Source organism: Nocardia sp. bgisy134, assembly GCF_057708325.1.
Genome location: NZ_JBYIRW010000003.1, coordinates 1 through 56,262 on the forward strand (window position 1 = coordinate 1; position 56,262 = coordinate 56,262).

General features: G+C 68.4%; 55 protein-coding genes (1 of these 55 only partly in view). 30 read left to right on the forward strand and 25 right to left on the reverse strand.

Annotated features, from left to right (window positions below; all coding sequences use genetic code 11):
- Positions 1-40: 40 nt before the first annotated feature.
- The 5 genes from AC3ERS_RS06615 to AC3ERS_RS06635 form a co-directional block, all read right to left on the reverse strand.
- Positions 41-784, reverse strand: a complete 744-nt coding sequence (locus tag AC3ERS_RS06615; RefSeq protein WP_431964556.1) for an SDR family oxidoreductase — start codon at positions 782-784, stop codon at positions 41-43.
- 210 nt (positions 785-994) lie between these two features.
- Positions 995-1,198, reverse strand: a complete 204-nt coding sequence (locus AC3ERS_RS06620; RefSeq protein ID WP_431964558.1) for a hypothetical protein — start codon at positions 1,196-1,198, stop codon at positions 995-997.
- Between the two features lie 61 nt (positions 1,199-1,259).
- Entirely contained in the window at positions 1,260-1,430 is a 171-nt protein-coding gene (locus AC3ERS_RS06625) for a ferritin-like domain-containing protein (RefSeq protein ID WP_431965355.1), read from the reverse strand.
- A complete protein-coding gene (locus tag AC3ERS_RS06630; RefSeq protein ID WP_068060305.1) occupies positions 1,427-1,609 on the reverse strand; it encodes a DUF6011 domain-containing protein in 183 nt (60 codons plus the stop codon). The genes AC3ERS_RS06625 and AC3ERS_RS06630 overlap by 4 nt, the downstream gene beginning before the upstream one ends.
- A 139-nt stretch (positions 1,610-1,748) precedes the next feature.
- A complete protein-coding gene (locus AC3ERS_RS06635) occupies positions 1,749-2,384 on the reverse strand; it encodes a TetR/AcrR family transcriptional regulator (RefSeq protein WP_431964561.1) in 636 nt (211 codons plus the stop codon).
- 186 nt (positions 2,385-2,570) lie between these two features.
- On the opposite strand from AC3ERS_RS06635, the gene AC3ERS_RS06640 reads away from it, so the two are divergent.
- Positions 2,571-3,380: an MFS transporter gene (locus tag AC3ERS_RS06640; RefSeq protein WP_431964563.1), complete on the forward strand. Its 810-nt coding sequence runs from the start codon at positions 2,571-2,573 to the stop codon at positions 3,378-3,380.
- 108 nt (positions 3,381-3,488) lie between these two features.
- Here AC3ERS_RS06640 and AC3ERS_RS06645 read toward each other — a convergent pair whose 3' ends face one another.
- The 4 genes from AC3ERS_RS06645 to AC3ERS_RS06660 are packed head-to-tail and all read right to left on the reverse strand — an operon-like array spanning position 3,489 to position 7,604.
- The gene (locus AC3ERS_RS06645; protein ID WP_431964565.1) at positions 3,489-4,298 is read right to left on the reverse strand and encodes an MBL fold metallo-hydrolase; all 810 of its coding nucleotides are present in this window, start codon (positions 4,296-4,298) and stop codon (positions 3,489-3,491) included.
- A complete protein-coding gene (locus AC3ERS_RS06650; protein WP_431965357.1) occupies positions 4,295-5,875 on the reverse strand; it encodes a zinc-binding dehydrogenase in 1,581 nt (526 codons plus the stop codon). Before AC3ERS_RS06650 ends, AC3ERS_RS06645 begins: the two co-directional genes overlap by 4 nt.
- A 44-nt stretch (positions 5,876-5,919) precedes the next feature.
- Positions 5,920-6,483, reverse strand: coding sequence for an ester cyclase (locus tag AC3ERS_RS06655; RefSeq protein ID WP_431964567.1), 564 nt, complete (start codon positions 6,481-6,483; stop codon positions 5,920-5,922).
- Positions 6,484-6,494: 11 nt separating this feature from the next.
- Positions 6,495-7,604 (reverse strand): MBL fold metallo-hydrolase, encoded by a 1,110-nt coding sequence (locus AC3ERS_RS06660; RefSeq protein ID WP_431964569.1) that lies wholly within the window; start codon positions 7,602-7,604, stop codon positions 6,495-6,497.
- Positions 7,605-7,697: 93 nt separating this feature from the next.
- On the opposite strand from AC3ERS_RS06660, the gene AC3ERS_RS06665 reads away from it, so the two are divergent.
- Positions 7,698-8,393 (forward strand): TetR/AcrR family transcriptional regulator, encoded by a 696-nt coding sequence (locus AC3ERS_RS06665; protein ID WP_431964571.1) that lies wholly within the window; start codon positions 7,698-7,700, stop codon positions 8,391-8,393.
- 157 nt (positions 8,394-8,550) lie between these two features.
- On the opposite strand, the gene AC3ERS_RS06670 is transcribed toward AC3ERS_RS06665, so the two are convergent.
- Positions 8,551-9,294 (reverse strand): MerR family transcriptional regulator, encoded by a 744-nt coding sequence (locus AC3ERS_RS06670; RefSeq protein WP_431965359.1) that lies wholly within the window; start codon positions 9,292-9,294, stop codon positions 8,551-8,553.
- Between the two features lie 113 nt (positions 9,295-9,407).
- Between AC3ERS_RS06670 and AC3ERS_RS06675 the strand changes: the two genes are divergently transcribed.
- The 4 genes from AC3ERS_RS06675 to AC3ERS_RS06690 all read left to right on the forward strand — a co-directional run bounded on the left by AC3ERS_RS06675 (position 9,408) and on the right by AC3ERS_RS06690 (position 14,945).
- A complete protein-coding gene (locus AC3ERS_RS06675) occupies positions 9,408-10,625 on the forward strand; it encodes an erythromycin esterase family protein (RefSeq protein ID WP_431964573.1) in 1,218 nt (405 codons plus the stop codon).
- Positions 10,626-11,286: 661 nt separating this feature from the next.
- Positions 11,287-12,675 (forward strand): RNA polymerase sigma factor, encoded by a 1,389-nt coding sequence (locus AC3ERS_RS06680; RefSeq protein ID WP_431964575.1) that lies wholly within the window; start codon positions 11,287-11,289, stop codon positions 12,673-12,675.
- Positions 12,676-13,528: 853 nt separating this feature from the next.
- Positions 13,529-13,819, forward strand: a complete 291-nt coding sequence (locus AC3ERS_RS06685) for a hypothetical protein (RefSeq protein WP_431964577.1) — start codon at positions 13,529-13,531, stop codon at positions 13,817-13,819.
- Between the two features lie 247 nt (positions 13,820-14,066).
- The gene (locus AC3ERS_RS06690) at positions 14,067-14,945 is read left to right on the forward strand and encodes an NADP-dependent oxidoreductase (protein ID WP_431964579.1); all 879 of its coding nucleotides are present in this window, start codon (positions 14,067-14,069) and stop codon (positions 14,943-14,945) included.
- Between the two features lie 111 nt (positions 14,946-15,056).
- Here the strand turns inward: AC3ERS_RS06690 and AC3ERS_RS06695 are convergent, their stop codons facing one another.
- The gene (locus tag AC3ERS_RS06695; protein ID WP_431965361.1) at positions 15,057-15,533 is read right to left on the reverse strand and encodes a DUF488 domain-containing protein; all 477 of its coding nucleotides are present in this window, start codon (positions 15,531-15,533) and stop codon (positions 15,057-15,059) included.
- 76 nt (positions 15,534-15,609) lie between these two features.
- The gene (locus AC3ERS_RS06700) at positions 15,610-16,005 is read right to left on the reverse strand and encodes a RidA family protein (protein WP_431965363.1); all 396 of its coding nucleotides are present in this window, start codon (positions 16,003-16,005) and stop codon (positions 15,610-15,612) included.
- 135 nt (positions 16,006-16,140) lie between these two features.
- Here AC3ERS_RS06700 and AC3ERS_RS06705 point away from each other — a divergent pair, with 135 nt between their 5' ends.
- The 3 genes from AC3ERS_RS06705 to AC3ERS_RS06715 all read left to right on the forward strand — a co-directional run bounded on the left by AC3ERS_RS06705 (position 16,141) and on the right by AC3ERS_RS06715 (position 21,307).
- On the forward strand, positions 16,141-17,115 hold the full coding sequence (locus AC3ERS_RS06705) for a helix-turn-helix transcriptional regulator (RefSeq protein ID WP_431964581.1): 975 nt from the start codon (positions 16,141-16,143) through the stop codon (positions 17,113-17,115).
- A 295-nt stretch (positions 17,116-17,410) separates the two neighbouring features.
- Entirely contained in the window at positions 17,411-18,862 is a 1,452-nt protein-coding gene (locus AC3ERS_RS06710) for an amidase (RefSeq protein WP_431964583.1), read from the forward strand.
- Between the two features lie 1,221 nt (positions 18,863-20,083).
- Complete coding sequence (locus tag AC3ERS_RS06715; protein ID WP_431964585.1) at positions 20,084-21,307, forward strand: FAD-dependent monooxygenase; 1,224 nt, start codon at positions 20,084-20,086, stop codon at positions 21,305-21,307.
- A 490-nt stretch (positions 21,308-21,797) separates the two neighbouring features.
- On the opposite strand, the gene AC3ERS_RS06720 is transcribed toward AC3ERS_RS06715, so the two are convergent.
- From AC3ERS_RS06720 to AC3ERS_RS06730, 3 genes are all read right to left on the reverse strand, one after another.
- Positions 21,798-22,103, reverse strand: coding sequence for a hypothetical protein (locus AC3ERS_RS06720; protein ID WP_431964587.1), 306 nt, complete (start codon positions 22,101-22,103; stop codon positions 21,798-21,800).
- A 95-nt stretch (positions 22,104-22,198) separates the two neighbouring features.
- Positions 22,199-23,038, reverse strand: a complete 840-nt coding sequence (locus AC3ERS_RS06725; RefSeq protein WP_431964589.1) for a MerR family transcriptional regulator — start codon at positions 23,036-23,038, stop codon at positions 22,199-22,201.
- A 444-nt stretch (positions 23,039-23,482) separates the two neighbouring features.
- Positions 23,483-24,346: a sigma-70 family RNA polymerase sigma factor gene (locus AC3ERS_RS06730; protein WP_431964591.1), complete on the reverse strand. Its 864-nt coding sequence runs from the start codon at positions 24,344-24,346 to the stop codon at positions 23,483-23,485.
- Between the two features lie 75 nt (positions 24,347-24,421).
- Between AC3ERS_RS06730 and AC3ERS_RS06735 the strand changes: the two genes are divergently transcribed.
- Genes AC3ERS_RS06735 through AC3ERS_RS06745 form a run of 3 tightly spaced genes read left to right on the forward strand, consistent with a single transcriptional unit; the run spans position 24,422 to position 25,278 of the window.
- A complete protein-coding gene (locus AC3ERS_RS06735; RefSeq protein WP_431964593.1) occupies positions 24,422-24,802 on the forward strand; it encodes a DoxX family protein in 381 nt (126 codons plus the stop codon).
- 39 nt (positions 24,803-24,841) lie between these two features.
- Positions 24,842-24,979: a hypothetical protein gene (locus AC3ERS_RS06740; protein ID WP_431964595.1), complete on the forward strand. Its 138-nt coding sequence runs from the start codon at positions 24,842-24,844 to the stop codon at positions 24,977-24,979.
- Positions 24,976-25,278, forward strand: coding sequence for a Rossmann-fold NAD(P)-binding domain-containing protein (locus AC3ERS_RS06745; RefSeq protein WP_431964597.1), 303 nt, complete (start codon positions 24,976-24,978; stop codon positions 25,276-25,278). Before AC3ERS_RS06740 ends, AC3ERS_RS06745 begins: the two co-directional genes overlap by 4 nt.
- Before the next feature lie 140 nt (positions 25,279-25,418).
- Here AC3ERS_RS06745 and ychF read toward each other — a convergent pair whose 3' ends face one another.
- Positions 25,419-26,498 carry a redox-regulated ATPase YchF gene (gene ychF / locus AC3ERS_RS06750; RefSeq protein WP_431964599.1) on the reverse strand — a complete coding sequence of 360 codons (1,080 nt, stop codon included), beginning with the start codon at positions 26,496-26,498 and terminating at the stop codon, positions 25,419-25,421.
- A gap of 216 nt (positions 26,499-26,714) precedes the next feature.
- Positions 26,715-27,287, reverse strand: a complete 573-nt coding sequence (locus AC3ERS_RS06755) for a TetR/AcrR family transcriptional regulator (RefSeq protein WP_431964601.1) — start codon at positions 27,285-27,287, stop codon at positions 26,715-26,717.
- Positions 27,288-27,364: 77 nt separating this feature from the next.
- Here AC3ERS_RS06755 and AC3ERS_RS06760 point away from each other — a divergent pair, with 77 nt between their 5' ends.
- The gene (locus AC3ERS_RS06760; protein WP_431964603.1) at positions 27,365-27,997 is read left to right on the forward strand and encodes an NAD(P)-dependent oxidoreductase; all 633 of its coding nucleotides are present in this window, start codon (positions 27,365-27,367) and stop codon (positions 27,995-27,997) included.
- Positions 27,998-28,103: 106 nt separating this feature from the next.
- Here the strand turns inward: AC3ERS_RS06760 and AC3ERS_RS06765 are convergent, their stop codons facing one another.
- Complete coding sequence (locus AC3ERS_RS06765) at positions 28,104-29,024, reverse strand: quinone oxidoreductase family protein (RefSeq protein WP_431964605.1); 921 nt, start codon at positions 29,022-29,024, stop codon at positions 28,104-28,106.
- 174 nt (positions 29,025-29,198) lie between these two features.
- Between AC3ERS_RS06765 and AC3ERS_RS06770 the strand changes: the two genes are divergently transcribed.
- Positions 29,199-30,035, forward strand: a complete 837-nt coding sequence (locus tag AC3ERS_RS06770) for a helix-turn-helix domain-containing protein (protein ID WP_431964607.1) — start codon at positions 29,199-29,201, stop codon at positions 30,033-30,035.
- A gap of 10 nt (positions 30,036-30,045) precedes the next feature.
- Positions 30,046-30,468, forward strand: coding sequence for a VOC family protein (locus tag AC3ERS_RS06775; RefSeq protein ID WP_431964609.1), 423 nt, complete (start codon positions 30,046-30,048; stop codon positions 30,466-30,468).
- 2 nt (positions 30,469-30,470) lie between these two features.
- On the opposite strand, the gene AC3ERS_RS06780 is transcribed toward AC3ERS_RS06775, so the two are convergent.
- From AC3ERS_RS06780 to AC3ERS_RS06790, 3 genes are all read right to left on the reverse strand, one after another.
- The gene (locus tag AC3ERS_RS06780; protein ID WP_431965365.1) at positions 30,471-31,283 is read right to left on the reverse strand and encodes a carbohydrate ABC transporter permease; all 813 of its coding nucleotides are present in this window, start codon (positions 31,281-31,283) and stop codon (positions 30,471-30,473) included.
- A gap of 167 nt (positions 31,284-31,450) precedes the next feature.
- On the reverse strand, positions 31,451-32,353 hold the full coding sequence (locus AC3ERS_RS06785) for a carbohydrate ABC transporter permease (RefSeq protein WP_431965367.1): 903 nt from the start codon (positions 32,351-32,353) through the stop codon (positions 31,451-31,453).
- 62 nt (positions 32,354-32,415) lie between these two features.
- Positions 32,416-33,813 carry an ABC transporter substrate-binding protein gene (locus tag AC3ERS_RS06790; RefSeq protein ID WP_431964611.1) on the reverse strand — a complete coding sequence of 466 codons (1,398 nt, stop codon included), beginning with the start codon at positions 33,811-33,813 and terminating at the stop codon, positions 32,416-32,418.
- A 194-nt stretch (positions 33,814-34,007) separates the two neighbouring features.
- On the opposite strand from AC3ERS_RS06790, the gene AC3ERS_RS06795 reads away from it, so the two are divergent.
- From AC3ERS_RS06795 to AC3ERS_RS06815, 5 genes are all read left to right on the forward strand, one after another.
- Complete coding sequence (locus tag AC3ERS_RS06795) at positions 34,008-36,287, forward strand: carbon starvation CstA family protein (RefSeq protein WP_431964614.1); 2,280 nt, start codon at positions 34,008-34,010, stop codon at positions 36,285-36,287.
- Entirely contained in the window at positions 36,287-36,529 is a 243-nt protein-coding gene (locus tag AC3ERS_RS06800) for a YbdD/YjiX family protein (protein ID WP_431964616.1), read from the forward strand. The genes AC3ERS_RS06795 and AC3ERS_RS06800 overlap by 1 nt, the downstream gene beginning before the upstream one ends.
- A 193-nt stretch (positions 36,530-36,722) precedes the next feature.
- A complete protein-coding gene (locus AC3ERS_RS06805) occupies positions 36,723-38,411 on the forward strand; it encodes a DNA-3-methyladenine glycosylase 2 family protein (protein WP_431964618.1) in 1,689 nt (562 codons plus the stop codon).
- A 33-nt stretch (positions 38,412-38,444) separates the two neighbouring features.
- On the forward strand, positions 38,445-38,957 hold the full coding sequence (locus AC3ERS_RS06810; protein ID WP_431964620.1) for a methylated-DNA--[protein]-cysteine S-methyltransferase: 513 nt from the start codon (positions 38,445-38,447) through the stop codon (positions 38,955-38,957).
- Between the two features lie 149 nt (positions 38,958-39,106).
- Positions 39,107-40,558 (forward strand): MFS transporter, encoded by a 1,452-nt coding sequence (locus AC3ERS_RS06815; protein WP_431964622.1) that lies wholly within the window; start codon positions 39,107-39,109, stop codon positions 40,556-40,558.
- A 136-nt stretch (positions 40,559-40,694) separates the two neighbouring features.
- On the opposite strand, the gene AC3ERS_RS06820 is transcribed toward AC3ERS_RS06815, so the two are convergent.
- On the reverse strand, positions 40,695-43,799 hold the full coding sequence (locus tag AC3ERS_RS06820) for an AAA family ATPase (RefSeq protein WP_431964624.1): 3,105 nt from the start codon (positions 43,797-43,799) through the stop codon (positions 40,695-40,697).
- Positions 43,800-44,187: 388 nt separating this feature from the next.
- A complete protein-coding gene (locus AC3ERS_RS06825) occupies positions 44,188-45,375 on the reverse strand; it encodes an exonuclease SbcCD subunit D (RefSeq protein WP_431965369.1) in 1,188 nt (395 codons plus the stop codon).
- 292 nt (positions 45,376-45,667) lie between these two features.
- Between AC3ERS_RS06825 and AC3ERS_RS06830 the strand changes: the two genes are divergently transcribed.
- Both AC3ERS_RS06830 and AC3ERS_RS06835 read left to right on the forward strand, forming a co-directional pair.
- Positions 45,668-46,825, forward strand: a complete 1,158-nt coding sequence (locus tag AC3ERS_RS06830) for a DNA recombination protein RmuC (RefSeq protein WP_431964626.1) — start codon at positions 45,668-45,670, stop codon at positions 46,823-46,825.
- A gap of 104 nt (positions 46,826-46,929) precedes the next feature.
- The gene (locus AC3ERS_RS06835; protein WP_431964628.1) at positions 46,930-47,778 is read left to right on the forward strand and encodes a DUF6542 domain-containing protein; all 849 of its coding nucleotides are present in this window, start codon (positions 46,930-46,932) and stop codon (positions 47,776-47,778) included.
- 70 nt (positions 47,779-47,848) lie between these two features.
- Here the strand turns inward: AC3ERS_RS06835 and AC3ERS_RS06840 are convergent, their stop codons facing one another.
- Positions 47,849-48,859, reverse strand: a complete 1,011-nt coding sequence (locus AC3ERS_RS06840; RefSeq protein ID WP_431964630.1) for a 4-hydroxy-3-methylbut-2-enyl diphosphate reductase — start codon at positions 48,857-48,859, stop codon at positions 47,849-47,851.
- 214 nt (positions 48,860-49,073) lie between these two features.
- Here AC3ERS_RS06840 and AC3ERS_RS06845 point away from each other — a divergent pair, with 214 nt between their 5' ends.
- The 4 genes from AC3ERS_RS06845 (at position 49,074) to AC3ERS_RS06860 (ending at position 51,751) form a co-directional block, all read left to right on the forward strand.
- Positions 49,074-49,718 carry a lipid droplet-associated protein gene (locus AC3ERS_RS06845; protein WP_431964632.1) on the forward strand — a complete coding sequence of 215 codons (645 nt, stop codon included), beginning with the start codon at positions 49,074-49,076 and terminating at the stop codon, positions 49,716-49,718.
- A 73-nt stretch (positions 49,719-49,791) separates the two neighbouring features.
- Positions 49,792-51,135 carry an exodeoxyribonuclease VII large subunit gene (xseA, locus tag AC3ERS_RS06850; protein WP_431964634.1) on the forward strand — a complete coding sequence of 448 codons (1,344 nt, stop codon included), beginning with the start codon at positions 49,792-49,794 and terminating at the stop codon, positions 51,133-51,135.
- Positions 51,136-51,137: 2 nt separating this feature from the next.
- Entirely contained in the window at positions 51,138-51,374 is a 237-nt protein-coding gene (locus tag AC3ERS_RS06855; RefSeq protein ID WP_431964636.1) for an exodeoxyribonuclease VII small subunit, read from the forward strand.
- A 32-nt stretch (positions 51,375-51,406) separates the two neighbouring features.
- The gene (locus tag AC3ERS_RS06860) at positions 51,407-51,751 is read left to right on the forward strand and encodes a VOC family protein (protein ID WP_431964638.1); all 345 of its coding nucleotides are present in this window, start codon (positions 51,407-51,409) and stop codon (positions 51,749-51,751) included.
- A gap of 138 nt (positions 51,752-51,889) precedes the next feature.
- Here AC3ERS_RS06860 and AC3ERS_RS06865 read toward each other — a convergent pair whose 3' ends face one another.
- Positions 51,890-52,456 carry a DUF4245 domain-containing protein gene (locus tag AC3ERS_RS06865; RefSeq protein WP_431964640.1) on the reverse strand — a complete coding sequence of 189 codons (567 nt, stop codon included), beginning with the start codon at positions 52,454-52,456 and terminating at the stop codon, positions 51,890-51,892.
- Between the two features lie 130 nt (positions 52,457-52,586).
- On the opposite strand from AC3ERS_RS06865, the gene glpX reads away from it, so the two are divergent.
- The 4 genes from glpX to AC3ERS_RS06885 form a co-directional block, all read left to right on the forward strand.
- Positions 52,587-53,630 carry a class II fructose-bisphosphatase gene (gene glpX, locus AC3ERS_RS06870; protein ID WP_431964642.1) on the forward strand — a complete coding sequence of 348 codons (1,044 nt, stop codon included), beginning with the start codon at positions 52,587-52,589 and terminating at the stop codon, positions 53,628-53,630.
- A gap of 168 nt (positions 53,631-53,798) precedes the next feature.
- The gene (locus AC3ERS_RS06875) at positions 53,799-54,743 is read left to right on the forward strand and encodes a phosphotransferase family protein (RefSeq protein ID WP_431964644.1); all 945 of its coding nucleotides are present in this window, start codon (positions 53,799-53,801) and stop codon (positions 54,741-54,743) included.
- A 39-nt stretch (positions 54,744-54,782) separates the two neighbouring features.
- Positions 54,783-55,040 (forward strand): TFIIB-type zinc ribbon-containing protein, encoded by a 258-nt coding sequence (locus AC3ERS_RS06880; RefSeq protein ID WP_431964646.1) that lies wholly within the window; start codon positions 54,783-54,785, stop codon positions 55,038-55,040.
- A 105-nt stretch (positions 55,041-55,145) separates the two neighbouring features.
- On the forward strand, positions 55,146-56,262 hold the 5' portion of the coding sequence (locus AC3ERS_RS06885; RefSeq protein ID WP_431964648.1) for a class II fumarate hydratase. The gene runs 287 nt beyond the window's last position; 1,117 of the gene's 1,404 nt are visible here — the first part of the coding sequence; it begins with the start codon at positions 55,146-55,148; its stop codon lies off the right edge, out of view.

Genomic DNA, 56,262 nt, shown 5'->3' on the forward strand with positions numbered 1-56,262 from the left:
GGCTGGCCGGAGACTCCCCCCCCCCCCCCCCGCGATCGGGTCACTGGCGGGCCAGCCACTCCGACAGCCGCGTCGGCGCGACCTGCACGCCCTCGCCGGGCAGCAGGCTCTTGCGCTCCAGCACCGCCCCGAAGTACTGCGCCTGCGGATCGGTGACCACCTCGCGCGGATCGGAACGCGCCGTCAGCACTGTGCGAATCCACTGGTCGAGGCCGAATACCTCGGGGCCTGCGACCTCGATGGCGCCGTTCACCGGACGGCCCGCCGCGGTGCGGCCGACGGCGGCCGCCACATCGTCGGCGGCCATCGGTTGGGCACCGGCGCCCGACAGCCGCACCGTGCCGCCGGTGGTCGCCGAGTCGGCGATGGCACCCGCGAACTCGAAGAACTGCGTCGCGTGCACGAGCGAGTACGGCAGACCCGAGCCCTTGATCAGTTCCTCCTGCGCCACCTTCGCCCGGAAGTACCCGGACTCCGGCAACCGCTCCGTGCCCACCACCGACAGTGCGACGTAGTGGCCGACGCCCGCCTCCCCGGCGGCGGCGAGCAGATTCGTGGTGGAGGTCTGGAAGAAGTTCATGACGTCGTCGTCGGCGAACGACGGCGAATTGGAGACATCGACCACTACCTCCGCGCCCTGCAGCACCTCCTTCACGCCTTGACCAGTGAGTGTGTTCACCCCCGTGCTGGGCGCGGCCGGAACCGCTTGGTGGCCGTGCTCCTCCAGCCGAGCGACGAGTTTCGAGCCGATAAGTCCGGTGCCGCCGATGACGACGATCTTCATGCGCATTCCTTCCGTTCGAATGTTGCTTCGGGGGCCGGCGAGGTCCCCCTGTATCGAGGACAGGACGGTCGGCCATTTCGTGACATGCCCCGGGTACCCACGGCTGCCTGGCGATCACCGCCGGTGGCGGCGGCCACCGGCGGTCAGCCCCACTAGGCCCGCTGTTCCGGCGGCACGTACTCGAAGGTCGGGCCCGCGGTCGTTCGCCCGTCACCGCTCGGCATCTTCATCAGAGCCTGGGCCTGGGACTTCAAGTCGTACATCGCCCCTACGGCGTCTCATCTGCGAAGGACTGCCGTTGAAGGTGTCTTCCAGCAGGAAGAGCAACAGGCAGTAGGTGTTGTTGAACTCCTCTTGCGCGAGGCGGACGGGGCTGCCTTCGGGATAGTCGGCCGTGCGCGGATTGGGCCGCATGGGCAGGACGCTCTCGGGGTCGACACCGATCGGTTCGCCGGTCGGACCGGACCGCGGCGTGTCACCGAGACGGAATCGCCTGCCTTTCCGCCAGCGCCAGATGCAGCATCTCCTCCACGAACACGCTGCCGATCACCTGCGCCGCTTCGGCATTGCGGCCCGGATCCAACGAGTACAGCGCACACAGGTGGGGCGGGCTGGTCGCGTGCTCGAGTGTGACGAGATCCGTCAGGCCACGATGTCGAACAGCGTCAGCTCCCGCGCCGCGGCCGCGCGCTGTTCGGCGCGCTCACGGATCGCACACGTCGGCCCGATACCCTGCGCGACCGATTCCGCCGACACCAGCCAGCCGTGACAACGGCGGCAATGCGCCACCAGCCTGATCTCGGGACGGTCATCGATCTCGGCCATCTCGCACTCCTTCGGCCGCAGTGGTCTCCCCACCCAGAGAGTGACAGAGGGGACCGACACCTTCCGACGATCTCTCCTATCGAGACCGACTGCGCTGCAAGACATCCTGCGATGCGGAGTTCAGGACACAGCCCGACCCCTAATCGCGTGATGCCGGGGCGAGCAAACCGTCGATCACGTGTCGCGCCATCGCTACCCGGTCGTCGTCGCCCAGGCGCACGGCCAGATTGACGGCATTGAGCAGGGCGATCACGTGGAAGGCTGCCGATTCGGGATCGATCGCGGCTATCTCACTGCCTGCGACGGCCTTCCGGAACTGTGTCGCGAGCGTCGTGTGCCAGGCATGTTGTTGCTGTTGCAATAGGTCGAGGACAGGCCCGGGGTGGCTGTCGAATTCCGGCAGGTTCGCGCCCCAGAAGCAGCCACCGGGAAACAGTGGCTTTACGGCGTAGTCGATCCACCGATCGATCAGGGCGCGAATGCGTGCCACGCCCGCGGGGGACCGCAGGGCGGGTCGGACGACCGCATCGACGAAGGCCTCACGGGCCGCTTCCGCGGTGGCGAGCTGCAGTCCCTCCTTGGTCCGGAACAGGGTCTGGATTCCCGCCTTGCTGATGCCGAGATCCTCGGCCAGACGCCCGAAGCTGAGCCCGTCGAGCCCGTCCAGCGAGGCGATGTCGACCGCTCGCCGGGTCACGATCCGCCGCGACTGCGCGCCGCGCAGTAAACGCCGGTCGGTGGTTTCCTCGGCAGCCCGCCGCTCAGATGTCGCCATACGGTCGATCGTATGCCGTCGGCTCGGTCCGTGGTATTGCCACCGTGCCGGCATTGCCGTGTCGAGCCGTGCCGAGATGCTCCGCGCTCCCGATCGGAGCGGTTATAATTAACATACGGTCGGACGTATGTTCTTTGAGACTTCGTCGTTCCGAGGTCGGACCGTGTGGACAAGAAGGGATTCCTGATGCATGAGATAGCCGAGACGGCGACGCTACGGCCGAGTCGGGATCATTCGACCGCGATCGTGTGGGTGCTGTGCTCGGCCGCGTTCATGGCGATGCTCGACGTGTTCGTGGTGAACGTCGCCTTCACCGAGATCGGTGAGTCGTACCGGGGTTCGTCGCTGGCGGACCTCAGCTGGGTCCTCAACGGGTACGCGATCGTCTATGCGGCGCTGTTGATTCCGGCCGGGCGTTTCTCGGATCGATTCGGGCGCAAGGCGGGATTCCTGGTCGGGCTCGGCATTTTCACACTGGCCAGCCTGGCCTGCGCGCTGGCGCCGTCGCTTTGGACGCTCGTGGCATTCCGGGTAGTGCAGGCTGTCGGTGCCGCCGCCCTGACCCCTGCGAGCCTCGGGCTGCTGCTCACGGTGCTGCCGCCCGCGAAGGTGCCTGCTGCGGTGAAGGTCTGGGCCACAACGAGTTCCTTCGCCGCAGCCTTCGGTCCCGTGGTCGGCGGGGCGCTGGTCGAGGCGTCTTGGCGGTGGATCTTCCTGATCAATCTGCCGGTCGGTGTGGTGACCGGAATCGCGGCCCTGCGCCTGGTTCCGGATCGGCGGCAGCAGGTGCAGGCGCGGATGCCCGATCTGCTCGGGGTGGTGCTGCTGGTCGCGGTGATCGGGGGCGTCGCCGTTCTGGTCGCCGTCGTCGGGTCGCTGAGTGTCGCCTCCGACCAGTTGTTGACCGGCTTCCAGCACGGCTGGGGGTTCATCGCCATCGTCGCCGCCGTCGGTGCGGCAACGGCATTCGGCATCACGTCGCGCACCCGTCGGTAACAGCCGGAAGCCAGGACTGCGCCACGTACGATCTGCCCGCGCTTGCCCAGACGGAGATGAGAAATCGAGAGGCGCGCATGCGAATCGGAGTGTCCGGACCGCAAGGTTTCACTGTTCCCGTGTGGTGGCGAGTTGTCGCGCTCGGTGGAGTAGGTGCGGGTCGTGCGCGTTGACCAGGAGAAGTTCCGATCCGGCTGACGTCCAGAGTTCGGCGAGCCGTTCGTGATTGGCCCGTACCGCGGGCAGATCGTGAGCGACCAGTCGTTCCATGACGGTCAGAGCGCGCGGCGCACGGCCGGTGCCGTCGATCTGACCGTGGTGGTAGAACGCGTCGCCCGCGTGCAAGATCCATCGGTCACCGGTGTCGACCGCGACAGCGGCGTGGCCACGCGTGTGGCCGGGCAGGCTGATCATGACGAGGCCAGACGCGATCTCGGCGAGTTCCTTTGCGGCGGCGAAGCCCTGCCACGATTCGCCGTCACCGGGAGTGTGACGGACGAGCGCCGGGCCGTGATCTCGCTGCGTCGGAAGGTAGCGGCCCCGCTCGATCAGCCCGCGCGGACGAAGTGCCGCGGCGGCTTCGTCCGCGGTGAGATGGACCGTGGCCCAAGGGAAATCGGCGAGCCCTCCGGTGTGGTCGGCGTCGAAGTGGGTGAGGACGATATCGCGGACGTCACGAGGGTCGTACCCGAGGCTTTCGATCTGCCTGATGGCGGCCTCGGACTCGTCGAACACCGGACGGACGTAGCACCGCGCCGGGCCGAATCTGCCGCCGGGATCGGCGGCATCACGCAGCCCGAGTCCACTGTCCACCAGCACCAGCCCGGTGGCGGTCTCCAGCAACAGGACGTGGCACACCAATCCCCCCGGCGTCCGTGGCGGGCGCATGGTGCCGCAGTTGAGGTGGTGAACTCTCATCCGAGCATGGCCGTCATGACCGCGGGGTCGCCGCCGATGAGGCCCGCGTCGACGATCCGGATCGGGTTGCTCCCATCCCAGGTGGCAGCGGCCAGCTTGACCAGGTCGAAGACGAATTTCTTGGTGCCGCCGACGTCGGAGATCTCGATGACGGTGCCCGGGTGGTGTTCGGTTTCGAGGTAGGCGAATCTGCCGTCGGCTCCGCCGATCCGGCCTTCCTGGCCGACGGTGAAACCGGCCGCGATCGCCCGTTCGTACAGCTCCTGATAGTTCCCGCTCCAATAGGCGACGTGCTGCACGCCTTCGTTGCCCGCATCGAGGAAGTCTCGATACATCGAGGGAGCGTCGCCGACCGGGCTGATGAGTTCGATCTGGACGTCACCGCTGTTGGCGACCGCGACATCCATCGCCATAGGCGAAGGCTCGCCCTTGTAGGTGAAGTCCTCCGGTCGCACGCCACGCAGGTAGAACCACGGTCCGATACCGCACGCGACGAAGTTGCACATCGACGCCTCGATGTCTCGTACCACATAGCCGATCTGGGCGATCCCGCCGAACATGTTGGCCACCGGGTTCGGCGCGGGCGCGGGACCGGTGTGCGCGTCGGCGAAAGACAGGACGATCTTGCCGGTTGCGTCGTTGTCTCGCAGGCGAAGTGCCGCCGCCGCGGCGTCACCGATGGAGTAGACGCTGTCCAGCCGCGGCGCGATCTTTCCGTCCGCGACAGCGGGCAGGACCCGATCGGTCAGCGCCTCGACCACCTCGGCGAGTTCGGTGCGGGTGCGAATGCTGAAGGTAGTGCCGATCAATCGTTGCCGACGAAAGGCAATGGTGTCGAGATCGACGTGAGTGGCTGAGCCCGCGAGCCGTCCGATGCTCACGATCGTGCCCGACACAGCGGTGGCCCCGGGAAGTTGCGCGAAGAGGTCGCCGCCGACGTGGTCGAGGGTGATGTCGGCGCCCTTGCCATCCGTGGCCGCCAGCACAGCGGCGGTCAGATCCTCGGTGGCGGTATCGACCGTGACGTCGGCTCCTGCCTCTGCCAGCGCGGCGCGTTTGTGCGCACTGGTGGTTGTCGCGATGACCGTTTCAGCGCCGAGGGCCCTGGCCAGCTGGATGCCGATCAGGCCGATCGAACTGGTTCCGCCGACGATGAGAACGGTTCCCCCGGAATGGAATCCGGCTTGAGTGACGAGCGCGTCGTGCTCGGTGACGAGTCCCACCGGCAGCGTCGCGGCCTCGTCGAAACCGAGGTTGCCGGGGATGGGGACAACCAGCCGTGGATGGCACAGGGCGTAGTCGGCGAAGGCGCCGGCGGTGATGCCCATGACGCGGGTGCCGACGGGCAGGTGCGGCGCGAGCGGGCTCGAGGTCTCGACCACTCCCGCCACTTCCATACCGGCGATGAACGGGCCTTCGCCCTGGGAGTTCGCGGTGTAGCTGCCATCGAGGGCATAGAGATCGGCGCGGTTGAGGCCTGCGGCCATCACTTGAACCCGGATGGCGCCGAGTTGCTCGGGAACATCACGGTTTTCGAGGATCCAGTCGGATCCCTTGCCGCCGACGAGTGCGCGCATGGTCACGGTCTTCTCCTACGGTGCGTTCGGGTCGTCGACGGCGGTCAGTCGCCGAGCTCGGGTGGTGTGGTGGCCAGCAGGCGCGGGTCCGGTTCGGCCCCGGCCATCGCGAGGGCTCCGGCGACGGCGCGACCGAGCTTGAGCAGGTCACGCGGATCGCGCTTGTCGAGCCCGCCCACCAGCTGTTTGAGGATGGTGAGCTGGTCGAAGTAGATCCGCTCGGTCACCAGGTTCTCGTGCTCGTCGAAGACGAAGTAGGCCGTCATCCTCGTGCGGTGCCTGGAACCGGTCGGGGGAATCTTGCCGAGCGGGCCGAGATGTGTTCCGAGCAGCCAGAATTCGACAACGACCGCGTCGTGGCTGTGCCGGAGCGCGATGAGCTCGTGATCCTGATCGGGGAAGGCGACGCGGGTGTCGTGGTAGTAGTCGCGCACTTCGCCGTCCCCGTCGTGCACGAGCATCTGCGCGATCAGCTCGTAGTGCGGGTGCGGGAAGGTCGACAGGGTGGCGTCCCAGTCCTGGCGGACCTCGTCATGAAAATGGTCGAGCACCAATTTCTCGCGTGCGCGCAGGACGTCTTCGGACGGCAGGCTGAATCGTGATGACACGGAAGTACTCCTCAAAGACTCGGTCCGTGGGTGATGTGACCGTGGCTGAATGTGGGCCGGGTGCCCGGGTTGGTCCATGCGCCGGTGAGCTCACTGGAGGGGAAGAACTGCAGGAATCGCGGGTCGGTCTCGCTGCGGTCGGCCAGCGTCTTCTCGAGAATGATCGAGTTGTACTGTTCGGCGGTCGTTTCGATCGTGTTGGCGTTGAGCACGACCTCCTGCTGCCAGCGCGCCGCCCACGCCGCCAGGCCGGGTAACCGGGAGTGCTCGGGAGTCAGTGCCTCGGTGGCGATCACGTTCTCACTGCTGACCCAGATACCGGTCGAGGTGTTGAGCACCAGACTCTGGTTGCCGAATACGTGCCCCGGCGTCTTGACGACAGCGACGCCCGGCCCGAGCACCACCGAGCCCTCGATGGGCAGGAACGCCTCGGCGGGCACGTCTCGGTACGCCGCTGGCTGATACCACGGGCGCTGCAGTGGATGCAGTTCGGCCATCGCGGCCAGCTCGTCACGCTGCACGATCACCTTCGCGTTCGGGAAGATCGCCCGCGGCGTGCACTCGAGATCGTCCTGATGGACCGTGGCGCCGACCCACCGGCGCAAGTCCTGGGTGTGCAGGTGGTCGAACATCAGGTAGTCGACTTCCTCGGGCCCGATCCCCAACCGCGCGAGATGGCCCAGCACGGTGCCGTGCTCGCGAACGACCCGCCGCTCGAGCACTCGCGGGGTGCGCTGCGACAGGTTGGCGAAATACGGCGTGTACCTACCTAGTTCGACATCCGAGGGCTCGAACAGCAGTGTCCGGCGGCGATGGGCGGAGTCGTGCCAGCGGACCACGAGCATCCGGTTGGTGATCGACAGGAACGGCGCGATCGCCCGCGAAGCACGGAACAGACCGAACCGTGTCGGATACGGCAGTGTCACCAGGTCGCATGTCGTGACGCTGTCCGGTGTGCCGGTGCTCGGGAACTCGCGGCGGAACGAGCGTGCCCGTTCCCGAACCACCCGCAACCGGGCACCGGGACTGTCGTCGCCTTTCGTCGCGTCGCCGAAGGCGTCGATACGGTCCCCCACGGCCGGAAGGTCGTCGACGGTGGTCGGACCCCAGGGAAAGCGCATTCGGATCTCCAATATCCACAGTGTGGGTTTTCGTGGAGACGAACTTATACCCACGATGTGGATTCAATCAAGGGGTTACGGAAAGATGGCGATATGACCACTCCTGCCTCCACCACCCGCCGCGGACGACCGCCGAAAGGCGCGGCCCAGCTCACCCGCGCCGGGATCGTCGAGGCAACCCTCGAAGTCATCGGCACCGAGGGAGTCGGCGGCGTCGGCGTGCGAGCCGTCGCACGCGTGCTCGGCGTCGACCCGAAAAGCCTGTACAACCACGTCGACGGCAAAGACGGCCTGCTCGACGCGGTCACCGAGCACTTCCTGGGCTCGATCGCACTGCCACCCCCCGCGGGCGACCTACGAGGCGATCTGCGCGCCATCGCCGACGCATTCCGAGACCGCGCCTTGCTACACCCCGAAGCCGCTGCGCTCGTGCTCACCCGGCAACTGGCCTCGTTCGAGGGCTTGGCGCCGATTCAGCGGGTCCTCGAGGTTTTGCGCGCCGCCGACTGCGACCCGCGGGAAGCCGTCCACCTGATGCGCACCTTGCTCGCCGCACTCATCGGAACCCTGCTTCGCGAAGTCAACGCGGGCCCCACCTACGGCACCGACGACACCGAAGGCATCGCCGAACGCCAAGCCACGCTCGAACACTCGGGACTTCCCGCCGTAGCCGAGGCGGCTCCCTACCTGGCGCGATTCGACAGCCGGGCCGAGTACGAGTACGCGATGAACCTCGCCCTCGACGCGGCGGTCGCCCGTATCGAGAACTCGTCGCGAATTTCGCGGTAGCGACCGGGGCGGGCACGACGGGCAGCATCGGAGCCGACAGCAGCGAGGGATCGTTACTGTCGCCCAGCGCCACGGGCGGTCAAGTGCTCCCGCCACTGCTCCATGGCCTGCCGCAGGGCCTCGCCCACGATCTGTCGACCCGCGCGGCCGCAGCGTGTCACGGGGTCCGCTGTGGGCCTCGTGACACGGCGGCGTGGCAGGTCAGGGACGTCTGATCGAGCAGGGTGAGGTAGGTATCGAGCTGGGCCGCGCCGGCGAGAAGGTTGCGGCTGCGGGTGGCCAACCGGTCCTGCCAGGAGTCGAGGAAGGCGCTCAGCGCGTCCGCCCCGCCCGCCTCGCGCAGCGAGGCGATGAACTGCGCGACCTGGGGCAGCAGGTAGCCGCCCCGGCGCAGCTGCCGTGCGATCTCGGCGTCGCGCACGCAGTCCGGTCCGTATTCGCGGTAACCCGTTGCCCGATCGCGTTCGGGGCGCAGGATGCCCTGGGTCTCCCAGGCACGCAGCGTGGCCGGATGCACGCCGAGCCGACGCGCGAGCTCACCGACGGTCAGCGGTCGACCGGTCACCGGGGTCGGCATTGTGGTGGACAGGCTGCCCAGGGCTGATGCGACCTCGGTGCGGGTGTCGCGTTCGGCGAGCAGCGCGACGTGTGCGGCGTCGATGAGCCGGTAGGCGGACTCGGCATCTCCTTGGTTGGTCGCGCGCATGATTTCCATTGCGCGCTGGTGCCCATGGCCACCGCGCAACGCGAGGAAGGCGCGTAGGGCCTGCGCGTGCAAGGGCGTGTAGCGCCGGTAACCGGACGCGCTCCGCTCGGTCGGCGGGAGGATGCCCGCGTCGTCGTAGTTGCGGATCGCCTGTGCGGACAACCCGTGTTCCCGGGCAAGGTCGATGGGACGCAGCTTGCACCTCCGATTGAGGCTTTGATCTCTGAATCCCCGGTAAAAGTCGCCGAAGATTCACTGGAATATTCAACGATACTGTCGAGGGCAGTGCCTTCCGAAAAGGGGTGTTCATGTCCACCGCCGCAACACTGCGTGAAATCGGCCGCCAGCTCGACGACCCGGCCGGCCTGGGCCGTGCCGTCGACGAACTGCTCGCCGCGCGGACCGAGCCGCCGGCTCTACTCGCCCTCGGCGAGCCGACACACGGGATCGAGGCGTTCCCGTTGCTGCGCAACGAACTTCTCGGACACCTCGTCGAACGGGGGTACCGGTCGATCGTGTTGGAGATCGACTTCTTCGCCGCGTCTGTCGTCGACGACTACGTGGCAGGGGCACCGGCGGAGATCGACACGGTGCTCGCGACCGGGTTCAGCCACGGGTTCGGCGCCGTGCCCGGCAACCGTGAACTCGTCGAATGGCTTCGCGCGCACAATGCCGACCGCGCGCCGCAGGATCGAGTTCGCTTCCACGGCTTCGACGCGCCGGTGGAGTACTCCGGTGCGCCGAGCCCGCGACGTGCACTGTCCTCGGTCATCGACTACCTGCCCGCAGCGCTGTGGCCCGAATCAGTCCGCGACCTCGGCGCGCTGCTCGGCGAGGACGCGGACTGGACGAACCAGGCCGCCATGTTCGACCCGGCGGCGTCCATCGGCGACTCCGATCGCGCTCGCGCCCTGCGCATCGTCGCGGACGATCTCGCCAGCGCACTGCGCCGCGCGGCACCCCGACTGCGTCCCGCCGACCCCACCGGTTACGACCACGCCGTCGCGCACGCGCGCACCGCCCAGGGTCTGCTGCGCTATCACGCGGCGATGGCCAGTCCCGCACCCGATCGCATCGCGACCCTGCTCAGCCTGCGCGCCGAGATGATGGCCGAGAACCTGCTCGCGATCGTCGCGCAGGAGCAGCGACGCGGGCCGAGCCTGGTGTTCGCGCACAACAGCCACCTCCGGCGGGCGCACCCCGACATGTCGATCGGCGAGGACGACGGGAACTGGTGCAACGCAGGCGCACTCGTCGGGCTCGCACTCGGCGAGCGTTACGCGTTCCTGGCAACCGACGCCAGCCCCGACAGCGATCCGGGCACCCTCCAGCGTGTGTTGGCCGAGGCGACCACCCGCCGCGCCCTGTTCCCCGCAGCGGCCCTGCGCGCCTCGCTTCCTCCATCGATCGGCACGAGCAAACCGATTGTGCCCGGTCACATCCCGCTCGATCCGGCAGATTTGCATGGCACCGTCGCGGTTATCTTCGTCGCCGACACCGACGGAAAACGGCATCAGTACTGGTAGTAGCCCCCAAGGGGACGCAATGGGCCGCATGTGAGTCTGCAGCAAGCCCTCGCTTGGAGAAACACGCTCATCTGCCGCTGACCACGCTGTTCGATACGACCGCAACACAATTGGCCCGAAAGGGGACCGAGCCCAATCCGTATCCTCAGGGTTTTCGCGGCGCGGCTGGACACACCGAAGGTATGCCCAGCCACGATCACCGCCGTTGGCGCCGACCGGCTTTGGTCCGAGCGTCCAGTACGTCGCGTCGAGCGCCGCGCGAGAGTCGCATCAAGCGTTCCGCCTCGCTGATCGAGGCAGCGTGGTTGAGTATCCAGCGAAGGCTACGTTCGGGCTTGTTCAGCGCTCTGAGCCAGAACAGCTCTGAGATGGCCTCCGTAAGAACGGGAACCAGCGCTATGAGGACAAGCACGATGGCGCCGATGACTAATCCAGGGGTGTGGTGGCCTACAGCGGCCACGACGGCGAACGGCAGACTGCCGATGGTTCTCGAGCTAGCCGGCATGCTCGTCACCGCCCCGCCGAGCGGTGAGCATTGTCGATCATGGTTTGCCTCCTCGGGCTTGTGGTTCTGGAGGCTTGGGATCGGAGAGGATCGAATCTCCCCCAAAGTTGGCGGACTTCTCAGGAAATTCTCAGGAATCTCGTCAGGAGCCCGGTGGTGACCACCGAGCCGCGCTGGTCCCAGGTGCCGGACGCAGGGTTGGTCGAGCGCGTGCGGCACCCGATCGATCGGGACGAGCAGGAGGCGGCGCTCTGCGAGATCTTCCGGCGTTACCAAAAGGCCATGTCCACCGTCTGTGTGTACAACCTGGACGACCTGGATCGCGTGGCAGACGTCGTCCAGATCACCGTCGAGGCCGCCACGAAAGAACTGATCCGCAGGGACAACCCGCGAGAACCCGACAAATTGCGGGCGTGGCTGTGCGGGATCGCTCGCAACCGCTGCCACGAGGACCGTCGAGGCCGGAAAAGCGAAGCGCCCCTGCCCTTGAAAACATTGACGTCGGACGACGACGAGAAGGACAGCTCGAGAAGACTGGACGAGGTCAACCGCATGCTCGACCTCGTCGCCGAGACGTTCACCCCGCGGCAGCGAAAGATCTACCGATTACATATACGTCAAGAATTACATGGGAAAGCTTTGGCTACCGCCCTTTCGGTCAGCGCGAAGAATGCCTACAAATTCGCCTATGAGAACAAGATCCGGCTGGACGAGGGGTTCGGCGCACTGATACTGGCCAAGCACGGTCGGCCGTTCTGCGTTCAACTCGCCGGCATTCTCGATCGGGCCGGCTGGGACGGCCGGCGTGACGAGCAGTTCACCCGTGTCCTGCGGCAGCGCGTCGTCCGCCATCTCGGCACCTGCCGGCAGTGCGACAACTGTGGCACCTGCGACCAGCAGCAGTCCCGGCTCAAGATGGTCTATGCGCCAGTCTTGATCCCCATTCTCATCGCGCCGGAACTGACCGAGAAGATACCCGAGATCATTCGTCGAATTCTCGACGAGGAAGAGCGCGATCGCACGAACAAGCGCGACGGCATGAACAGTGCTGCCGCCGGCGTGGTTCTGGCCACCGCTGCGGCCGACCAGAAAGTCGAGAAGAACAATTGGGTGCTGGATGGATTCTTGTCCTTTCTCAAGGCAATATTTGTGCTTTTCCTCGTCGCCACGATCGGTCCCAAGTTGTTCCCCAATGTCTTCGACAAGCTGCCGAACTGGCCGAACACGCAGAACGCGGCCACGGTGCGGTTGGAGATCTGGGTTCCCGGAGGCTACGAGGTGTACGTCACCCCGGCCGGCGTGACGTGCACTCCGACGTTGCGGAAGAACTGCGACATCCGGATGCGACCCGGTACCCGTGTGACGCTCACCTCGCGACGAGGGGAGTTCGCGTCCGGCGGGCCGCTGACGTGGATGGGTTGCCCCGCAGGCTCGAACTCCTCCGGCAACTCCTGCACGTTCGTGCCGACCGGCAGAGCCACGGTCTGCCTCATCGAGTCCGGATACCAAGGAGTGCCCTGGGACTGGTGCCGCGGCAAACGATGAACACCCGGCCGGGGGGGTTGCTCGGTGACTCGCTCACGGCTCCTGGCGCCCCGGCGAACCCCTGGGGCAGCGATATAGCCGGTTATGGTTGATTTACCACGCGGGCTACGGCGCGCGGGCCTGGGTCCGGTGCTCAGAGCGGCAGAGCAGGAAACGAGTGTGGCGTTGAGGGAGAATACCGACGTGATCGACGCAATCAGGAAGAAGTTCAGAGATCAGCTCGGGGTACCGGCGATCGTGGCGCAGACGGGTGCCACGGCACTCGTCGCCTGCTAGCTCGATGTCGGACCGGGAAGTGCCGGGACGGGGATCCCAGCCGGAGCCCCGCGGAACCAGGTTCGATGCGATGGAACGGCTGCGCAGAAAGCTGGAAGGTACGAAGGCTGCCGAGACCGGTTCCCCCGAGGCGGGCGACGGCACGTCGAAAATCACCCGGCTGCCGCGTCGACCGCGGCGAATTTCAGAAGCCGGTGACCGTCCCCACAAACCTTGGCGTCCGGAAGGCGGCTCCGTCTACGATCCTGCACCGACCAGGCCCGTGCTGCGATCGGAACTGCAACTCGAGACAGGGGCGTGGCCGCTCGACCCCGGTGCCGCGCGGCACCCCGCTCCGGAGGATGCTCCGGGCAGCGCCGAGCATCCTGGGAGTGTCATCGATCTCGGCGCAGCGCGGCGGAAACGAGCTGGTGACGATGCCCCGGCCGCCGGCATTCGGCGCATGGCCAGACCGCGCAGAATTGCCCCAAGGGCAGGCGAGGGATCCGGCACCGATGGTGATCAAGACAGTGGCCGCAATGGTGACACCGATCCTCCACAGTCGGACGGACCCGCCCGGCGGCACTGACTCTGCCCGATGCCGTCGCCGCAGTCGCGCCGGGCGAATCAGAAGCAGACAGAACGCCAGATCGTGCCGCAGAATCAGCGGTTCAGATCGGCCGAACCACTGGAAATCTCGCTGTTGCCGATCTACCGGGGCCTGAGCCTGCGTGGGAGCTACGGACATCAGCACCGCACCGGACAGCAGGGCACCCGCGACGATGTGGCGATCGAATCGAATCATCTCGATCGAAACCCCTGCGGCACAACCACTTTCATATATCACGATGCACAGCGGTTTGCGGTGTGGAGTTCCGAAGCCACATAGCCTCTGCCCGATCAGCACCGATCCCACCGCGACGCCGAATATCCTGCAATGCCGATTTCCGTGCGCGCCCGACGAGTGCGGGGAACCTCATCGCTTACCGTGAAGCCGTTGATCCTGATGAGCCTGGCTGCGTTCGAACCGTCACATCCGGCAGTGCTGCCTCGTCTCCCTGTCGGCAACACACGACAACGAAGGACCAAGCGTGCAAGCCATCATCGTTGAAGATCGTGACGCCGGCGTCGCTGGGATGACACTGACTCACGACCTGCCGTACCCCCACGCCGTCGAGAACGACGTGATCGTGAAAGTACACGCCGCCGGGTTCACCCGCGGCGAGCTGGACTGGCCCGGCACCTGGACCGACCGCGCAGGCCGGGACCGGACCCCGAGCGTGCCCGGGCACGAACTGTCGGGGGTGATCGTCGAGCTGGGTTACGGCACAACAGGTTTGACCGTCGGCCAGCGGGTCTTCGGCCTGGCCGACTGGACCCGCAACGGCACACTGGCCGAATACACCGCGGTGGAAGCCCGCAACCTCGCTCCCCTGCCCGCCGATATCGACCACACCGTGGCCGCCGCGCTGCCGATCTCGGGGCTGACCGCCTGGCAGGGCCTATTCGACCACGCCCGCCTCACCACCGGTCAGACCGTCCTGATCCACGGCGCTGCCGGCGGTGTCGGCTCGATCGCGGTGCAACTCGCCCGCGAGGCGGGGGCCCGAGTCATCGGCACCGGCCGGGCCCGCGACCGCGACCGCGCGCTCACGTTCGGCGTGCACACCTTCCTGGCCCTGGACACCGAGCCGCTGGAGCAGGTCGGCGAGGTCGACGTGGTGTTCGACGTGATCGGCGGAGACGTCCTGGATCGCTCGACCACCCTGGTACGCGCAGGCGGAACCCTGGTCACCATCGCCGTGCCACCCACGATCCAGCCCGACAACGGACGTGCCGTCTTCTTCGTCGTCGAACCCGACCGGACCCAACTCACCGAACTCGCCACGCGCCTGCGCGACGGCCGCATCAAGCCGGCCGTCGGCGCCGTCCGCCCCCTCGCCGAAGCACCCGACGCCTTCGGTCCCGGCACGCACAGCCCCGGCAAGACGATCATCCGTGTCAGCGACGAATGAACACACCGGAACTGGCCTCCCGAAGCCGAAAACCTCTGGTGCGCCGCACGTCCTGTAATGCGGAGGACGTAGACCACCGCCCACTCCACGAACGCCGGTGCCAGGCATGGCTCAGCCCGGGCGGAGGTTCGTGACCGACAGGCCGTGCTCGGCGCGCAGGCGGGCGGCCACGAGCGATCGGTGGCATGCCTCCGGATCGCGCTCGACGCAGAAGAGGGCGGTTGCCGAGTCGCTCGGAAACCCGGCTACGAGGGCGCCGAGGTCGAACGGGTCGAGGATCTCACGGGTGTAGCGCTCGGCGTACTCGGGCGCCAGTGCGATGCGGTTGCGCTTGCCCACGCCCTGGCGGTCGTCCTCGCGGTACTGGAGCAGGCGCAGCTCGGTCGTCGGCGCCAGCTCCGGCACGTGCCGGTAGCCGATGCCCGCCGCGGCGAGCGCGCGCTGGAGCTGCGCCGAATTCGCCCAGGAGTAGTCGTGGCCCCGAACGCCGCGGCGTTGGCGGAGGTCGAGCAGCAACCCCACGCCCTCGCCGGTGAGCTTCTCGAGGAAAGCTTCGGCCGTGAAGCCGTAGACGCCGATCGTCACCATTCTCGGCACCGGAAATCACCTACCTGCTCCTTGTGCCGGTTCAACCGGACGCCCTGCCGGAGGCGGCGAGGTCGCGTCACGCGACGGCGGTCCCCTCGAGCTCGACCATCAGGACGGGGATCGCCAGCCGCGTCACTCCGAGCATCGTGGTGGTCGGTGCCACCCCGGCGGCGCCCAATCGCGACGCCAGCACGCCGTAGTGCTGGAAAAGCAGATCGACGTCGGTGGTGTAGACGTTGAGCCGGACGAGGTTCGCGAGGGACATGCCTGCCTCGCCGAGAACGACCTCCAGGTTGTCGAGACTCAACGCCAACTGCGCCGCCATGTCGCCGGGATGTCGGGGCTCGCCGTCGCCGCTCATCGCGGTCTGCCCGGCGCAGTACAGGGTCCGGGTGTGCCCGGAGACGATCTCACCCTGGTTGTACCCCATCTCCACCGACCACGCCCACGGGTTGACCGCCGTTCGCTCCATTGCCACATCAGCACCATTCGATTCATCGAGAGTGCGTACGTCCATCGGCTCGATAGCCACGATCTTGTTTGTCATATCGATAGCCTCCCAACAAATCACGACATCCTGTGTCGTGTATTCCGGTAGAGTTTTCGTATGCGCGCCGACCGGTTGGTCTCGCTGGTGCTGCTGCTGCGCCAGCACGGTCGGCTGTCCGCGACCGCGCTGGCCCGCGAGCTGGAGGTGTCCACCCGCACCGTGCTGCGCGACATCGAGGCGCTGTCCGTGGCCGGCGTCCCGGTCTACGCCGAACGCGGCAGGCACGGCGGTTTCGCATTGTTGCCCGGTTTCCAGACCGAGCTCACCGGGCTGAACCACGACGAGGCGCTTGCCCTGCTGGTCGCCGGATCGCGGCGCGGCGCACAGGCATTCGGCCTCGGCTCGGCGCTCGCTTCGGGCATGCGCAAGGTGGTCGACGCGCTACCCGAGAGCTATCGGGCCACCGCGGCAGGCGCGGCCCAGCGATTGCTCATCGACCCGGAGACCGACCTCCTCTCGCGCAGGCTGGTCGCCGAGGAGGTGCCCGACGCCGTAGTGACCGAGGTCCGGCGCGCGGTGTTCGCCGGACACAAGCTGCGCATTCGCTACGCGGCCGTGGACCAGACCCCGAAGTGGCGCACGGTGGACCCGATCGGCCTGGTCACCGTGCGCGGTCAGGGCTACTTGCTGGCCGCGAGGTCCGGCGCGGACCGCACCTACAGGCTGTCGCGGATCTTGGCCGCCGAGGAGCTCGCCGAACCCGCAGAGCGACCAGACCGGGTCGATCTGGACCGGGCCTGGCAGGAACGCAGCACGCAGTTCCGGACCGGCGGCGACCAAGTCACCGTGCTGGTACGGGTGAACCCGGCACAGCGGGAGGAACTGCTGGGCACCGCGCTGGCCGTCCTCGCCGAGGAAACCGACGCAGACGGCTGGCTGCGGCTGGAGGTGACGTTCCAAGATCCAAGGCACGCCGAATGGGCGCTGTGGCAGCTCGCCACGAACGCGGAAGCCTTGGACCCGCAGTGGTTGCGCACCTCCCTGCGCAACCGCGCCGCCGCGATCACCACCTGTTACGGAGTGTCATCCTGAGAGTCCGGGCCGACACCGAACTCGCTGCGCGCCGCCATGGCCAGCGGTCGGGCGAACAGTCTTTCAGCCCGAGAGGAACACGACAAGTACTGAGATATCTATCCCGTTGTGCGAAACGGCATTTCATGGCTTGTGCCAATGGCACCAGCCCGCTGCCAACACAATGACCTGGGGTGGGCCACCTCTGATGATGGATCGAGTGCGTGACATTGCCGGTGAAGGTGGCCCGTTCGACCTTCCCGTTGTGCGAAGCGGCATTTCATGTCCTCTGCGGCAGGCCAATAACGTCGGATTCATGGAGTGGAATTTTCGTTCGGCCGAAGAGCTTTCAGCTGCCTTGCGTGCCGGTGAGGTGACCTCGGTGGAACTGACCGACGAGGCGATCGCCCGCATCGAGCGGGACGACAAGGTGATCAACGCGATCTGTGTGCCGAACTTCGACCGTGCGCGGGCTGCCGCACATCGTGCCGACCAGGCGCGCGCCCGCGGAGAGGACCGGCCGCTGCTCGGTATCCCGGTGACGGTCAAGGAGTCCTACAACATCGCTGGGCTGCCCACGACCTGGGGCATGCCGATGCACCGGGACTATGTGCCGGCCGAGGACGCGGTGCAGGTGTCGAGGCTCGAGGCCGCTGGCGCGGTGGTGCTCGGTAAGACCAATGTGCCGTTGAGGCTGCAAGATATACAGAGCTTCAACGAGATCTACGGCACCACCAACAACCCGTGGGATCACGATCGCACGTCCGGTGGATCCTCCGGCGGATCGGCGGCGGCGCTGGCGTGCGGATTCGGCGCGCTGTCCATCGGCTCCGACCTCGCTGGTTCGCTGCGCACCCCCGCACATTTCTGCGGCATCTACGCACACAAGCCGACAGTCGGGCTGGCGGCGACCCGCGGCATGGTCGCGCCGCCCGGACCGGCATTGCCGGACGACCTCGACCTCGCCGTCGTCGGTCCGATGGCGCGCACCGCCCGCGACCTCACACTGTTGCTGGACGTGATGGCCGGACCGGACCCACTGACGCGCGGTGTGGCATACCACTTGACGTTGCCGCCCGCGCGCCACCAGCGGCTCGCCGACTTCCGAGTCTTGGTCCTCGACGAGCATCCGCTCATCCCCACCGGGTCCGCCGTGCGAGCGGGCGTGAACCGAGTGGCCGACGCGCTCGCCGACGCCGGCGCCCGCGTCGAACGGCACAGTCCGCAGTTGCCCGATCTGACCGAAGCCGCAGGGCTTTACATGCAGTTGCTGGTTTCGGGCTCCGTTGCACGCTTTCCCGTCGAAGCCTACGAGCAGCTGCAGATCCGCGCCGCCGCACTGAACGCAAACGACCGGAGTCTCGACGCGACACGGCTGCGCGCCATGGTGTTCAGCCACCGCGACTGGATCGAGGCAACCAACCGTCGCGAGCTCCACCGCCACGGCTGGCGGCAGTTCTTCGCCGAGTTCGATGCCGTGGTGTGCCCGATCACGCCCACTCCTGCGTTTCCGCACGACCACAGCCCCAATCCGTTGGAACGCCAGATCGACATCGACGGCATCGCGTACCCGTACTTCGATCAGCTCGTCTGGGCCGGTCTGGCAACCATGCCCGGCCTGCCTGCCACCGCCATCCCTGCGGGCCGGTCCCCCGAGGGGCTGCCGGTGGGAGTGCAGCTGATCGGTCCGATGTTCGAGGACCGCACCCCATTACGGCTGGCCGAACTACTCGAGCAGAAGATCGGCGGCTTCCGGACACCGAAGTAACCCACCGCCGGGTGTCCACCCAGGACGAAGCGCCCGCAGAAATCGCAACCGCCGACGACGAACCGAGAATCGTTGCAGAAGTCGACATCCGCCATTGCACGGGCGTTCGACGGCCATGTCCCCGGAATGCCACCGGCCGGTGCGCCGGAGAAAGCAAGCGAACCAACCCCAGTCCATGGCAGCCGGATACGACGGTAGCGACTGTATTTGTTCTCGGATGACCTCTGGAACTTCCTTCCAGTCGAACTTCGCCCATATCGCGGGTCCGCCGTCGGAAGGCTCGCCCAGCATTTCGAAGAGGATTGGCCATGGTCCCCAATGCAGACGTTCGGAGTCATTGAGTGCCGCTCTCACACCCGCAACGAGCTCCGTCCTGCCTGGTGCGAGACGTTCTACGAAAGCAATCAGATCAGCGTGTTGCGAATCCGAAAGAACCACGGCGCCTCCCCATCTGACACAGCTACCCTAACTCGGCGGCCAGTCGGCTAGCCCACTGAAGCCGTACTGGAACATCCGCTCATGCCGCATACCGCACTGACCGAACCGGGCATCAGGCGGTGCCGGCGAAACGACTGATCCCCCACCCAGACACCGAGAGGGGGCTCAGCAGAGTCTCTACCAGCAGCGATACACGCGCTGCCCTACTTCTTCGCAGACGCTAATCCGCTTCGGAACTCGACGGCCTTGACGTCCAATAGATGCACGTCAAACGCCCTGTTCAGAGCTCGACTCACGTTCCGAAGCCGAATAGCCTCTGCACTCCGGCTCGCCGATACACCCCGTCGGCCTCCGATGATCCGCCCGGCGCGGTCGATGTGCGCAGACCCACGACGTCAACGGGTTCGATAGGGCGGTCTCGGCCATCGCCGCCCCGGCCGGAAGCCCTTCGGCATCACAATGACCATGCCATTCGCACCTGATGCGGCCGCCAGCGGTCTACCGGGTCATCGGGATCGCCGCCGGTGCGCGCAATTCGTTGTCGCCGTGAGTCGTTCGTGCTCGGGTTGGACGCAGGTCAGCTGTTCCAGGTTCCAGCCCAGGTCGACACGCGCTGTAATGCCTGCGGGTTCAGGGTGTTCGCAGGAGCGTGGACACGATCTCGGCTGCACCGATGAATTTTGTGTGGATCCGTCGTCGATACCTCTGGATACACCGACAGCGGTGGGTCAGAGCAGGAGCAAGCGATCCGGACGTGATCCGGACGGGTGAGCAGGAGGCATAGTGAGCGATACCAGAGTGTTGGTGGCGGGGGCGAGCATCGCGGGGCCCGCGCTGGCCCACTGGCTGCGCCGGCGGGGGGCCGAGGTGACCGTGGTGGAGCGGGCCCCCGAGCTGCGTCCCGGTGGGCAGGCGGTGGACGCGCGGGGGGTTGCCAAGGAGGTCATCCGGCGGATGGGGCTGGACGCGGCGGTGCGCGCGGCCTGCACCGAGACCGCTGGCGCGTACACCGTGGACGTGGACGGGAACGTGCTGGAGACCTACCGTGCCGATGACGACGGCGGCGACGGGTTCATCTCGGAGATCGAGATCCTGCGCGGGGACCTGTCCCGGGTGCTCCACGACGACACCCGCGACGGTGTCGAGTACGTCTTCGGCGACCGGATCGCCGAGCTCACCCAGGACGCGGACGGGGTCGACGTGGCCTTCGCGGGCGGCGACCGGCGGCGCTTCGACCTGGTGGTCGGGGCGGACGGGCTGCACTCGGCGCTGCGAGCGATGGTCTTCGGGCCGCGCGAGCGGTTCGTCCGTCACCTCGGGCACGTGCTGGCCTTCTACACTGTGCCCAACGAGTTCGGGCTGGACCGCTGGCTGATCGACTACCAGGAATCCGGGCGCTCCGCCGGCCTGCGGCCCATCCCGGACGCCACCCGGGCGATGGCCATGTTCTCCTTCCCTTCGGCCGACCTCGACGTGGACTACCGCGACGTCGCGGCCCAGAAGCGGCTGCTGCGCGAGCGGATGGCCGGGCTGGGCTGGTTGACCCCGGACATCCTCGCGCACCTGGACGACACCCCGGACTTCTACCTCGACCAGGTCGCCCAGGTGGTGATGGACCGCTGGTCGAGCGGGCGGGTGGGGCTGCTCGGGGACGCGGCGTTCAGCTCGTCGCCGATGTCCGGGGCGGGCACCGGGCTGGCCCTGGTCGGCGCCTACCTGCTGGCCGGAGAGCTGGCCGCCGCCGGGTGGGACCCGGAAGCCGGGTTCGCCGGGTACGAGAGGCGGATGCGCTCGTTCGTCGAGGCCAACCAGGAGATCGGCCGGTTGAACGCGCGCAGCCGCGACGTCCCCGGGCCGGACGCCGAGCCGAGCATCGATTTCGACAGCGAATGGTTCACCGAGCTGATCGAGCGTGCGATCAACGGCGTCGAGCTGCCCGACTACGCAGGGGTGCCGGACTCCGGGGCCCCGGCCGGACCGCCGATCACCTCGTCGGCCAAGCCGTAGGTGTCACATAACGTGTCGAGCGGGACGACGCTTCGGTAGGCCACCGCCGGACTACGTCCGCTCTATGCCGCATACCGCGCTGACCGAACCGGCCAACGCTTGACGCCAGCGAAACGACTGAGCCCCCACCCGGACACCGGACGGGGGCTCAGCAGAGTCGCTACCAGCAGCGATACGTGCGCTGCACTACTTCTTCGCAGACGCTAATCCGCTTCGGAATTCGACCCTCTTGACTTCCAATATCTGCACGTCAAACGCCCTGTTCGCACCTCGGCTCACGTTCCGGAGCCAAATAACCTCAGACTCGCTCGCAAGGACACTGACCGCCGATAAGACCCAATTACCAGCGGCTAGCCGAACGCCCTGTAATGCCGAACGCCGTGCACTGGCCGCTACGCCCTCTCGGCTCGACGGTACCGGCCCGGTTGTGACTGTTTCGGGATCCCTGCTTGTCTTTGCGGTCGTTGTTGATCTGCTGTGACAAGCGGAATCAGCCGATGAAGGGATTACCCCAGCCGTCGCCGAATGCGGCGATGATCATCGATGCGCCGATGGAGCAGGGAATGATCCCGAACCCGGCCAGGAATCGCATCGTGGCGGAGTTCCAGCCTCGAAAGTGCATGCGTACGGTGCTGGCGATCGCGGTCACTGCCCAGATGGCAAGCGCGAGAATCGATCCCACCGGTAGGGCCCAGAAGTACAGGACGCCGACCAACGCCAGGGTGAAGAAGAACACCAATGCGAAACCCGACACGACACCGAGGATCACGCCCCAGCAGTACCCGATCCAGGTCAAGACGGTTCCTCGCGCACCCGCCTGATTCTGTGGTGCTCGTTTGCCCCAATCTAGGTCAGTGTTCGTGACAGGGGAGTCGAAGTGTGCGTTCATCACTACTCCTGGGTGCGATCGGCAGCCAGGAACCGGTCTACCGCTTCGATGTCGTCGTCGCCGGTTTCGAGCAGGCGCTCGTTGAGGATCGGTATCGAGCCGTCCAGCCAGGCAGGGCGTTCGCCGTTCGCGGGCAGCAGTTCGTGTCGTTCGACGAATTGTTCGGCTAGGTGACGGACCGATTCTCGCAAGGCGCTGACGACTACTCCTTCGGCCAGGCCGGTCAATTCCTGCAGGAGTGCCCGGATCCGGTCGAGTTGGTCGGTCTCGGAGCTGTCGGCCTGGATGCGAGGCCACAGCGTGCGCTCGAAGATGTCGCCGAAGTCGGCTGCGATCTGGTCGGTGTGTGCACGTAACTGGACGATCTGGTCGAGCACCTCACTCGGCGGTAAATCGAGTTCGGCGACCCGCAGGCCGCTGGTGAGCGCCCAGCGTCGCGTCTGCGGCCGGCCGCGCCTCCACCGGATCAATCCGAGCTGAGTTGCCTTGCGCAGCAAGCTGGGTCGCAGACCTTTGGGCTTGATCATCAGTCGGATATCTCCCAAGCCGAGCGGTACCCAATCTTCGGGCCCGCCAGGCAACGCGAGCAGATCGGCGACTGTCGCCCCCTGCTCGCGTGCGGTCAACAGTTCGGCGATCGAGGTGAGTGAGAAGCCGCGGTCCTGCAGGCGCTGCACTAATTCGAGACGTTGCAGGTGTGAGCTGTCGTAGCGCGCGGTGCGGCCGACTCGGCGTGGTGCATGCAGCAACCCCTTCGACTGATACATGCGCACGGTGCTGGTCGGCACTCCGGCCCGCGCGGCGACCTGCTCGACGGTGAGGTCGGTATCGGTCGTTCGCATGAGTCAAGCATCGCGGGATCAAACTTCGCTAGTCAATACTGTTCTAGTAAATGCTCGAATAGTCACAATTGAGGACTGCCGCATGGGGACGGATCCTCATACCTGTTCACAGCCAGTGGTTCGACCAGGATCGAACGTCCTGACATGCCGCATACCGCGCTGACCGAACCGGCCAGCGGACGGTGCTGACGGAGCGACTGAGCCCCCGCCCGGATACCGGACGGGGGCTCAGCAGAGTCTCTACCAGCAGCGATACATGCGCTGCCCTACTTCTTCGCAGAGGCTAATCCGCTTCGGAACTCGACCCCCTTGACATCCAATATCTGCACGTCAAGCGCCCTGTCCAGAGCCTGGGTCGAGTTCCGAAGCCGAATAACTTCTACACGCAACTCTCTGACCCCAGCCGCCGCCGCTGCGACCATTCGCGGCGCGTTCGAACTCGGACTATGGCGCCGTGAATTCTATCCTCGACAATCGGTCGTCGTCCGCGACCGCGGTGATCTCCGCGATGCGCTCGCCCGCGAATCGCAAGGTCATGACCAGCATCAGCATGCCGCGCGGGGCCAGGACCATGCCCGGCTCGCCGTCGAGCATGATCGCGCGGGCAGGCCGCGCCTTTCCGCAGAACGCTGCGGCGAGGTCTCGGCCGCCGTCGAAGTCGGTTCCCGCTCCCAGCAGGCGGGCGGCTTCGTCCGTGCGGTAGGTCGCGTCCGGGTCGAGCATTGCCAGGAGCGCCTCGAACTCACCGTTCTGCGCGGCCCGCAGGAACGTCTCGACGGCGCGGTATCGCCGCATCCGGTCGTCGCTGTCCGACTCGGAGTTCCCTCGCACCCGTCGACGCGCGCGGCTGGCGATCCGCTGCGTCGTCTCGGGGCTGCGGTCGACGATCGGGGCGATGTCGGCGAACGATACGGCGAACAGGTCATGCAGGACGAAGGCGATACGCTCGGTCGGAGACAGCCTGTCCAGCACCACCAGCAGCGCCAAGCCGACAGAGTCCGCCAGCAGGGCCTCCTCCTCGGGATCGGCCCCAAGCCGCGCACCGAATCCTGCGTCGTGTTCGTCGAGGAAGTCCTCGCGGCGCGACTCGCGGGACCTGAGCATGTCCAGGCACACCCGGCCTACCACGGTCGTCAACCAGCCAGGCAGGTTCGCGACGTCGCCGGTGTCGGCCCCGTCCGCCTTGAGCCAGGTCGTTTGGACGGCGTCGTCGGCCTCGCTGAGCGACCCCAGCATCCGGTAGGCCACCGCCCGCAGGTGGCTCCGATGCTCCTCGAAGCGCTTCGCGAGCAGTTCGTTTCCGTTCATGTGTCTGGTTTCCTCGCCGTCACCCGTCAGAGAAGCAGGAAGCCGTTCCGACATGAATATTGGAGGCAGTAAATCATGAACGTCGCCCTGTGGATCGTGGCCGGGGTGCTGGCGGCCGTGCTCCTTGTCAGCAGCGCCAAGCTGGTGATTCCCAAAGAGAAGATTGTGGCCGCAGGCGACTACGCCGCGTGGGCAAAGGATTTCAGCCCGGGCACCCTGAAAGCTCTTGGAGTCGTGGACCTTCTGGGCGCGGTAGGGCTGATCCTGCCCGCCGTGCTCGACATCGCACCGATCCTGGTTCCGGTGGCGGCGACCGGCACGGCCCTGCTTTTCGCCGGGGCGATCATCGTGCGGCTCCGGCGCGGTTTGTGGACGACAGCCATCGCCGAGGTGCTCTACCTGGCCATAGCCGTCTTCGTGGCCTGGGGCCGTTTCGTCCTCGAGCCCTTCGCCTGACTCGGCTCCAATGCCGCAACCACTACAAAGGAGAAACACATGACCACGCACCCGACCTCGGCGCTGATCACCGGCGGCAACAAAGGACTCGGCCTGGAGACCGCCCGCCGACTCGGAGAACTGGGCTGGACGATCTTCCTTGGCTCGCGTGACCCTGGACTCCTATTGGATCCATGATGATCGCGACCGACCCCACGCAGCCCCCCGCGACATTCCACGAGCTCGCCTACAGCTCCTCCAAAGCCGCACTGAACATGATCACCATCAGGTACGCCCAAGCCCTCCCTGAGATCAGATTCAACGGCCTCACACCTGGAGAAGTCGCCAACCGCAAATACACCGCCACCGACATCAACAATCACACCGGCCAACTGACCGTCACCGAAGGCAGTGACCCGATCATCGAACTCGCGACCATCGGCGCCGACGGACCGACCGCAACCTTCATCGACCGCCTCGGCCCCGTTCCCTGGTAATTGCCCGTGTACCGCGCCCACCGAACCAGCCAACGCGCGGCCCTGTCGAAACGCCTGAGCCCCCACCCGTCCGCGGGATGGGGGCTCAGCAGAGTCTCTACTGGCAGCGATCGATCAGGCGACCTACTTCTTCCCAGAAGCTATACGTTGAAGCGGAACTCGACGACGTCGCCATCTGTCATGACGTAGTCCTTGCCCTCCATGCGGACTTTGCCCGCAGCCTTCGCGGCCGCCATGGATCCCGCTTCGACCAGGTCGTCGAAGGCGACGATCTCGGCCTTGATGAAGCCGCGTTCGAAGTCGGTGTGGATGACGCCCGCTGCCTTGGGGGCGGTGTCGCCCTGGTGGATGGTCCAGGCGCGGGATTCCTTAGGGCCTGCGGTGAGGTAGGTCTGGAGGCCGAGGGTGTGGAAGCCGGCGCGGGCGAGGGCGTGCAGGCCGGGTTCGGTCTGGCCGATGGATTCGAGGAGTTCCATGGCGGATTCGGTGTCGAGCTCGAGGAGTTCGGCTTCCACCTTGGCGTCGAGGAAGACGGCGTCGGCCGGCGCGACGGAGGCCTTCAGTTCGGCGACCTTGGCCTCGTCGGTGAGGACGGACTCGTCGGCGTTGAAGACGTAGAGGAAGGGCTTGATGGTGAGCAGCGAAAGCTCTTTCAGCAGTTCGGTGTCCACCTGATCCTGCGCGGCGAAGAGGGTCTTGCCGCTGTTGAGGATCTCCTGGGCCGTCTTGGCCGCGTCGGCGACCGGCTTGCGGTCCTTCTTGACCTTGGCTTCCTTCTCCAGCCGCACGACCGCCTTCTCCAGGGTCTGCAGGTCGGCGAGGATGAGCTCGGTCTCGATGACCTCGATGTCGGCGGAGGGGTCGACCCGGCCGTCGACGTGCACCACGTCGTCGTCGGCGAACACGCGCACCACCTGGCAGATGGCGTCGGCCTCGCGGATGTTGGCGAGGAACTTGTTGCCGAGGCCCGCGCCCTCGGAGGCGCCCTTCACGATGCCCGCGATGTCGACGAAGGACACGGTGGCGGGCACGATGCGCTCGGAACCGAAGATCCCGGACAGCTGGTCCAGCCGCGGATCGGGCAGCGGGACCACACCGACGTTCGGCTCGATGGTCGCGAACGGGTAGTTCGCGGCAAGCACGTCGTTCTTGGTCAGCGCGTTGAACAGCGTCGACTTTCCGACGTTGGGCAGGCCGACGATTCCGAGGGTGAGACTCACGAGGTAGAGAGTCTACGCGGCGCGGACCTGCGCCCTGCTCGCGCCTGCCGCATGGTTCCGGCGGACGCCGGAGCCGCGCCGCCGACCGGGACCGCGGCATCACACCGACACCAACCCGCCGCGCGCGCACCACTCCACCGGCGCAACTCGCCTCCGACGTCGGCAGATCGACCTTCCGAAGCGCCGATAGACAGGTGACCAGGCAAGCCCGGCGTTCTACAGAGCGCGAGCCAGCGTTCGCGCAACGCTGCGGGCCAGCTCGTCCGACGCGGCGGCCGCCTCCGGTCCACCCTCGTAGTACCGCAGGAACGCCTGATGGAAGCAGACGCCGTCGAGCAAAGCCGCTACCGTCTCCACTTCGACGCCGTCACCGACTCGACCCAACCCTTGCTCCGCGCGCAGGTACGCCGCGATGCCCTCGATTGCCTTCCCCGGACCCGCGCCGTGCCTGCTCATCGCGTCCCGATGCGCCGCCATCCGTTGCGGCTGCGCGAGCAGACCACCGAGCAGCGGCAGCGACTGCTGATAGAAGTTCAGCGCACCGCGAGCCAGAGTGGCGAGGTTGTCCTCGACGGTGGCCGCACCCGGCACCGGGTACGCCTCGGCCGGGCTCGGCATGCGATGCCGCAAGACATTGAGAATGATGTCTTCCTTGTCGCTGAAGTGCTTGTAGAGCGCAGCTTCGGAGTATCCGGCCGCCTTGGCGATTTCCTTGGTCGTGGCGTGCACGACGCCACGGTTACGCATGATCTCGGCGGCGGCGTCGAGGATCTGGTCGCGAGTCCCCACGAATCTCCCTCTTGACAGGTTAGTAAGTGCTCACCCAGTATAGGTGAGTAAATACTCACCAACCACAGGGGTCAGATATGCGACTCACCATCTTCGGGGCCAGCGGCGGTACCGGCGGACGCCTCGTCCAGCAAGCACTGGCGCGCGGGCATCAGGTCACGGCCGTGGTCCGCACGGCGCACGACCTTCCGGACCACCCCGAGTTGCGCGTGATTACGGCGGATGTGATGAACCCCGCCGATATCGCGACCGCCATCCAAGGGGCGGACGTCGTACTCGACTCGATCGGATCGCGTGACACCGGACCGACCACGGTTTCCACCGACGCCGCGCTCTCCATCGCGAAGGCCATGGAGTCGACGGGGGTCCAGCGCCTGATCCTGGTCAGCAACAGCGCCAGGATCGCCGGGCCGGGCGACGACTGGTTCACCCGATTCGTGGTGAAACCGCTCATCCTGCGCCGATTGCTGCGGCACAGCCTCGCAGACATGGCGGCGGCCGAACAGGTGGTGCGCGATACCGACCTGGAGTGGACCATCGTCCGCGCGCCTCAGCTGACCGACAAGGCCGGAAAGGGTTCGTATCGGACGGCGCTGGACCGCAACGTCACCTTCGGCATCCGTATCAGTCGCGACGATCTGGCCGCGTGCATGCTCGATCTGGCGGCCGACCCGCGGACGATCCACCGGCACGTCAACGTCGCGAGCTGACGGGCACGCGTCGGCTGGCATCGGCCATGCGGCCGTGCCGATCAGGGGACGATCACGATGTCGGCCGCGCATTTCCGGTGCGGCCGACAGGTGATCGGCGAATCGATCAGGGAATCAGTACGACTTTGCCGAGGTTGCCGCGGCTTTCGATCACCGCGTGCGCCGCCGCCGCGTCCTCCAGCGCGAATTCCCCGTGCACCACCGGCCGCACCTGCCCGGACGCGAAGTACTGCCACAGCTCCTGCCGCCAGTGCTCGTACACCTCCGGCGTCTCGCGTGCGACCCGCGCCATCTGGAAGCCGATCACCGACTTGGCGCCTGCCAGCAGGTCGTAGGCCTGGATGACGCCGCCGCCGGAGCTGTAGGCGACGAGACGCCCGCCGGGCGCGAGGGCGGCGAGGGCGGGTCCGAGCAGTTCACCGCCGACGGCGTCGAGGACGTAGTCGACGGGCTCGCCCCACGACTGGTCGTAGACGACCACGTCGTCGGCGCGGAGTTCGCGCAGGAAAGCGCCCTTGGCCGGGTCGGAGACGGCGGCAACCACGCGCTTGGCTCCACGCACCCGCGCCAGCTGCACGGCCAGGTGCCCCACACCGCTCGCCGCGGCGGTGACCAGCGCGGACTCACCGGACGCCGGCTTCGCGGCATCGAGCGCACCGAGCGCGACGAGGCCGCTGCGCACCAGCGCGACCGCGTCGACGGCGGAGGCGCCATCGGGAATGGGCGACGCCATGTCCTGGCGCAGCAGCGCGTACTCGGCGTAGCCGTGCCCGAAGCACAGGCCGGTGACGCGATAGCCGGGCGCGAAGTCGGTGACGCCCTCCCCCACGGCGATCACTTCGCCCGCGATCTCCCCGCCCAGCGGGATGGGCTCGCGCTGTTCGCGCACCTTCCGCACCACCGGCAGGGTCACGCCGATCGCGTGCACCTTCACCAGCAGTTCGCCGGGTCCGGGCGCCGGTGTCTCGGCCGACTCCAGCCCGAGCACTTCGGGACCACCACTGCGCTCGTATCGGATTCGACGCATGACACCTCCACTCCTCATCTGAAGGCGTAAAGGTAACCGGCCGACAACCCGAACTCACATACTCGAGGCCACCCGTGTGCGCGATCTCACCGCACCCCGAACCGCGGCGTGTGTCACGTTTGCGGGCCGGAAGATCGGTAGGCGGACGACCCGTGCGGGCGTACCGTGACCCGTATGGAGCCGACCACGGAGGTGGTGACGGCCCGACCGGCGCCCGCGCTGGCGGCCTTCATCGATCACTACCTCGGCTACCGGATGACCGGATACGCGCCCGGCCTGCACCGGGGAATGCCGTCGCGCCATCTGACCTTCATCGTCGCCATCGGCCCGACCATCGATGTGGTCGCGCAGACCGATCCGGCCCAGCATCCGCGCGACTATCGCTGCGTCCTCAGCGGATTGCAGGCGAGTTCGGCCGCCATCGCGCACACCGGACATCAAGAGGGCGTGGCCATCGCGCTCACCCCGCTCGGCTGCCGGACGCTGTTCGGGCTGCCCGCCGCGAAGATCTGGAACACCTCGCTCGAATGCTCCGAGCTCGCGGGACCGACCGGTGACGAGCTGTGGGAGCGTCTTCAGGGCGCGGCGCCGTGGGCGCGGCGATTCGCCGTCTGCGACGAGATCCTCACCCGCATGGCCTGTCCCGACCGGCTCGTCACTCCGGAACTCACCTGGGCTTGGCGTGCCGTGGTCGCCAGCGGCGGCACCGCGAGCATCGGTCCGCTGGCCGATCGCATCGGCTGGTCCCGCCAGCATCTGACGCGCAAGTTCGGCGCGGAGTTCGGTCTGAGCCCGAAGCTCGCCGCCCGCGTCACCCGTTTCGAGCGAGCCAGGCGGATGCTCGAGCACACACCCTCGTTCGTCTCCATCGCTCAGGTTGCCGCGACCTGCGGATATTACGACCAGGCCCATTTGAATCGCGACTTCCTCGACCTCGCGGGATGCAGCCCGACCACCTGGTTGGCCGAGGAGATTCCATCCGTCCAAGACGAGCCAGGGGTCGGCGGATGAGGCTGGAACCATGACGAATCCCACGACAGCAGACACCACCACCCGCACCGCGATCTGGCCCTGCCTCGCCTTCCGCGACGCCAGGGCGATGACCGATTTCCTGGTGAACGCCTTCGGCTTCCAGGTCTCGGCCAGCTACGCCCGCGAGGACGATCCGTCGATCGTCGAGCACGGCGAACTGCGCTGGCCGCTCGGCGGCGGCATCATGTTCGGCACCGCGGGCAAGGACGACACCCCGTTCGGGCAGCGAAGGCCCGGCAACGACTCGATCTACGTCGTCTGTGACAAGCCCGACGATCTCTTCGAGCGCGCGACCGCCGCGGGCGCCGAGGTGGTGCGCGGCCTGCGCGACGAGGACTACGGCTCGCGCGGCTTCACCGTCCGCGATCCCGAGGGCAACCTCTGGAGCTTCGGCACCTACTGGGGCGAATAGCGCTACCGTCCGCCGAAGCCGGACATCGCGATGCCGCGGAGGAAGGCGCGCTGACCGATCGCGTAGACGGCGAGCAGGGGCAGCAGGATGACGACGGCGGCCGCCATCAGGAGCGGCCACTGCGAGTAGTACTGCCCCTGCAAGCGGACCAGCCCGAGGGTGGCCGTCGCCAACTCGTTGCGCTGGATCATGACCAGCGGCCAGAGGAAGTCGTTCCACACGGTGATCCAGGTGAGCACCGCTAGCACCATGAGCGCCGGGCGGGTGTGCGGGAGCAGCACGCGCCAGTACACCTGCCAGGTGGAACAGCCGTCGAGAATGGCCGCCTCCTCCAATTCCGTTGGCAGCGTGCGGAAGAACTGACGCATCAGGTAGGTGCCGAAGGCGCTGCCGAACAGGCCGGGCACGATCATCGACCACGCGGTGTCCACCCAGCCGAAGGCCCGCATGAGCAGGAACTGCGGGATGACCGTGACGGTGAGCGGCACCATCAGTGTCGCCAGGTAGGCGAGGAACAGTGCCTCGCGCCCGCGAAAACGCAAGCGCGCGAACGCGTATCCGGCCAGCGAACAGAAGAACACCTGCCCCGCGGTCACACATATCGCGTAGACGGTGGTGTTGAGCAGCATGCGTCCCATCGGCAGCAGCTCGAACACCCTTCCGTAGTTGGACCATTGCGGATCCGCGGGCAACAGAGTGGGTTCGGTGATCTCTCCGTCGCGCTTCAGCGAACCCGACAGCGCCCACAGGATCGGCGCCAGCGCACACCACGCGACACCGACCAGCGCGGCGTAGATGCCGATACCGCGCACCAACCTGCGTACGGCCGCCCGTTCCGCGCGCCCACCCGCGTACTTTCCGGGAGTGTGCGGATCGGTCTCCCTTGCGACCACGCTCTCCCCCACCCCGTGTGCGCAGGTGATCACAGCGGTCCCGCTTCGATGCTCGCCTGCCGACGCCCGCCGAACGATCCTGTACACGTTCACAGTTCGGTCTCCGTACGCCGGGCCAATCGCAACTGAACGATCGTGAGCGCCAACAGGATCGCGAAGATCACCCACGCCAGTGCCGACGCGTAGCCCACTTCGTAGAACCCGAATGCGTGCTGGAACAGCATGATCCCGAGCAGATAGGTGCCCGTCTCGGGTCCACCGTTGCCGCCGGTGAGCGCGTACGCCTGGTCGAAGGCCTGCACCGAGTTGATGACGGTGATCACGAAGACGAACGACAGCGGCCCGCGGATCAGCGGCAGCGTCACCGAGCGGAAGCGCCGCACGGCGCCCGCGCCGTCGATCTTCGCCGCCTCGTACAGAGTTTCCGGCACGCCCTGCATGGCCGCGAGCAAGATGACGGTGGCGAAAGGCACGCTCTTCCAGACGGTCACGATGCTGAGCGAGACCAGCGCCCAGTCCGGGTCGGTCAGCCACGGCACCGGGTCGACGCCGAACCAGCCGAGCACGAGGTTGAGCAGCCCGTCGTCGGTGGTGAAGATGAACCGCCACACCACGGCCATCGCCACCGTCGAAGCCACCAGCGGCAGGAACGCGAGCGTGCGAAACAGGCCGATACCGGCCAGCTTTCGATTCAGCACGGCCGCGACGACCAAGCCGATCGCCACCGTCGGCAGCAAGGTCAGCACGGTGAACACCGCGGTATTGCGCATCGCTATCAGGAACAGCGGATCGGAGCCGAACAGCCTCCGATAGTTCGCCGTCCCGACGAACCGCGGCGGGCTGAACAGATCCCACGCGTGGAAGCTCAGATACAGCGAGAAGCCGAGGGGGAACAGCAGGAACACCAGCACCGCGGCCAGATTCGGTGCGATGAACAACCATCCGGCCCGCTCGCGCCGGCGCGCGAGCCGACCGGGACGCGCCCGGCGCATCGTCTTGTGCGGCGGAGTCGCCACACCCGCCTCGTCCAGTACCGCGTCGTCGACGGAGGTACTCATCGCGCCGCCAGCAACGCGTCGACGTCCGCGGCGAGCCGTCCACTCTGCGACTGCGCGGTCGCCGCACCGCGCAACACCCGGTTCCCGCCCCGTTCGAGCAGCGCCGACACCTTGCCCCACATCGGCGTCACCGGCAGCGGACGCGAACTGTCCGGACCGTCGGTCATCACCGCCAGATTCCGGATCTCGCGATGCGCCGCCGCGAATCCCGCTGTGGCCATGGCGGATTTCAGCACCGGCACGAACAGTCCGGACGCGGCGACGATGGCCTGCCCGACCGGTCCGGTCGCGAACTTCACGAATTCCCAGGCCTGTTCGATGCGCGGGCTGTCGGCGGCGATGGACAGGCCGGTGCAGCCGACATCGGTGATCGCCCCGGGTCCGCCGTGCGGGCCGACGGGCAGCACGGTCAGATCGATGGGAACGCCGTCGTTGCCTGCGAATTCGGAGTAGAGCCAGTGTCCGCCCAGCGCCATGGCCGCGCGGCCGCGCCGGAACAGGTCCGGCGCCGAAACCGACTGCTGGTCGGCGACTCTCGGCGCCACTCGATGGTGCACCGCGAGATCGGCATAGAACTGGAAGCCCTCCGCGAAGCGCGGGTCGCCGAGATTGGTGCGGGCCGGATTCACCGAGGGCGTGAACCATTCGGCGCCGTTGTTCATCCCGAAGCAGGCGGCCGAGAAGTACGGCACCCAGGCGTCGGCGAACCCCCACTGCCTGGTGCGGCCGTCGCCGTCGCGGCGGGTGAGCACGCGAGCGGCGTCGAGGAACTCGTCGAAACTCCAGGCGTCACGCCAGCGGGTCGGGGGCGTCAGCCCGGCGTCGGCGAACAGTGCGCGGTTGTAGTAGAGGAAGACGCCGGACCACTGCTCGGGCAGTGCGTATTGGCCGCCACCGTAGGTGAAAGTGTCGTACAGCGTGGGGAAACTGTCACGCCGCAGCTCGGCGGCGTACTCCGGTTCCCGGTCGAGCAGTGTGCGCAGATCGAGCAGCACGCCGCGCTCGGCCAGCCCCGCGTAGAGCAGTTCCCAGGCCATCAGCACGTCGGGGCATTTGCCGCCCGCGCAGTAGGTGAGCATCTGCTGCAACGGGTCCGGGCCCGACATGATGGTGCGCACCGGAATATCGGGATGCCGTTTCCGGAACTCTTCGATGATGCGCAACCGGACTCGCGCTTCCTCGGGGCGGGCCTGGAAGAAGAATGTCAGTGCATCATCGCCGGAGCCGCACGCGCCTGCCAGCAACGGGGCGGCGAGCGCCGAGCCGAGCAGGGTGCGCCTGCGAACTCCGCGCGGCGCGTCCGCGATCTTCGGCGGCCCGAGCGGGCGCGCGGGCGGGCACGGCGCGGGCGAACGCGGGATCGGATCCAGAACAGCCCTCCTCGGGGCGGACATGGAGTGTGACGAACCGCATCGCAGCATACGTCCGGCTATGACAGCCCGGACGACAGACACACGAACAATATTTAACGGTCGTCCATCGATGGCCGGAATCCGCGCAGCAGCGATCGGCCATCCGCTACCTTGTCTCGTGTTTCAGCAAGATCCCGCACGTCGAGATCCTGCGCGTTTCACAGGAGAGTAGGCAGATGGCGACAATCGAATATCTGCGGACCGACCCCGACCTGCCGCCCGTCGGCGTGGTGGACAGGTCCCCGATCACCCCGGCCAAGAAGGCTGTCTTTGCCGGAATCGCGATACTCGGCGCGGTCGCCTGGACCATCCTCGCCATCGCGCGCGGCGAGAACGTCAACGCGGTCTGGATCGTCATCGCGGCGGTGTGTACCTACGTCATCGCCTACCGCTTCTACGCGCGGTTCATCGAGTGGAAGATCACCAAGCCGCGCGACGACATCGCGACGCCCGCCGAAATCCTGGAGAACGGCAAGGATTTCATGCCGATGGACCGGCGGGTGCTCTACGGGCACCACTTCGCCGCCATCGCGGGCGCGGGCCCGCTGGTCGGCCCGGTGCTCGCCGCGCAGATGGGCTATCTGCCAGGCACCATCTGGATCGTGGTCGGCGTCTGCCTGGCCGGTGCGGTGCAGGACTACCTGGTGCTGTGGGCCTCCACCAAGCGGCGCGGGCGCAGCCTCGGCCAGATGGCGCGTGACGAGCTCGGCGTGGTCGGCGGCATCGCGGCCATCGCGGCGATTCTCGTGATCATGATGATCCTGCTCGCGGTGCTCGCGCTGGTCGTGGTGAACGCGCTCGGCGAGAGCCCGTGGGGCGTGTTCTCCATCGCGATGACCATCCCCATCGCCCTGTTCATGGGCGTCTACCTGCGGTTCCTACGTCCCGGCAAGGTCGGCGAGGTGTCCGCGATCGGCATCGCGCTGCTGCTGCTCGCCATCGTCTCCGGCGGCTGGGTGTCCGAAACCGAATGGGGGGCCGACTGGTTCACGCTTTCGCGGACCACCATCGCCTGGCTGCTGATCGCCTACGGCTTCCTCGCCTCGGTGCTGCCGGTCTGGCTGCTGCTCGCCCCGCGCGACTACCTGTCCACCTTCATGAAGATCGGCACCATCGGCCTGCTCGCCGTCGGCATCCTGATCACCATGCCGGTGCTGAAGGCCCCCGCGATCTCCGACTTCGCCTCCACCGGCACCGGTCCGGCCTTCGCGGGCAGCCTGTTCCCGTTCCTGTTCATCACCATCGCCTGCGGCGCGCTCTCCGGTTTCCACGCGCTCGTCTCCTCCGGCACCACGCCCAAGCTGCTGGAGAAGGAATCGCACGCGCGGATGATCGGCTACGGCGGCATGCTGATGGAGTCGTTCGTCGCCGTGATGGCCATCATCACCGCCTCGATCATCGACCAGCACCTGTACTTCGGCATGAACGCGCCGCTCGGCCTGACCGGCGGCACCCCGGAAAAGGCCGCCGCGTACACGAATTCGCTCGGCCTGGCCGGTCCGCCCGCCACGCCGGAGACCTTCTCCGGCGCCGCCGCGGACGTCGGCGAGAAGACCATCATCTCGCGCACCGGTGGCGCGCCCACGCTGGCGGTCGGCATCTCCGAGGTGTTCCACCAGTTCCTCGGCGGCGAGAGCATGAAGTCGTTCTGGTACCACTTCGCGATCATGTTCGAGGCGCTGTTCATCCTGACCACGATCGATGCGGGCACCCGCGTCGCGCGGTTCATGACGTCGGACGCGCTGGGCAACTTCGGCGGCCCGCTGGGCAAGTTCAAGGATCCGTCCTGGCGGGTCGGGGCGTGGCTGTGCTCGTTCGTCGTGGTCGCGGCGTGGGGTTCCATCCTGCTGATGGGCGTCACCGATCCGCTGGGCGGCATCAACGCGCTCTACCCGCTGTTCGGCATCGCCAACCAGCTGCTCGCCGCCGTCGCGCTGACCGTCGTGATGACCATCATCGTGAAGAAGGGCCTGGCGAAATGGGCGTGGATTCCGGGCATTCCGCTGGTCTGGGACCTCCTCGTGACGATGACCGCATCCTGGCAGAAGATCTTCTCCGCCGATCCGAAGCTCGGTTACTGGAAGCAGCACTCCCTCTGCCAGCAGGCGCAGGAAGCCGGGAAGCTCTGCCTGACGGCGAAGACGCCGGAAGACGTGGACACCGTCATCCGCAACACCTTCATCCAGGGCACGCTCTCGATCGTGTTCGCGGTGCTGGTGCTGATCGTCGCGGTGGTCGGCGCGCTGGTGTGCGTGCGCGCCTGGCGCTCCGGCGGGGGTGAGACGACCGAGTCGCCGGAGGAGCCGTCGAAGATCTTCGCGCCGAGCGGGTTCCTCGCCACCGCGACCGAGAAGACCGTTCAGAAGGAATGGGACGAGCTGATCGCGACGGGCAAGGTGCGCGCACCCGGCGCGGCCCACACGCACGGCGCGGCCAAGGCGGAAGCGCCCGCGTAATGGGTGAATCATTCGCGCCGCGGGAGGGCAGGTCAGCGCGACCGGCCCTCCCGCGGCGTGCGCTCGACGCGGTCCGCGCGGTCATCTGGTGGTTCGACTCGATCCTCGGCGGCCAGGACTACCAGCGCTACGTCGCGCACCTACGACGCAACCACCCGGACTGTCCGATCCCCACCGAGCGCCAATACTGGCGCGACCGCCACGCCGAAGCCGACCGCAGCCCCACCAACCGCTGCTGCTGATCCCACCTGTCACAGACTCCCCATACGCCGCACACAGGCTTCTCGACGCGATGACGTTTCCCGCCGACCGGGGCGTTTCCGCCGCCCGTCCGGCGAGCCTGCGCCACCGCGCCTGTGCAGCGCGTGGGCGGTCCGCGCCGCCTCGGCGATGGTGTCTGTTTTCCGCTAGCACGGTGCGGCGAGAGCTGACATTGTGGATTGCGTGACGATCACGGCGTTGGATTTCGAGCAGTGCTATCGGGCGGTGTCGACGCGCGACTCGCGCTTCGACGGTCAGTTCTTCACGGCGGTGCGTACCACCGGAATCTATTGCCGCCCTTCGTGTCCGGCGATCACGCCGAAGCGGGCGAATGTCAGCTTCCTGCCGACGGCGGCCGCGGCGCAGCACGAGGGGTACCGGGCATGCCGCCGTTGCCTGCCGGACGCTGCGCCCGGCTCGCCGCTGTGGAACACCCGGGCCGATCTGGCCGCCAGGGCCATGCGGCTGATCGGCGACGGCGTCATCGAACGAGGCGGGGTACCCGCGCTGGCCGCCACCCTCGGATACTCCCAGCGCCAGCTCACCCGGGTGCTCACCACCGAACTCGGGGCCGGGCCGCTGGCGCTGGCCAGGGCGCACCGCGCGCACACCGCGCGGCTGCTCATCCAGACCACCGCGATGCCGATGTCGGATATCGCGTTCGCCGCGGGTTTCGCCAGCATCCGCCAGTTCAACGACACGGTGCGCGAGGTGTTCGCGGTCAGCCCGACCACCATGCGCACCGAGGCACAGCGCGTTCGCAAGGACCCCGGGCAGACCACGCCGACGGCGAACGGCACACTCTCGCTTCGCCTTCCGTTCCGGGAGCCGCTGGACCGCGCCTGGCTGGAGTGGTTCCTCTCCGCGCACGTGGTGCCCGGCATGGAGCTCTGGGAAGACCAGGTCTACACCAGGAACCTGCGCACGCCGCACGGGCACTCGACGGCGCGGCTGAGCATTCGCGGCGATCACGTGCGCGCGGAACTGGCGCTGCACGACATGCGTGATCTCGCGCCGACCGTCGCACGGGTGCGTCACCTGCTCGATCTGGACGCCGACCCCGTCGGCATCGACGAGGTGCTCGGCGCGGACGCGACGGCGGCGCTGCGGGAAGGCGCGACGTCGACGAGGCGGGGAAGCGCGACGTCGACGAGGCGCGGGTCCGCGGGCCGCCCGGTGGACGCCTTCGATGCCGAGGACGCGCGGCGGGTGCGGACAGCCACCCTGCCCGATGTGGGCAGCGCGCCAGCCACCGTCGGCACGGGCACGTCGCGCGCCGGCGCGGACCGGGTGGTGTTCACCCCCGGCATTCGGGTGCCCGGTTGCCTGGACGGCCCGGAACTGTTGTTGCGCACCATGATCGGACAGCAGATCTCGGTGTCGGCCGCGGCCACCCACACCGCCCGGTTGGTGGAGGCGCTCGGCGATCAGGTCGAAGGGCCGGCGCGGCGACTGTTCCCGACCCCGGACGTCATCGCCGAGCGGGGCGCCGAGGTGCTGACCGGTCCGTCGCGGCGCATCCGCTCGATCGTCGGCGCGGCCGCCGCTCTGGCGGCGGGTGATCTGCAACTGCATGCCGGTCGCACCGCGGCCGAACTGCGCCGGGATCTGCTGGCACTGGACGGCGTCGGGCCATGGACCGCTGACTACGTGACCATGCGGCTGCTGGCCGATCCCGATATCTTGCTCGACACGGACTTGGTCGTCCGGCAGGGCGCCGACCTGCTCGGCATCGACCTGAGCGACACCGCACGCTGGGCGCCTTGGCGCTCCTATCTGTCCATGCACCTGTGGAAGACCGCGCTGAGCAGACGCGCCGCCGCACCCAAGCGACCGGCCCGCTCGGCACGCAAGACCGACTGACCCACCTGCCGCACCATCGAAAGCGAGCACACCATGAGCATCGAATCGACCCGCGCCGCCGACTTCGGCATCGTCGACACACCCATCGGCCCGTTCACCGCGATCACCGACGGCGAGGGCGCGGTGCTGGCCTCCGGCTGGACCGCCGACGCGGAGAACCTGCGCCTGCTGATCCACCCGGCGCTGCGTCCCGGCCAACTGCGGCAACGGGATTCGCTGGGCGCCGTATCGGAGGCCATCCTCGCCTATCACCGCGGCGACGTGCACACCATCGACGATGTTCCGGTGCGTCAGCGGTCGGGGGAGTTCCTCATGCACGCCTGGGACGTGCTGCGGAAGGTCCCCGCGGGCGATCCGGTGACCTACACCGAGTTCGCCGCCATCTCCGGACGGCCGGAGGCGACCCGCGCCGCGGCCAACGCGTGCGCGCGCAATGCGGCGGCGCTGTTCGTGCCGTGCCACCGGGTGCTGCGGATCGGCGGGGCGCTCGGCGGGTTCCGCTGGGGGCTGGACGTCAAAAGGTGGTTGCTCGATCACGAGGCGTGAGGTTTCACCCGGCTCGCACGCGCCGGTCGCCCGCTGGGGTGACCGGCGCGTTCTCGTTTCCGGAGCCGCTCACCGAAGGGCGCGCCTTGACTAGAGTTCAACTCTAATGACAATCTCACTAGAGTAAAACTCTAATGAGAGGACGGCTCATGGCCGAGAGAGTCTTCGACCGCAGGGACCGGCTGGTCCTGCTGCTGATCACCGTCGTGGAACTGGTGGTCTTTCTCGACACCACCGTGCTGAACGTGGCGTTACCCGCCATAGGCGCCGACCTCGGGCTCGGCGAGGCCGGGCTCGGGTGGGTCACCAACGCCTACCTGCTGGCGTTCGGCGGGTTCATGCTCCTGGGCGGGCGAGCCGCCGACCTGATCGGACCGCGCCGGGTATTCACCGGCGGGTTGGTCGTGTTCACCGCCGCGTCGGCGCTGGCGGGCTTCGCCGACTCCGCCGCGCTGCTGATCGCGGCGCGCGCCCTCCAGGGCGTCGGGGCCGCGGTGTTGATTCCGGCCCAATTGGCCCTGCTCACCGCGAGTTTCACCGCGCAGGCGGCCAGGAACCGAGCCTTCGGGGTGTGGAGCGCGATGGGCGCGGCGGGCGCGGCGATCGGCACCGCGGTGGGCGGGCCGCTCACCGACGCGTTCGGCTGGCCGTCGATCTTCCTGGTCAACGTGCCCGTCGGGCTCGTCGCCCTCGCAGGCACCCGGCTGCTGCCGCCCGACACCGCGCGTCCCGCCGAAGGGCTGCGCAGACTCGACATCCCCGGCGCGATCACCGGAACCACGGCGTTGCTGCTCATCGGCTACGCGATCGGCGCGCTCGGCTCCCCCGGCACCCGTGCGATCGCGGCCGGTCTTCTCGTTCTCGGGATGGCGCTGCTCGCTGGCTTCGTGGTCGTCGAAGCGCGCAGCCCGCACCCGCTGATGCCGCTGCGGCTCTTCACGATTCGCCAGGTGAGCGGCTCGGCGGTGGTGAACGCCCTGGTCGGCGCCGCACACGTGCCCACTTTCGCACTGCTGGCGCTGTATCTACAGAACAGCCAGGACTACAGCCCGACCCGCTCGGGTCTGGCGGTGCTCCCGGTCGCGGCGGTCAACATCCTCGCTTCCCGCACCCTCATCCCCTACCTCATGGATCGCCTCGGCGCGGCGCGCGTGCTGGCGCTCGGCCTCGGCCTCCAAGCCCTCGCCATGGGGTGGTTCGCCCGCCTCCCGGCGCACGCCGACTACCCGATCGACATCCTCCCCGGCGCGATCCTGCTCGGCATCGGCCTCCCCGCCGCCTTCGTCGGCGTCACCGCGCCCGCCGTGACCTCGGTCGACACCGCCGATACCGGGATCGCCGCAGGCATCGTCAACACCGCCCAGCGTGTCGGCTCCGGCCTCGGCGTCACCGCCCTGCTCCTGCTCGCCGACCTGATCACCGCCCGCGCCACCACGCCACCGGACACCGCCTACCGCACCGGGCTCACCGCGGCATTCGCCACCGCCGCAGGCTTGGCCACGCTTGGTGTGCTGCTCACTCTCGCTTTGCTGAGGACGCGGAACGCGGCGTCCGACAGCGACGCATCGACGAAGACATCACACGCAGGAAAGACCCTGTAGTAACGCTGTAGTAATTCCGTAGCAGGGCAGCCTGATCGACGTCCATCCGGTCACTCATCCCGACGAACTTCGTCGGTAGCCGCACCTCCGCCTCCGGCCATGCGCGGTCGAGGGCAGCACTCGTCCGGATGTTCCGTCAGGCGACGGTGGTCTCCAGGCGGGAGCCGGTGCGGCCGCGCAGGACGTGCAGGCGGCTGGGGATGCGCTGGCGCATTTCGTCGACGTGGCTGACGAGGCCGACGACGCGGCCGCCCGCGCGGAGTTCGTCGAGGACGCCCATGACGGCGTCGAGGGTGTCGGGGTCCAAACCGCCGAAACCCTCGTCGATGAAGAGGGTGTCCAGGACGAGGCCACCGGATTCGGCGGCGACGGTGTCGGCCAGTCCGAGCGCCAGCGAGAGGGACGCCATGAAGGTCTCTCCGCCGGAGAGCGTCTTGGCGGGACGCACGGCGCCGGTGTAGTCGTCACGAATGTCGAGGCCGAGGCCGCCGCGCCTGCCGCGCGGACCTGCCTTGTCGGAGTGCACGAATTCGTAACGGCCACCGGACATTCGGCGTAGTCGCACCGAACCGGCGAGGGCCACCTCCTCGAGGCGAGCGGCGAGCACGTAGGAGCGCAGCGACATGCGCCGGTTGTTCTCGCCGCGTCCCGCAACCACATCGGCGAGTCCGGCCAGCTCTTCGTGGGTGCGCTGTAGCGGCGCGATCCGGTCCACCTCGGTCCACAGCTGGCCGCCGAGTTCCTCGAGCAACTGCACCCGCCGCCCCGCCTCGGCCTGCGCGGCGACGGCCGCGTTCAGCTCGACCTGCGCGTCGGCGAGCCCGCGCTCCAGCTCGGCGAGATCGCCGGGTTCGGCGGTGGCGGCGGCCTGGATCTCGGGTTCGGCGAGCACCTTCTCGGCGTGCGCGCGGGCGTGCTCGGCGGCGACGAGTTCCGCGTCGATCTCCTGCTGCCGCTGCGGGGTTCGTGAGGCCGCGTTGACGACGCGGGCGAAAGCGGTGAGCAGCGCGACGTCGTCGCGGGCGGTATCGGCGCCGAGCTGCTCTTCGGGAACGAATCCGGCTGCGCGGGCCAGGCTTTCGACGCGATCCGCGATCGCGGTGACGTGCTCGCGCGCGGTGGCCGCCGCGGTGCGTGCGGCGCGCAGCGCGGTGGCGTCGGTGACCATTCCGTTCAGCCGGGCGCGGCGGCGGTCGATGGTGTCGTCGGAACCCGCGGCGGCGCGCAGGCGTTCGGTGAGTTCCGCGAGGCGGGCGACCGACGCGGCGATGCGGGTGGCGACGGTGCCCGCGCCCGTCTCGGCCGCGCGCAGATCGTCGTGCATGCGGGTTTCCTCGGTGCGCAGCCGGGAGAGTTCGGCGGTCGACCGGTCGGCCAGTGCGGCGAGTTCGGCGGCGTCCTCGTAGCGGTGGGTCGCCGAGCGCAAGGCGGCCGCGAGCTCGACGTGGTCGGCGTCGCCGCCGCGTGCGGTCAGCGCCTCGATCTCCTTTTCCAGACCGATGATTCGGGAGTGAACTCGGTCGCGGCTCCCCTCGGCGGTGCGCTCGGCGGCCACCGCCGCGTCCTCGGCTTCCTTGGAGACCGCGCTCGGCGCGGGCTCGGCGGGCGCCGGGTGCTCCGCCGCGCCGCATACCGCGCACGGTTCCCCGTCGACCAGCTGACCAGCCAGTTCGGCGGCCATGCCGGCCAGGCGACGCTCGCGGAGGTCGAGCACGCGCTCCTTGGCGTCGTTGTGGACGGTCCGCGCGGTCTCGAATTCGATCCGCGTGCGGTCCAGATCAGTTCTGCGACCCGCCAATTCGACGGCTGCGGTGGCCGCGGCCTGGAGTCGTTCGCACTCGGCGGTCAGCGAAGGCAGCGTGGCGGCGGCCTCGGTCGCCTCACGGACCCTGGCCTCGGCCGCGGCGATCGTCGCGGGCAGGCGCTCGCGCCGCCCGATCAGCTCGGCCGTCCGTTCGGTCAGCGCCGCGGATTCGGTACGCAGCTCGTCGATTTCCCGCCGCAGCCGGTCGGCAGCGGTGGCATCGGCCCGCACCTCGTCGAGCGCGCCGATCTGGGCGCTCCAGCGACGAACGACGGCGTCGAGATCGGCGTCCTCGCGAATCGTCGGACCCGATCGATCCGCACCCGAATCTGCTTCCGCACCAGGACTTTCCGACGCGACCAGAGTCGCACCATCGAGATCGGCCGCGGCGGGATCGAGCAGCGCGGCCGCCGATCGCGCCGCGACCGTAGCCGCCTCGCTCTCCCGACGGCGCGAGGTCATGACCGCGGCCCGCGCCTCGTCGATGGCCTCGGCGACCGGCTGGGCCCGCTGAGCGGCCTCCAGTTCCTCGCGCAGCGCGGCGCGATGCTCGGCGCTCGCGGCGTAGTCGTCGAGCTGACCTCGGGCGGCGATCATCCTGCGCCGCAGTTCCGCGAGCCGCCGCTGTTCGTCGGCGAATTTTCGCAGCTCGGACGAAGCCTGTTGGCAGCGTTCGGCTTCCGCGGTCGTCTCGACCAGGTCGGTGCGCGCGGTCGCGAGCAGATCCTGCGACCAGCTCACCGCCTCCAACACGCCGACCGACTCCGTCACGCTCAGGCCCGCGGCGCCGCGGATCTGCGCGATCAGCCGTTCGATGCCCTGCCTGCGGGATTCCAGTTCGGCCGCCGAAGCGCGGCGCTTGTCGGCGAGCCAGTGCTCGGCGGTGCCGAAACGTTCGGTGTCGAAGAGCTTTTCGAGCAGCTTCTCGCGATCCTCGTTGTCGGCCCTCAGGAAACGCGCGAAATCGCCCTGGGGCAGCAGCACCACCTGGAAGAACTGATCGGCGCTCATGCCGAGCAGGCGGATGATCTCGTCACCGATGTCGGGGATGCGGGAGAGGTTCTCGCCGCGCCCGTCCAGCCAGGTCAGCGTGGCCTTGGGCGGGTCGGTGCGCATGCCGGTGCCGCGCAGCTTGGGCCGCTCGAACTCCGGAATCCTGGTGAGCCGCAATCGTCGCCCGCCGAGCGTCGCCTCCAGCACGACCTGCGGGGGCGTCTGTTCCGGCGCGTGATCCGAATGCAGGCGCTTGCTTTCGCCGCGCGCGCCGGGCACCCGGCCGTAGAGGGCGAAGGCGATCGCGTCCAGCACCGTCGTCTTGCCCGCGCCGGTCTGCCCGTGCAACAGGAACAGACCGTCCGCCCCGAGCGCGTCGAAGTCGACGACCGTGGTGTCGGCGAACGGGCCGAACGCGGTCATCTCCAGCCGATGCAGTCTCATGCGGCGGCCTCGCGCGGAACCCGCCACGCACCGGCGCGCCCGTCGATCGGCACCGCGCGCCGTCCAATCAGGACAGCCGCGGGCCGTTCGTTCAGCGCGGCGCCGTCCCCTTCCCTCGACACGGTCCCACGCCAACCGCTCGACACGGCCCCACGCCAACCGCTCAGTGCGGTCACGCGCCATTCAGGCGGCACAGCCGTGCGCAATTCGTTCGGCACGGCTCCGCGCCATCCGCTTAGCGCAGTCCCAGGCCGCACGCTCAGTGCAGTCACGCGCCATTCAAGCAGCACAGCCGTGCGCAATTCGTTCGGCACGGCCCCGCGCCATCCGCTTAGCGCAGTCCCAGGCCGCACGCTCAGTGCGGTCACGCGCCGTTCACTACACGCGATCATGCGCTCAGCTCGCCGGACAACGGCAGCTCGGCAGGCACCGTGGACACCCGCTCGGGTTCGGCGACGGCGGCGGCCAGCGCACGCTCGATCCACGTCATCTCCCCCTCGCTCGGCACACCGCGCACGTCGGTGAGGAAGCTCTGCGCTACTTCGGTGTCGCGGCGGCCGTGCACCCGCTCACGGTAACGCAGCTCCGGGTTGCCGTCGGGGCGTACCCATTCCACGTGCACGGCGTGCGGGAAGCGCTCGCGCAACTTGCGCAGCGCGTCGATCGGACGGGCCTGATCGACGAGGGTCGCGGAGACGTAATCGTCGACGGCCGCGTCGTGCGCCGGGTCCGCGAGCAGTTCGTCCAGGGTCCCGGTGAGGCGGCTCAGCCCGCGCACCACCGGCAGGTCGCGCCGCTGCACGGCGGACAGGCCGCCGGCGTCGAGGTCGACGAGCCACACGGCCTTGCGATGCGAGCTCTCGGCGAACGAGTACGGCAGCGGCGAGCCCGAGTAGCGCACCGACCCGGACAGCGTCTGCGGCGAATGCAGGTGGCCGAGCGCCACGTAGTCGATGCCGTCGAACTCCGCGAGCGGCACCGTCTCCACCCCGCCGACCGAGATGGACCGCTCCGAACCGGTCGCCTCGCCGCCGACGACGAACGCGTGCGCGAGCACCACGGCGCGCGCGCCTGGCCGTGCCGCGAGATCGGCGCGAATCCGGCTCATCGCCGCCGCCAGGATCTCCGCGTGCGAACGCGCCTGCGGGACACCGAGTTCGGCGCGGGTGATCTCCGGCTCCAGATAAGGGATGCCGTAGCAGGCCACTTCGCCGTGCTCGTCGGTCAGCAGGACCGGCCGATCGGCGTCGGCGACGGTGGTGCGCAGGTACAGCCCGCCCGCCGCCGCGAAACTCGCGCCCGCGCCGAGCCGCGCGGGCGAATCGTGATTGCCCGAGGTCGCGACGATCACCGCGCCCGCGTCGCGAATCGCCTCGAAACCCCGGTTGCAGACCGCGATCGCGTCCGCGCTCGGAATCGACCGGTCGTAGACGTCGCCTGGCACCACCACCACGTCCACCGACTCGGCCGCCACCAGTTCGGCGATGGCGGCCAGCGAACGTGCCTGGTCGGCAAGCAGATCGACGCCGTGAAAGGTGCGCCCGATGTGCCAGTCCGAGGTGTGCAGCATCCGCATGGGCAGAAACCGTAGAGCCATCCACCGACAGTGTTCAATTTGCCGCGCCTGCGGCGCGGCGTGTTCGCGGCCCCCTATGTCTCGCGTCCGTGCGGCCGAGACTCGCGACTGCGTCGCATGCGCTTCGACCGCCCGGACGCGAGACGGCCGCGAACGGGCTCGGCAGGCTCGCCCCCGACATGGTTGGGAAAGTGCGGCCGTGAAGTGTGATTCGGTGCCCAACCGGCTGACGACACCGAATATGCGCTGCCTGGTTGCTCGGATGTCGGTGGCATGCGGCACCATCTGCGCTATGACCGCACCGATGCTCGTCGCGCTGCTGCTGGTGTTCGCCGCTGGATTCGGAGTGGGCTGGTTGGGGCATACCGCGCGGGCCGGGCAGCGGGCGGCCGTCGCGGAGGCGAGGCTGGCGGCCGCCACCGACAACGAGCGTTTGCTGCGGCAGTCGCTGCACGCCGCGAACGAGGATGCGGCGCGCAGGCATTCGCACGCCGTCGGCGCCATGGTGGAACCGCTGCGCACGGCGGTCGGCGCGCTCGAGCAGCACATCCAGCAGGTCGAACACCATCGCATCAACGCCTACTCGGGCCTGCGCGAGCAGGTGGCGACCATGCAGCGCACGTCACATCAGCTGTCCAGCCAGACCGGTCAGCTGGTCGCGGCCCTGCGGGCGCCGCAGGTGCGCGGGCGCTGGGGCGAGATCCAGTTGGAGCGCGTGGTGGAACTCGCCGGGATGACCAAGCACTGCGACTTCTCCACGCAGGTGAGCAAAGCGGTGCGCAGGGACGGCGGGCTGGACCGCACCGGTTCGGTGCGGCCGGATCTGGTCGTGCATCTGGCCGGGGAGCGGCACATCGTGGTCGACGCCAAGGTGCCGTTCACCGCGTACCTCGACGCCAGCACGGCCGAGGACCCGGACGCGCGCGCCGAGCTGCTGGTGCGGCACGCCAAACACCTGCGGGCGCACGTCGACCAGCTGGCCGACAAGGCGTACTGGGCAGCCTTCGATCCCGCGCCGGAGTTCGTCGTGCTGTTCGTGCCCGGCGACCCGTTCCTGGACGCCGCGCTCACCACGGATTCGGGACTGCTGGAGTATGCGTTCGGCCGCAACGTGATCCTCGCCACCCCGACGACGCTGATCGCATTGCTGCGCACGGTGGCCTTCGGGTGGCGGCAGGAGGCCGTGTCCCGCGATATGGCGACGGTTCAGCAACTGGGCAGGGAGCTGTCGGCGCGGCTCGGCATGACCGGCAGGCACCTGGACCGGCTCGGCGACCGACTCGGCAAGGCGGTGGACGCTTTCAATTACGCGGTCGCTTCGGTGGAATCGCGGGTCATGGTCACCGCGCGCAAACTGCACGAGCTGGAGATAGCCGAACAGGAGGCGCCCGCGATCCAGCGGGTGGACTCCCGCCCCCGCGCCGTGGCGTTCGCCGACGCCGACGATTAGACGTATCGCTCCGGCCGTGCGCGGCATGCCGACGGGACGCCAGTTAACGGAGCAACGGCCCCGCCGTAACCCGACCGAACGGTGCGGCAGTTAGTGTTCATGGCGTGGCTGCTACCCAACGTGTGCGATCCCGGGTGCCCGCGCCGCAACGTTCGGTCCTGCCTTCGGTGCCGGGAGTCCCGGCCTGGGGAGCAGTCCTGATCGCGGTCGCGTGCACGTTGCTGGGCTTCCTGATCGATGCCGTCGGCGACAGCGCCGAGCTCACCGCCAGCTTCGCCGCGCTGTATATCGCCGGCTGTGTCGCCGCGGTGCTCACTGTGCGGTTCCGCGGGATCTTCACCACGATGGTGTTGCCGCCGCTGTTGCTCTTCCTCGCGGTTCCGCTGGCCTATCAGCAACTGACCGGCCGGATCTCCACCGGACTCAAGGACATCCTGCTGAACCTGGCCATCCCCCTGGTGAACCGGTTCCCGACGATGATTCTCGCCACCGCGCTGGTGCTGGCCATCGGCGGCGCGCGCATCATGATGGTCAGGCGCGAGTCGGCCACGGAACGCTCGAAGGAGGCTCGCCGCGGTTCGAGTTGGGGGCGCAGCGCCGTGAAGCGTCGAGACGAGGACGAGCCCGCCGAGCCTGCCCGCCGCCGCTTGCGGCGACCACAGCAGGAGGTGGAGGAGGACCCGGTGACCGACAAATACGAACCGCCTCGCCCCGGTCGCCGTCCGTCCAATGCCGTCGCCGACGCCCCGCCCCGGGTCGGCGCGAACGGCCGAGGCCGCGATGGCAGACCGGCCGGGCGCGGCCAGCGTCCGTCGGCGGTGTCGCGCCCGGAGGCCGAACCCCAGCGCGGCGCCCGCGGCCGGGCCGAGGTGCCGCCGCATCCGCAGCCGAATGTGCGCTACCGCGAACGCGATTCGAGCAGCACCCAGCGGCGCAAGCCGGAAAGCCTCTGAGCGAGTTCGAAGCTCGGCGCGAGTTCGAAGCTCGGCGACCGATCGCTCAGCGTTCGGCGGTCGATTTTGTTCAGCGCCGAGTGGTGCGCAGTTCCCTCGGCAGCGAGAAGACCAGCGTCTCGTTGGCGGTGGTCACGGGCTGCACGTCGGCGTAGCCGTGTTCGGCGAGCATGTCCAGCACACCGCGCACCAGAATTTCCGGCACCGACGCGCCGGAGGTGATGCCGACCGTGCGCACGCCTTCCAGCCAGGCCGGGTCCACCTCGCGGGCGAAGTCGACCAGGTGCGAGGCCCGCGCGCCCGCGCCGAGCGCCACCTCGACCAGCCGCACCGAGTTCGAGGAGTTGCGCGAGCCGACCACGATGACCAGATCGCATTCCGGCGCCATCGCCTTCACCGCGACCTGGCGGTTCTGGGTGGCGTAGCAGATGTCGTCGCTGGGCGGGTCCTGCAGCGCGGGGAAGCGTTCGCGCAGCCGCTGCACCGTCTCCATCGTCTCGTCGACGCTCAGTGTGGTCTGCGAGAGCCAGATGACCTTGTTCTCGTCGCGCACGGTGACGCGGTCGACGGCGTCCGGCCCGTCGACCAGCTGGACGTGATCGGGCGCCTCGCCCGCGGTGCCCTCGACCTCCTCGTGGCCCTCGTGGCCGATCAGCAGGATGTCGAAATCGTCGCGCGCGAACCGCTTGGCCTCCTGGTGCACCTTGGTGACCAGCGGGCAGGTGGCGTCGATGGTGTGCAGATCGCGGGCCGCGGCGGCCTCGTGCACGGCCGGGGAGACGCCGTGCGCGGAGAACACCACGACCGCGCCGTTCGGCACCTCGTCGGTCTCGTCGACGAAGACGACACCGCGGTCGCGCAGCGTCTCCACCACGTGCCTGTTGTGCACGATCTCCTTGCGCACGTAGATCGGCGCACCGTGCTTCTCCAGCGCCTTCTCCACCGTTTCCACCGCGCGGTCGACGCCCGCGCAGTATCCGCGCGGCTCGGCTAGCAGCACACGCTTACCACCGTCGGCATCGGCGGTTCCGGCGCCCGCCGAGCGGGCGATTCCGACGTTCAAAGGGATGGCCGAAGACATGTCCCCCAGAATACGTGCGCGCGGCCGGTCCCATGATGGCGGTCGAGCCTGATCGGCCTTCACCGGATAGTTGAGTCACAATCTGTCTGTGACAGCGAATGACAACGTAACCAGCGAACACTCCGGAGGATCCGTCCCGGGCCTGGACGGACGAAGGTCCGGACATCGCACACTAATTCTTTGCAGATCACGCGGTATCGGGCAGGCTATGACCATGTTCCGACCTCCGTTTCTGGCCCGGGTCGCCGCCGGGGCCGCCGTCTACGCCCTCGAAGAAACCCGTCGGCTACCGACGGCCGCGATGAACTTCCCGATCACCGCGATCAGCCAGATGCTGCAGACCACCATGCACGTGCAGCAGTTCGTGACCAGCCTCGCTCTCAAGGGCGACGCGGTGTTCGAGCGGCTGTCCAACAGCCCGGTGGAACAGCCGGAATGGGCGACGTTCGACGAGGATCTCGGCGCCGAGCAATCCTCCGGCGACGACGTGACGACCGCGGGCCGCACCAGCCGCTTCGACCTGTACACCGCCGACGAGCCGACGGCGAGCTCCACCAACGGGTATGTCGCCCCCGTGCAGAGCATCACAGTGCCGGAGATCACCGACCCCGAGCCCGCCGAGGAGACGGCTTCCGCCGAGACGCCGTCCGCTTCGGACGAGCAGGCCGAGGTCGCCGAGCCGGAGGTCGCCACCCGCTACGACTACGCCACCATGACTCTCGCCCAGTTGCGCGCGCGCCTGCGCATGCTGACCGTCGAGGACCTCACCGCGCTGCTCGACTACGAGCAGCAGACCCGCGCCAGGGCGCCGTTCGTGACCATGCTGACGAACCGGATCGCCACCGTCCGGGCCCAGTGACCGCACCCGCGACGACCTCGCCGATGGTTGGCCGGGCTCGGTCCGGCCAACCCCGCCGCGTATACCTGTCCGTATGACACAGAGCGGTCAGCAGTCGTCCGCCGAGGCAGGCGCGGCATCCGCCAACTCCGCCGAGCATCCGTGGCCGGTGCGCTCCGTGGCCGTGAAGGTCATGCAGTGGATCGACCGGCTCGGCTCCATCTGGGTGGAGGGTCAGATCACCCAGATCAACGTACGTCCCGGAGCGCGCACCGCGTTCCTGGTGCTGCGCGACCCGTCGGCCGACATGTCGCTCCAGGTGACCTGCGACCCCGACCTGCTGCGCCGCTCCCCGACCCCGCTGCAAGAGGGCAGCCGGGTGGTGGTCTACGGCAAACTCACCTACTTCACCGGCCGCGGCACCCTGTCGTTGCGTGTCATCGAGATCCGGCCCGTCGGGGTGGGCGAGCTGCTCGCCCGCATCGAGCGGCTGAAGGCGCTGCTCGACGCGGAAGGCCTCTTCGATCCCCGGCTCAAGCGGCCGATCCCCTTCCTTCCCCGCACCGTCGGCCTGATCACCGGCCGGGCCAGCGCCGCCGAGCGCGACGTCCTGACGGTCGCCAGGAACCGTTGGCCCGCAGTGTGTTTCGAAGTGCGCAATACCGCGGTGCAGGGTCCGACCGCGGTGCCGCAGATCCTGGACGCACTGACCGAACTCGACCGCGACCCCGCCGTCGATGTGATCGTGCTCGCCCGCGGCGGCGGCAGCGTCGAAGACCTGCTGCCCTTCTCCGACGAGGCGCTGTGCCGCGCCATCGTGGCGGCGACCACCCCGATCGTCAGCGCGATCGGCCACGAACCCGACAACCCGCTCACCGACTACGTCGCCGATCTGCGCGCCGCGACGCCGACCGACGCGGCCAAGCGCATCGTGCCCGACGCCGCCGCGGAACTGTCCGGCGTGCGTGACCTGCGCGCCCGTTCGGCCGCCGCGCTGCGCGGCTGGGTGGAGCGCGAGACCCGCGCGCTGGCCCAGCTCCGTTCGCGCCCGGTGCTGGCCGACCCGCTGCGCGAGATCGATCGGCGCGGCGAGGAGATCGAACGGCTGCGCGCGTCGGCGCGGCGCTGCGCCGATCACGCGGTCCGCACCGAGGCCACCGCGACCAGGCACTTGCGCGAGAAGCTCACCGCCGTGGGTCCGGCCGCGACGCTGGCCCGCGGTTACGCTGTCGTACAGCGCGTGACCGGCGCCGAACGGCACGTCGTACGCAGCATCGAGGACGCGCCCGCGGGTAGTCAGTTGCGCATCCGGGTCGCCGACGGCGCCGTGACCGCGGCCGCGCTCGGCACCCAAGCGCTCGGGGCGCGCACGCCGAGCGCACGCACCGCGGATTCCGGCGCCCGCCGGGACGACGAGGAACGCACAGGAGGGAACTGACCTTGGCCGAAGCCGGCAAGGACGAGCTGGCCGAGATCGCGAGCTTCGGCTACGAACGCGCCCGCGACGAACTGGTGAACGTGGTCAAGATGCTCGAACAGGGCGGTATGGACCTCGACGATTCGCTGGCGCTGTGGGAGCGCGGCGAGGCGCTGGCCAACCGGTGCGAGGAACACCTGGCGGGCGCGCGCAAGCGGGTCGAGGACGCGCTCGCGCGCGCCGCGGCCGACGAGGAGTGACCCCGAGGTTCGGACACCCGCAAGGAGGAGCTGTGACCATCCGCCGCGCGACACCCGATATCTGCACCGACGACATGGAGCGCAGCCGCGATTTCTACCGGCTGCTCGGCTTCGCCGAGGCGATGGACCTCGGCTGGGCCGTCACCATGGCCTCGCCCGCCAACCCGACCGCCCAGGTGCTGCTGATCGGGCCGGAGGTGGAGCAGCCACAGCCCGGCATGAGCGTGGAGGTCGACGATGTCGACTCCGTGTACGCGGCGATGACCGCGTCGGGCGCCGACATCGTCTACGAACTGCGCGACGAGCCGTGGGGCGTGCGCCGATTCTTCGTCCGCGATCCGAGCGGAACGATCGTCAACGTCGTCAGCCACGCGTGAGCGCGGGCGGTCGCCCAGTGCGAATCAGCTCAACGCCCCAGCACGAATCGGCCCAGCGCCCAGCGCGAATCAGCCCACGCGCCAGTGCGAATCAGCTCAACGCCCCAGCGCCTGATCGACCTCAGCGTCCGATCGACCTCAGCGCGCCAGCGGCTGAGCGGCCGTGACCGCCTGGGCCAGCGTCTCGAACGCCGCCTTGTTCCCTGCCCCCGTGATCAACACGCGCACACCGCCCAGGTCGGCGATCCACGCCGTCTCCTCGGTCGGCTCGGCGTAGACGACCCACTTCTGGTCACCGATCTTTTCCGCGCCGCTGGCGTAGCGCGAGCCGAGCACGAAGCGCGCGAGCGACTCCTCGGTGGCGCTGCTCTGGGTCAGCTGCATGTAGGTGCCCTGCCCGGTGATGTAGCCGACGGTGCTGACCGGGCCGCCGCCCGCACCGGTGACGGTGTCGCGGTTTCCCGAGTTGGGAGTCCACTCGGCGGGCACGCTCGGATTGCGGATCGGGAACGCGAGCGTGCGCGCGTCGGTCTTCAACGCCGCGTTCACGTCGAAGTGGGGGATCTGGCCGGGCGTCGGCCCCTTGGCGGCGAAGCTGCACTGGCTGGCCAGCGCGGCGAAGACCACGGCGATCAGCACCAGGGGGATCAGCGAGAAGAACAGATCCTTGTAGTCGTGCAGGATGCGTGGCTTTTGGTAGGACACGCTCCCAGTATCCACTCGGTGGCCGGGTGCGCGGCCGGGCACCCCCGTGGCCTGGACCAGGGGTGCAGGACGCGCGACCATGAAATGAGACAATCGTCCCGTACGCACGAACCGAGGGAGGCACCCCGCCATGACGGCATCTTCGCCCGCACCAAGCCGCCGCGAGGCGCCGGACCGCAACCTTGCGCTCGAACTGGTCCGGGTGACCGAAGCAGGAGCCATGGCCGCCGGGCGCTGGGTCGGCCGCGGCGACAAGGAGGGTGGCGACGGTGCCGCCGTGGACGCGATGCGACAGCTGGTCAGCTCGGTTTCCATGCGCGGCATCGTGGTGATCGGCGAGGGCGAGAAGGACGAGGCGCCCATGCTGTACAACGGCGAGGCCGTGGGCGACGGCACCGGCCCGGAACTCGACTTCGCGGTCGACCCGATCGACGGCACCACGCTGATGTCGAAGGGCTCCCCCGGCGCGATCTCGGTGCTCGCGGTCGCCGAACGCGGCGCGATGTTCGACCCGTCGGCGGTGTTCTACATGCAGAAGATCGCGGTCGGCCCCGACGCCGCCGACGTGATCGATATCTCGGCCCCCATCGGCGAGAACATCCGCCGGGTGGCCAAGGCGAAGAAGTCCGCGGTGTCCGACCTGACCGTCTGCATCCTGGACCGGCCCCGGCACGCCGACCTCATTCAGGAGGTCCGCGACGCGGGCGCCCGCATCCGCCTGATCTCCGACGGCGACGTCGCGGGCGCCATCGCGGCGGCCCGCCCGGATTCCGGCACCGACATCCTGGTCGGCATCGGCGGCACGCCGGAGGGCATCATCGCCGCGGCGGCCATGCGCTGTATGGGCGGCGAACTGCAGGGCATGCTGGCTCCGAAGGACGACGAGGAGCGGCAGAAGGCCATCGACGCGGGACACGACCTGGACCGGGTGCTCACTACCCAGGACCTGGTGTCCGGCGACAACGTCTTCTTCTGCGCGACCGGCGTCACCGACGGCGACCTACTACGCGGCGTCCGCTACTACGGTGGCGGCGCCTCCACCCAGTCGATCGTCATGCGCTCCAAGTCGGGCACCGTCCGCATGATCGACGCCTACCACCGCCTGACCAAGCTGCGCGAGTACTCCTCGGTCGACTTCCACGGTGACGAGCACGCGGTCCCGCCGATGCCCTGATCCGCTTTCCCGCACGGCCGCATCCGGACCTCCGGGTGCGGCCGCTCGCGTATAGGGGACTCTCGGGCGAACTGGCCGCCCTGTGCTCGTGTGAGCACTGCCGACGGCGCTGGGGCTGCCCGGTGGTGAGCCGTGACCCGGCGGCAGATCATAGGGGACGATGACTCGGTGGGGATCGAGTCCGACCGGGAATCACCGTCGAACACAACCGAACTCGTCGACGCACTGGCCGAGACAGCCGCGCGGGCCGGTGCGGGCTGCGCGCCGCCGGTGCTCGTGGTCGAGCGTGCCGATGTGCTCGTGGTGCGGGTCGGAGCGGTCGTCGTCAAGGCCCACTCGGTGGAAACCGATGCGGCAGCGTTGCTTTCCCGCCTTCGACTGGCGACCGCACCGCGCTGGCGCGAGATCCTGTTGCCGCCGTTGCCGATCGGCGACGCGCTTCTCACACGCCACGCGGGCCGGACGATCACCGCCTGGGCCTACGGCGAACCGGTCGACCCCCACGATCCAGACGCCGCGCCATGGGAAGCCGCCGCGACGCTGCTCGCCCGGTTGCACACGATGCCGGAACCCGGGCGGCGCGACCTGCCGGAGGCGGGCGGCCCTGCGCGCGTCCACCGCGCGATCCATCGACTGCGGGACGCCGGTGATATCGCGAACCAAGCGGCCGCGGCGATCGTGTGCCGAGCATTCGCCGCACTCCCCGAACAGACAGCGACCACCCGCACCCTCGTGCACGGCGACTTCCATCTGGGTCAGCTGGTGCGTGGGCCGTGTGGCGGCGACCCGTGGCGGCTCATCGACATCGACGACCTCGGCGTCGGCGATCCGGCGTGGGATCTGGCCCGGCCCGCCGCGCTCTTCGCCGCGGGCATTCTCGAGCCCGTGACCTGGCTTCGGTTCCTCGACGCCTATCGCGCCGCGGGCGGTGTCGCGGTACCGCGGGGCGCGGACGAGTGGACCGCGCTCGACCGTCCGGCGCGCGCCGTCGCGGTGCAGGCGGCCGCGCTGGCCGTGGTCGCCGCCGGACGCGAGGGACGCGAACTCGATGATCTGGACACGGCTTTGGTGGACGCGTGCCGACGGATAGCCATGGCATCGGACAGGTCATGACGCCCGCACAGGCGCCGGAAATCGACTAGCCTCGCCGGAATGCAGTGTCCGAAATGTCATGGATTGATGCAGACGTACAACCGCAGCGGTGTGCACATCGAACAGTGCGGTAACTGCCGGGGGATCTTCCTGGACTACGGCGAGCTGGAGAACCTCACCCGGCTCGAGGCGGGCTACGCCGCACCGCCGCCGCCCCCGGCCGCTCCCGCTCCCGCGTGGGGCGCGCCCGCTCCGCACTACGGGCATGGGCACCACCATCGGCACAACTCCTTCGGCAAGATGCTGTTCTCCTCCTGACGTCGGCGTCGCCGGTTCGGCGGACGGTATTCCGCCGGACCGGTGTGGGATTCCGCTCAGGCGTGGCGGCCCCACGGCGTCCTCGTGCGGCATAGGGTCGGAAATATGACCGAGGAGACGCAGTACCGCATCGAGCACGACACCATGGGCGAGGTACGGGTCCCGGCGAACGCGCTGTGGCGCGCGCAGACCCAGCGGGCCGTGGAGAACTTCCCGATCAGCGGGCGCGGCCTCGAGCGCGCGCAGATTCGCGCGCTCGGACTGCTCAAGGCCGCGTGCGCCGAGGTGAACAAGGATCTCGGCCTGCTCGACCCCGTCAAGGCGAACGCGATCATCGCCGCCGCAGGCGAGATCGCCGCAGGCGAGCACGACGACCAGTTCCCGATCGATGTCTTCCAGACCGGTTCCGGCACCAGCTCCAACATGAACGCCAACGAGGTGATCGCCTCGATCGCCAAGGCCAACGGCGTCGACGTGCACCCCAACGACGACGTGAACATGTCGCAGTCGTCCAACGACACCTTCCCCACCGCCACGCACGTCGCGGCGACCGAGGGCGTCATCAAGGATCTGGTTCCCGCGCTCGAGCATCTGCGACTGGCGCTGCTGGACAAGTCCGAGGAGTGGCGCACCGTGGTGAAGTCGGGGCGCACCCACCTGATGGACGCCGTCCCGGTGACGCTCGGCCAGGAGTTCGGCGGCTACACCCGCCAGGTCGCCGCGGGCATCGACCGCTTGATGGCGACGCTGCCGCGCCTCGGCGAGCTGCCGATCGGCGGCACCGCGGTGGGCACCGGCCTCAACGCGCCCGCCGGTTTCGGCGCGAAAGTCGTTGCGGAACTGGTGAAGTCGACCGATATCGACGCCTTGACCGAGGCCGTCGACCACTTCGAGGCGCAGGCCGCGCGCGACGGTCTCGTCGAGCTGTCCGGCGCGCTGCGCACCGTCGCGGTGAGTCTCACCAAGATCGCCAACGACATCCGGTGGATGGGATCCGGCCCGCTCACCGGCCTGGCCGAACTCCAGCTGCCCGATCTGCAGCCGGGCAGCTCGATCATGCCGGGCAAGGTGAATCCGGTACTGCCCGAGGCGGTCACGCAGGTGGCGGCGCAGGTCATCGGCAACGACGCGGCGATCGCCTTCTCCGGCGCGAACGGCGCCTTCGAGCTCAACGTCTACATCCCGGTGATGGCGCGCAACGTGCTCGAATCGATTCGCTTGC

Bases quoted from the DNA above. Each gene is read 5' to 3' on its own strand.
- AC3ERS_RS06760 (WP_431964603.1), top strand. From the start codon at position 27,365: ATGCGACTCACCATCTTCGGGGCCAGCGGCGGTACCGGCGGACGCCTC.
- AC3ERS_RS06775 (WP_431964609.1), top strand. From the start codon at position 30,046: ATGACGAATCCCACGACAGCAGACACCACCACCCGCACCGCGATCTGG.
- AC3ERS_RS06735 (WP_431964593.1), top strand. From the start codon at position 24,422: ATGAACGTCGCCCTGTGGATCGTGGCCGGGGTGCTGGCGGCCGTGCTC.
- AC3ERS_RS06785 (WP_431965367.1), bottom strand. From the start codon at position 32,353: ATGCGCCGGGCGCGTCCCGGTCGGCTCGCGCGCCGGCGCGAGCGGGCC.
- AC3ERS_RS06830 (WP_431964626.1), top strand. From the start codon at position 45,668: ATGACCGCACCGATGCTCGTCGCGCTGCTGCTGGTGTTCGCCGCTGGA.
- AC3ERS_RS06845 (WP_431964632.1), top strand. From the start codon at position 49,074: ATGTTCCGACCTCCGTTTCTGGCCCGGGTCGCCGCCGGGGCCGCCGTC.
- AC3ERS_RS06840 (WP_431964630.1), bottom strand. From the start codon at position 48,859: ATGTCTTCGGCCATCCCTTTGAACGTCGGAATCGCCCGCTCGGCGGGC.
- AC3ERS_RS06880 (WP_431964646.1), top strand. From the start codon at position 54,783: ATGCAGTGTCCGAAATGTCATGGATTGATGCAGACGTACAACCGCAGC.
- AC3ERS_RS06810 (WP_431964620.1), top strand. From the start codon at position 38,445: ATGAGCATCGAATCGACCCGCGCCGCCGACTTCGGCATCGTCGACACA.
- AC3ERS_RS06700 (WP_431965363.1), bottom strand. From the start codon at position 16,005: ATGGAGCGAACGGCGGTCAACCCGTGGGCGTGGTCGGTGGAGATGGGG.
- AC3ERS_RS06795 (WP_431964614.1), top strand. From the start codon at position 34,008: ATGGCGACAATCGAATATCTGCGGACCGACCCCGACCTGCCGCCCGTC.
- AC3ERS_RS06740 (WP_431964595.1), top strand. From the start codon at position 24,842: ATGACCACGCACCCGACCTCGGCGCTGATCACCGGCGGCAACAAAGGA.
- xseA (WP_431964634.1), top strand. From the start codon at position 49,792: ATGACACAGAGCGGTCAGCAGTCGTCCGCCGAGGCAGGCGCGGCATCC.
- AC3ERS_RS06685 (WP_431964577.1), top strand. From the start codon at position 13,529: ATGCCGTCGCCGCAGTCGCGCCGGGCGAATCAGAAGCAGACAGAACGC.
- AC3ERS_RS06620 (WP_431964558.1), bottom strand. From the start codon at position 1,198: ATGCGGCCCAATCCGCGCACGGCCGACTATCCCGAAGGCAGCCCCGTC.
- AC3ERS_RS06790 (WP_431964611.1), bottom strand. From the start codon at position 33,813: ATGTCCGCCCCGAGGAGGGCTGTTCTGGATCCGATCCCGCGTTCGCCC.
- AC3ERS_RS06730 (WP_431964591.1), bottom strand. From the start codon at position 24,346: ATGAACGGAAACGAACTGCTCGCGAAGCGCTTCGAGGAGCATCGGAGC.
- AC3ERS_RS06640 (WP_431964563.1), top strand. From the start codon at position 2,571: ATGCATGAGATAGCCGAGACGGCGACGCTACGGCCGAGTCGGGATCAT.
- AC3ERS_RS06710 (WP_431964583.1), top strand. From the start codon at position 17,411: ATGGAGTGGAATTTTCGTTCGGCCGAAGAGCTTTCAGCTGCCTTGCGT.
- AC3ERS_RS06660 (WP_431964569.1), bottom strand. From the start codon at position 7,604: ATGCGCTTTCCCTGGGGTCCGACCACCGTCGACGACCTTCCGGCCGTG.
- AC3ERS_RS06635 (WP_431964561.1), bottom strand. From the start codon at position 2,384: ATGGCGACATCTGAGCGGCGGGCTGCCGAGGAAACCACCGACCGGCGT.
- AC3ERS_RS06800 (WP_431964616.1), top strand. From the start codon at position 36,287: ATGGGTGAATCATTCGCGCCGCGGGAGGGCAGGTCAGCGCGACCGGCC.
- AC3ERS_RS06690 (WP_431964579.1), top strand. From the start codon at position 14,067: ATGACACTGACTCACGACCTGCCGTACCCCCACGCCGTCGAGAACGAC.
- AC3ERS_RS06725 (WP_431964589.1), bottom strand. From the start codon at position 23,038: ATGCGAACGACCGATACCGACCTCACCGTCGAGCAGGTCGCCGCGCGG.
- AC3ERS_RS06665 (WP_431964571.1), top strand. From the start codon at position 7,698: ATGACCACTCCTGCCTCCACCACCCGCCGCGGACGACCGCCGAAAGGC.
- AC3ERS_RS06650 (WP_431965357.1), bottom strand. From the start codon at position 5,875: ATGCGCGCACTCGTCGGCGGCAAGGGATCCGACTGGATCCTCGAAAAC.
- AC3ERS_RS06630 (WP_068060305.1), bottom strand. From the start codon at position 1,609: ATGGCCGAGATCGATGACCGTCCCGAGATCAGGCTGGTGGCGCATTGC.
- AC3ERS_RS06615 (WP_431964556.1), bottom strand. From the start codon at position 784: ATGAAGATCGTCGTCATCGGCGGCACCGGACTTATCGGCTCGAAACTC.
- AC3ERS_RS06675 (WP_431964573.1), top strand. From the start codon at position 9,408: ATGTCCACCGCCGCAACACTGCGTGAAATCGGCCGCCAGCTCGACGAC.
- AC3ERS_RS06645 (WP_431964565.1), bottom strand. From the start codon at position 4,298: ATGAGAGTTCACCACCTCAACTGCGGCACCATGCGCCCGCCACGGACG.
- AC3ERS_RS06815 (WP_431964622.1), top strand. From the start codon at position 39,107: ATGGCCGAGAGAGTCTTCGACCGCAGGGACCGGCTGGTCCTGCTGCTG.
- glpX (WP_431964642.1), top strand. From the start codon at position 52,587: ATGACGGCATCTTCGCCCGCACCAAGCCGCCGCGAGGCGCCGGACCGC.
- AC3ERS_RS06770 (WP_431964607.1), top strand. From the start codon at position 29,199: ATGGAGCCGACCACGGAGGTGGTGACGGCCCGACCGGCGCCCGCGCTG.
- AC3ERS_RS06765 (WP_431964605.1), bottom strand. From the start codon at position 29,024: ATGCGTCGAATCCGATACGAGCGCAGTGGTGGTCCCGAAGTGCTCGGG.
- AC3ERS_RS06745 (WP_431964597.1), top strand. From the start codon at position 24,976: ATGATGATCGCGACCGACCCCACGCAGCCCCCCGCGACATTCCACGAG.
- AC3ERS_RS06705 (WP_431964581.1), top strand. From the start codon at position 16,141: ATGCGCGCCGACCGGTTGGTCTCGCTGGTGCTGCTGCTGCGCCAGCAC.
- AC3ERS_RS06820 (WP_431964624.1), bottom strand. From the start codon at position 43,799: ATGAGACTGCATCGGCTGGAGATGACCGCGTTCGGCCCGTTCGCCGAC.
- AC3ERS_RS06695 (WP_431965361.1), bottom strand. From the start codon at position 15,533: ATGGTGACGATCGGCGTCTACGGCTTCACGGCCGAAGCTTTCCTCGAG.
- AC3ERS_RS06825 (WP_431965369.1), bottom strand. From the start codon at position 45,375: ATGCGGATGCTGCACACCTCGGACTGGCACATCGGGCGCACCTTTCAC.